Raw genomic sequence first — 54848 nt, forward strand, 5'->3', positions numbered from 1 at the left:
GGTGGGGACGGCTCCACCGACGACTCCACGCCCGGCTTCGGCGCTCTCGTGGCCCTCGTGGCCCTCATCGCGGCTGCGCTCCTCGCTACGCGGCGTACCGAGTAACGCAGCAGCGATTCACCACACTCGCTAACTATCGGCCCTCGCGGGCCGACTCCGTGCGGTCTTTCTTTATGACGCTCCTAACCGGCCAGCGGCGGCTAAGGAACTCGCGTGACGGCTCGACCACTCTCAGTGCCGAGTACTGAGACGACCACTCGGGCAACTCGATGAGTTTGTGAGCGGGTCGGAGAGCCCTCCGAGATGAGATGTGCGGTCGTCGTGTCTCGATGCTGTGAGAGCGATCGCGAATCCTGGTCGATCGACCAGCCACCGACTCGTTTCGTGCCATCGATCCACACCCGACGGCCGTAGCGAAGCGGTTAAGGGCGAACCGCGGGAAGTACGGGCAACTCGCTGGTGCGGACACAGCGGGCACTCGCCACCGGGGTTCCGTCGACGTCGTCGACGCGCCCGGGACGAGACGAAATGTAGCCGCCTCGCGGCTGAATCGCAACCGTCCGCGGACAACACAATGGCACGAAGTTTCTACTCGCACATCAAGGAGGCATGGCGGTCCCCCAAGGAGGGGAAACTGGCGGAGCTGCAGTGGCAGCGCAAACAGCAGTGGCGCGACGAGGGCGCCATCGAGCGCATCGAGCGCCCCACGCGCCTCGACAAGGCCCGTGAGCTCGGCTACAAGGCCAAGCAGGGCGTCATCGTCGCTCGCGTGAGCGTCCGCAAGGGCGGTTCGCGCAAGCAGCGTCACAAGGCGGGTCGGCGCTCGAAGCGCCAGGGCGTCAACCGCCTCTCGCGCCGCAAGTCGATCCAGCGCATCTCCGAGGAGCGCGCCTCGCGGAAGTACCGCAACCTGCGCGTGCTCAACTCCTACTGGGTCGGTGAGGACGGCTCCCAAAAGTGGCACGAAGTGATCCTTGTCGATCCCGCCCACCCCGCGATCGAGAACGACGGCGACCTCGGCTGGATCACCTCGGACGACCACCGCGGGCGCGCCTTCCGTGGGCTCACCTCCGCCGGCACGAAGGGCCGCGGCCAGCGCAAGCGCGGCAAGGGCACGGAGAAGACCCGCCCGAGCATCACCGGCAACGACCGCCAGGGCAAGTAAGCCCGTCGCGGTTCGCTGACTTTCTCTCTCTTATCAGCCGCTCAGCGGCGTTGCTGTCGCGTTACGAGCGTTTCTCTCGTCACGGCGAGTCGGACGGCGAGCGCTACGGCGCTCGGAGTTGGGTACAACAGAAAAACCGGGGGAATGCGAGCGTGCGCGTTCGAACGACGGTGCGCGATCGAAACGGGTGCGGGAGTGCTGTGACCTACCGGGAGTTCACATCGCACCGCCCATGCCACCCATGCCGCCCATGCCGCCGGCCGGGGCGCCGCCCTCGTCGTCGGAGCCGCCGGTCGACAGGTCGCCCGCGGAGATGATGTCGTCGATTTTCAGCACGAGGTTCGCGGCCTCGGCAGCGGAGGCGATCGCCTGCTCCTTCGCCTGGGCCGTCTCCACGACGCCGGCCGCGGCCGTGTCCTCGACCTCGCCGGAGAAGACGTTCAGCCCGGCGTGCGGGTCGCCGGCTTCGTGGGCCGCACGCAGGTCGACGAGCAGGTCGATGGCGTCGAGTCCGGCGTTCTCGGCGAGCACGCGGGGGATGAGCTCCAGCGAGTCGGCGAACGCCTCGACGGCGAGCTGCTCACGACCGGAGACGGAGTCGGCGTAGTCACGGAGTCGGCGGGCGAGTTCGACCTCGATGGCACCGCCGCCGGGGAGGGTGCGCCCGTCGGAGACGGTCGCGGAGACAACGTCGATGGCGTCACTGATGCCGCGTTCGAGCTCGTCAACCACGTGGTCGGTCGTGCCGTACAGCAGGAGCGTGACGCCGTGGGAGTCCTCGCCCTCGACGTAGAACAGTCCGTCCTCCTCGTCGCGCTTGATCGAGCCGACCGCGAGGTCGTCCGCGGTGAGCGAGTCGAGGTCGGTGACGATCGGCGCGCCGAGCACGTTCTTCAGGAAGCTCAGGTCGGACTTCTTCGTCCGGCGGACGGCGAGGATGCCCTCCTTCGCGAGGTAGTGCTGGGCGAGGTCGTCGATGCCCTTCTGACAGAAGACGACGTCGGCCCCGCTCTCGACGATCCGGTCGACCTTGTCGCGCAGCTGCTTCTCCTCCTGGTCGAGGAACTTCTGGAGCTGGTCGGGGGTGTCGACGTTGACGGCGGTGTCGACGTCGGCTTCCTCGACCTCGATCGGGTCGTTGAGGAGGAGGACGTTCGCCGACTCGAACGTCGTCGGCATGTCGTCGTGGACGGGGTCCTTGTCGATGACGGCGCCCGAGAGGAGCTCCGACTCGCCGGCCGCGCGTCCCGTGTGGGTCTCGATGTTGAGGTTCGCGAGGTCGACGACGTGCGAGCCGTCCTCGGCCTCGACGGTGACGCCCTGCACTGCGCGGACGACGAGGTCGGCAAGGGTCTCCTTGTCGAGCTCGGCGCCCTTCCCTGTCATCGACGTCTCGGCGACGTTCTTCAGCGTCTCCGTGTCGTCGGGGTCGACACGCGTGGCGATCTCGTCAACCTGTTCGCGGGCGTACTCGCTCGCGAGGTTGAAGCCCTTGATGACCGCCGTCGGGTGAATATCCTGTTCGAGGAGGTCCTCGGCGTTCTTGAGGAGCTCGCCCGCGATCGCGACCGCGCTCGTCGTACCGTCGCCGGCCTCGTCCTCCTGCGTCTCGGCGACCTCGACGATCATCTCGGCCGTCGGGTTGTCGATGTCCATCGTCTGCAGGATGGTGACGCCGTCGTTCGTGATGGTGACGTCGCCCATCGAGTCGACGAGCATCTTGTCCATCCCTTTCGGTCCGAGCGTCGAACGTACGGACTCGGCGACGGCGCGCGCCGCGGAGATGTTGTACTCCTGTGCGTCACGGTCCTTGACGCGCTGGGCGTCGTCGCCCATGATGATCATCGGCTGACCCTGCTGCATTCGCTGGCTCATACAACGTTTGATTGATTGTGATTCTATATAAATACTTCGTTGAAAACTGATTCGGCGTGAGCGCGGCCCGCAGTCGAAACTTTCTGAAAACCGCACGACTCTGGTGCGTTTGACCGATTTTTATGTGGGTAGTTAGCACGTCACTTCACGTCGGGGCGGACGCCGCTATGGGGGCGTTTATATACGACGCTTCGGGTCGCTGGGAGTCTAAATAGCAGTGGCGACCGGCGAGCCGCTTCTCGAACACGGGCGCGGCCGCAAAAGCGAGACTGAGCGTCGGTCGTGGGCGGTCACCGATCGAACTCGTCCTCGTCGAGGTACTCCGAGTTCACCTCGTCGAGGGACGGTTCCGGCGGTTCGTCGGCGGCGTCGAGCTCCCGTTTGTTGAGGCGGCTCTCGAGCTGTCGGCGCTTGTTCCTTCCCTTCCGCTCGCGACCTGATTTCGTGTCTGGCATCGTCACCCGTGCCAACATCACCCATGGATATGAATCTTCTGCCGGTGTGCGGGACCGTCGAGCGACAGACGGGCGGCTTCGTCGAGTCAGAGATGCGAATCCGACGTACGTCGAGCCGCCGCCGAGCGCCCTGGCTACGAGGTTTGCGTTCGTCGCAAAACGCCAGGAGAGGGATTTGAACCCCCGATCCCAGAAGGGAACACGCTTTCCAGGCGTGCGCCTTACCACTCGGCCATCCTGGCTCACTCCGAGATAATCCGCTGTGACTGTTAAGTCCTTCTTTTCACTCGCTGCGACCGCAGCCGATGTTCCGTCGCGTAGGCGATTCCGCCGGACGCGACGGCGACCGCGGCGGCCAGTCCGACGAGCCCGCCGTAGCCGACGGGCAGGGTGCCCCCGACGATCAGGAGGCCCTGTGCGAGCACGAGAAACCCGAAGCCGCCGACGAGCCCCCACAGCGCCGCCGATTTCGCTCTGGCGGACCCTGACGACCGCGCGGCCGACCGGTCCGAGTGACTGCCGCCCTCGTCCCCGGTCTCGTCACTCTCGGCGGCCATCTACTCGACGACGGCGACCGCCTCAATCTCGACGCCGGCGCCCTTCGGGAGGGCACCCGCTTGCACCGCCGACCGCGCCGGCGGCGACTCGTCGAAGTACCCCGCGTACGTCTCGTTCATCTCGTCGAAATCGTCGATGTCGGCGAGGAAGACGGTCGTCTTCAGCACGTCCGTCGGCGCGGCGCCGGCCTCCTCGAGGACCGCGACGAGGTTGTCGAGGGCCTGCTCCGTCTGCTCGGCGATCGGCGCGTCGTCGAGCAGGTCGCCGTCGGGCGTCAGCGGGATCTGTCCCGCCGTGAAGACGAGTTCACCGTTGGTCGTCGCCTGACTGTACGCTCCGACCGCCTCGGGTGCCGCGTCGGTGTGGACGATCTCTTTCATACGCCTCCACGTTCGGCGGGCCGCCCTAAGAGTACGGGGGAACGAGGCAGACCGCCGACGAGAGGAGTGGATCGACCCTCGACCACCGTTGGTCATATAGTCCTTGCCTGCTAACACACAACACATGACGGGAGGAAACCTCCTTCCGGTCGCCGCGGTGTTCATCGGGGTGGTCGTCGCCAACCTCGCCCTCGCGTGGCTCCTCGCGAGGCGTGACTGGGAGCCGCCGGACGTTCTCGATTCGGGCGGCCGCTCGCCGCCCTCGGAGTCCGCTCCGGCCGCGAGCGACGCCGAGGCACATCCGACCGACGACCCGGAGTTCGCCGTGGGAACCGGCTCCGAACGGGCGGTGACGAAGGGCAACCCGCCCCCGCTCGACGTCGACGGGGAGACCGTCGTCTGTCGACACTGCGGGGCGGAGAACCGCCCCGACTTCCACTACTGTCGGTGGTGCGTCCGATCGGGATTCGATGCCGCAGACGTCGGGGCCGGCGCCGGCTCGGCGATGAGCGAGCGCTCGCTCTGAGCTACGATAGCGCCGGTCGACCCGGTCGACCCAGTCGACCCGATCGACCCGATCGGCCCGCCCCTGTCTCGCTGGGGCGGCACCGCGTCGAGCCCTACTTCGCGTTCACGCGACAGCCGCCGGAGTAGTCGATCCCGTCGATCGACTCGACCCCGTCGTCGCCACACACCGGGCAGTCCGGGTTCTGTCGGTAGGGGACCGTCTCGAAGCTCATCTCTAAGGCGTCGTAAAACAGCAGCCGCCCCTCGAGCCGTTCCCCGGTGTCGAGGAAGAGCTTGATCGCCTCGGTCGCCTGAACGCAGCCGACCGTCCCCGGGAGGACGCCGAGCACGCCCGTGGTCGCGCAGTCCGGCACCGTCCCCGGCTCGGGCGCCTCCGGGAACAGACACCGGTAGCAGGGGCCGTCGGGGACGAGCGTCGTCGCCTGTCCCTCGAACTTGTAGATCGCTCCGTGGACCACCGGCAGCCCCTCGATCCGGGCCGCGTCGTTGACGACGTATCGCGTCCGGAAGTTGTCCGCGCAGTCGACGATCACGTCGTACCCGGCGAGCAGGTCGTGCACGTTCCGCTCGTCGAGCCGCGTCTCGTGGGTCTCCACGTCGATGTCGGGGTTGAGTCGAGCGACGTACCGCGCCGCCGACTCGACCTTCGGCTCGCCCACGTCGGCGTCGGCGTGGATCACCTGTCGCTGGAGGTTCGAGCGCTCGACGACGTCGTCGTCGACGATTCCGATCCGTCCGACCCCCGCGGCCGCGAGGTACTGGATGACGGGCGCGCCGAGGCCGCCCGCCCCGACCACGAGGACCCTACCCTCGAGGAGGCGTCGCTGCCCCTCCGGGCCGACCTCGTCCATGATGACGTGCCTGGAGTACCGATCGAGTTGATCGGCGTCGAGCGAGAGACTCATGGGTTGGTGTGGGCAGTCGGTCGGTATAACCGTGTTCCTGAGCGACGACCGAGGTCGATGCAGGAGGTTTGAAGTACCCCACCGGTAAAATCGCGGTATGCAGACGCTGCTTCTCAACGACGCCGACGTAGACGAGAACGCTCACATGGACCGCGTCATCGACGCGGTACGCGGCGCCTTCACCGCCTACGAGCGCGGTAACGCCAAGATGCCCCCGAAGTCGTACATCGACCTTCCGGAGTACAACGGCGACTTTCGGTCGATGCCCGCCTACCTCGACGTCCGCACCGAGGACACCGCCGAGGAGACCGGCTGGGACGCCGCCGGGATCAAGTGGGTGAACGTTCACACCGACAACCCCGCTGACCACGACCTCCCGACCGTGATGGGGACGATGATCTACTCCGACCCCGAGACGGCGTTCCCGCTGGCGATCCTCGACGGCACGACGCTCACGATGAAACGCACGGGCGCGGCCGCAGCGGTCGCCACCGATCACCTCGCGATCCCCGACGCGACCTCGCTCGGAATCGTCGGCGCCGGCGTCCAGTCGTACACCCAACTGGAGGCCATCGCCGAGGTCCGAGACATCCAAGACGTCGTCGTGAGCGACCTCGACGAGGAGCGCGTCGCGGACTTCATCGACGCCTTCGGCGACCGGTTCGACGTGCGCGCGGGTTCGATCAGCGAGGCCGGCCACTGTGACGTGCTCTCGACGGTGACGCCCGTCGAGGACCCCGTCGTCGGTCCCGACGACGTGGGCGAGCACACGCATATCAACGCGATGGGCGCCGACGCCGAGGGCAAACACGAACTGGCGGACGACCTCCTGCTCGACGCGACCGTGGTCATCGACGACCACGAGCAGTGCACCCACTCCGGCGAGATCAACGTCCCCTACGCGGCGGGGACGATCACCGACGACGACATCTACGGCGAGATCGGCGAGATCGTCGTCGGGCGTCGGGCCGGTCGCCCCGGCACGCCCGGGACGCCCGCCGACGCCGACGGTGTCACCGGCGTCACCGTCTTCGACTCGACCGGTCTCGCGATTCAGGACGTCGCGACCGCCCGCGTCGTCTACGAACAGGCCGACGACAACGACAACGGCTACCCGTTCGACCTGCTCGGACTGGCAGAGTAACCGCGGTCCCGACGCGGACCCCTCGCCGACCGATTTTTTACCGTCGCCACCCCTACGATCGGCGTGCAACTCGTCAGCGTCGCCGCGCTCGCGGAGAACCGCGTGATCGGTAACGAGGGCGGCGTCCCGTGGCCGGATCTCCCGGAAGACGTCCGCCAGTATCGCGCTCGCGTCGCGAACTCGCCCGTCGTCCTCGGCCGTCGGACTTTCGAGTCCATGCGCGGCGACCTCCCCGGCAGCCGGCAGATAGTCGTGAGCCGCACCCTCGACACGGTGGACGAGCCGACCGCGACCGTCGTCGACGGCGTCGACGCGGCGCTCGCGCTCGCCCGTGAACTGGTCGCCGAACCCGCCGGGACCGGTGCGACCGATGACGTCGCCGGGGAGCTGTCGCCCACCGATTCGGGGGCGTTGAACTCGCCGGAGCCGGTCGTCTACGTGCTCGGCGGCGGGTCGGTGTACGAGCTGTTCCAGCCGCACGTCGATCGAATGGTCCTCAGCCACGTCGACGGCGTCTACGACGGGGACACTCATTTTCCGGCGTGGGACGAGGCGGAGTGGACCGTGGCCGACGAAACGCCGTACGAAGGGTTCACCGTTCGCGAGTGGGTCAGGCGCCCCGACGCGACGTAAGCCGAATACGAGCGCCGGATCGCCGGTATCTCGCCGCATCTGTCAAGTACCCTGTCTATATGCCAATTGAACGTCTTTTCCACCCTTATTTCGGCGGTCGAACTAAGTGGGTTCACTGCGCCCTTTCGTAACGATTGATGGCGGTATCGTGGTGGCTCGTCGGGCTGTTCGCGCTCTCGTGACTGGCCTGTTTCGTGACCGCGCTCCACGGCTCTCGCCTCAGGAATCCCGACGCCAGGCGCGGCCTCCGATGGCTCCTGATTCTTTCCGGGGTCTGGGGGTTCCTTCAAACGGGCGTGTTGCTCGCCGGCGAGGGTCGTGCCGTTACCGGAGCCGAGCGCCGAGGCGGGCATGTCGCTCCCGGACGTCCGCGCGTTCGCTCGGTTGGAGGGGTGGTCCTCTCTCTCGGCGTCGGATGAGTACTTAAAAACAGGTCGGGAGGAGCGACCGATTGCTAGCCTCCGGTCGCCCGCTCGACATCGTTCGTTCGTCGCGTACTCGCCCGCTACTCCTCGTCGCCGTCCGAACGCTCGGCGAACCCGAACCGCGGCTTCGCCTCGTCGACCACGACGGTCACCGTCTCGCCGACCGCGACGTCCGGAACGAAGAGTGAGTATCCCTCGACGTAGGCGATTCCGTCGCCCTCGTCGCCGAGTTCCTCGACGGTCACCTCCAGCCGGTCGCCCGCCGCGATGGGAGCCGTGTTCAGCCCCTTCGCGACGAGGTACACCTCCGAGGAGGAGTCCCGAGAGGCGGGCGGCACGACGGTCCGGAGGTACTGGAACTCCGCGCGTACCTCCTCGCGGAAGGTGTCGAGGTCCTCGCCTTGGAAGACCTTCACCACGAAGTCGCCGCCGGGCGCGAGCAGCTCCTCGGCCACGTCGAACGCCTGTCGCGCGAGGTGGATCGATCGGGCCTGATCGAGGGAGTACTCCCCGGTCATGTTCGGCGCCATGTCGGAGATGACCACGTCCGCGCCGCGCTCTCCGACCGCCTCGCGGAGGTAGTGGCGGGTGCGCTCCTCGGTCATGTCGCCGCGGAGCGTCTCCACGTCGTGTTCCTCGAGGTCGTCGATGCGCTGGAGGTCGACGCCGACGACCTTCCCCGACTCGCCCACCTCCTCGGCGGCGACCTGCAGCCAGCCGCCCGGCGCCGCGCCGAGGTCGACGACGGTGTCGCCGCGCTCGAAGAGGTCCGCCTCCTCGTCGAGCTGTTTCAGCTTGTAGGCGGACCGGGCGCGATACCCCTGCTGTTTCGACCGGTTGTAGTACTCGTCCTTTCCACTCATTGGCCCGTCGTAGACCGTCCGGCCGTTTATCGGCGTCGTTCGCCGGATTCCGGGTCGTCGTCGCCCATCGGCGCGTCGACCGGGCGACGACCGCGAACTCGGTCGGCCTCGGATTCGCCGACGCCGCGGTCGCCGCCGCACCGGTTGCGGTCGATCTGGAACCCGAGATCCGTATAAAAGGCCTCCAGTTTCGAGTCGAACGCGGCGGTGACCGCATCGACCGCGACGTCGCGTTCTGCCCGTCGCACCGCCGCGGCGACGAGCGCGGAGCCGATCCCTCGCCCGCGACGCGCTCGCCGGACGGCCACGGCGTCGACGTGGAGCCGCCTCGGATCGGGGCGCGTCGCGACCAGCGCGCCGACGACCGCGCCGGTCCGGCGAAACCGGGCGACGAGCGCGTCGCCGGCGTCGATCCGTTCCGTCACCAGCTCTGAATCCGTCTCCAGCATCGCGGCGTCGAGCACGCGGAGGACGTCGAGACGGTCGTCTGACACCGCGGACTCGATCGAAATCCCATCGGGAACCGTCGCTTCGTCGTCGGTCACATCGTTTTCCCCGCTCACGCGTCGCCGTCCGTCGCGCCGCCCTTTATAAGGCGGAGCAGCTGGACCTCGTCGGCGTCGACGACGCGGTCGCCGGGAACCGGCTCGCCGTCGACGAGGACCGACGCCTCCTGCGGGTGGTAGCCGGCCTCGCGGATGAGGTCGTCGTAGGTGGCGTCGTTCGCGAGGTCGCACTCGGCGGTCTCCTCGCCGACGACGTCGACGGTGACGGTCATTGGCGCGGCGCCTCGGCGGTGTCCCGCATCCCGCTACCCGTCCAGCCGCTCGCGGAGCAGGCCGTTCACTTCTCCGGGGTCGGCGCTGCCGCCCGTCGCCTGCATCACCTGGCCGACGAGGAAGTTGATCGCGCCCTCGTCGCCCTCGTGGTAGTCGGCGACCGCGTCGGGGTTGTCGTCGATCGCAGCGTCGACGGCCGTCTCGACCTCACCGGAGTCGGCGACGCCGAGCCCCTCGCGGTCGATGACGGTGTCCGGGTCGTCGCCCGCGTCGAGCATCTCGCGCAGCACGATCTCCTCGGCGTTCTTCACGGTGAGTTCCTCGGCGGCGACCAACTCGATCAGGCGCGTGAACTCGTCGAGTCGGCCCTCGACGTCCGTGATCTGCATCTCGCGGTAGTTGAGTTCGCCGAGGAGATTGTCGGCGACCCACGTGGCGGCGAGTTCGGGGTCGAACGACTCGGCGACGTCCTCGAAGAAGTCGGCGACGGCCTTCGTCGAGGTGAGCTTCGAGGCCGACTCGCGGTCGAGCCCGTACTCTTCACGGAAGCGCTCCCGGCGGGCGTCGGGCAGTTCCGGGATCGGGATCGACTCCTTCCAGTCCGACACCTCCAGCGCGGGGAGGTCGGCCTCCCTGAAGTAGCGGTAGTCCTTCTCGGCCTCCTTCGAACGCATCGAGACGGTGACGCCCCGCGCCTCGTCCCAGTGGCGCGTCTCCTGTTCGATCTCGCGCCCGCGACGGAGCACGTTCTCCTGCCGGGTGACCTCGTACGCGAGCGCCTGCTCGGCGCCCTTGTGGCTGGAGATGTTCTTGACCTCGGCGCGGTTCGCTTCCGCGAGGGCCGCGTCGGTGATCGTCCCGTCGTCGGCGACCTCCTCCTCCGGGACGAGCGAGACGTTGGCGTCGACGCGCAGGCTCCCGTCGCGGGTCGGGTCGAAGACGCCGAGATACTCGAGGACCTCTTCGAGCTTCGCGAGGAACGCCCGTGTCTCGGCGGGCGACCGGAAGTCCGGCTCGGTGACGATCTCCATCAGGGGCGTTCCGGCGCGGTTGTAGTTCACGAGCGTGTGCGTCGCCGACTCGATGGAGCCGCCGGCGTGCTGGAGGCTCCCGGGGTCCTCCTCCAAGTGCGCGCGGGTGATCTCGATGGTCCGGGGCTCGCTGTCGACGCGGACCTCGAGTTCGCCGGTCTGGCAGATCGGGGCGTCGTACTGGGTGAGCTGGAAGTTCTTCGGCAGGTCGGGGTAGTAGTAGTTTTTCCGGTGGAACGTCGTCGTCTCGGGGATGTCGGCGTCGATCGCCTTCCCCACCTTCACGGCGGCCTCGACGGCGGCCTCGTTGAGGACCGGCAGGGCGCCGGGGAGACCGAGACAGGTCGGACACGTGCGCGTGTTCGGCTCCTCGTCGTCCGTCGACTCGGTCGAACAGCCGCAGAAGATCTTCGTGTCGGTCTCGAGCTGGACGTGGACCTCCAGCCCGATCACGACCGTGCGCTCCTCCGTCGCGGCCTGAGTACTCATTACCGACCCGTTGCGGGCGGGTCACCTAAATCGTGTCGGGACCGCGGCGGGAGCGGCGAGCGGCGACGCGGTCGCGGATTCGTTAGAGGTAGTCGCCCAGCAGCGGCTCGACGCGGTCGCGGGTCTCGGCGGGGATCGCCTCCGTCGGCGTGTTGACGGTGCCTTCGAGAGCGGTGTGCGCTTCGCACTCCAAGTCGTCGGGAAGCGCCCGGACCGCCTCCTCGACGGCGGCTTTGATCGCCGTCTGATTCTGCTCGGCGTTCTCTAACACCTCCGCGAGCGTCACCTCGCTGTCTTCCTTCCAGACGTCGTAGTCGGTGACGCCAGCGATCGTCGCGTACGCGATTTCGGCCTCGCGGGCGAGCTTCGCCTCTGGGATCGCGGTCATACCGACGAGGTCCCACCCCTGCGACTTGTAGAACTCCGACTCCGCGCGCGTCGAGTACTGCGGCCCCTCGATGCAGACGTAGGTCCCGCCCTTCACGACGTCCGTGTCGGCGGGCGCGGTCGACTCGGCGGACTCGGTGAGGTGGTCGACTAGCTCAGGGCTGTACGGGTCCGCGAACGGCTGGTGGACGACCACGCCGTCGCCGTAGAAGGAGAGGTCGCGATGCTTGGTCCGGTCGTATATCTGATCGGGGACGACGAGCGTGCCGGGTGCCAGCTCCTCTTTTAAACTCCCCACCGCGTTCGACGCGAAGATATGGGTGACGCCCGCCTGCTTCAGGGCGTACATGTTCGCGCGGTACGGGAGGTCGGTCGGCGAGACGCCGTGCTCGGAGCCGTGCCGGGGGAGGAAAGCGACCTCCTTTCCGGTGTCGGCGAACTCGCCGATCGTGATCGCGTCGCTCGGCGCGCCGTAGGGCGTGTCGTACTCCACCTCGCGCACGTCGTTCAGCGGAAGCGCGTCGTAGATGCCGCTGCCGCCGATGAAGCCGATGGTGCTCATACTCGAACTGCGCCCGCTCGCTACTTATAAGGAGTGAACGCGGTCGACGGCGCGTGAACGACCGCTCTCACAGCAGCCAGCGCACCGCCGCCAGCGCGAGTGCGCTCACGACGAGCAGGTGGACGAGGACCGCGCCGACGGCGGCCGTCCCGACGTCGCGCATCTCCCGGACCCGGATCGAGAGCCCGAGTCCGACGAACGCCAGCGTGAACAGCGCGTCGGCGGTGTGCCCGATCGACTCCAGCGCCGCCGCCGAGAGCAGCCCGCTGTTCGCGACCGCGGCCACCGCCACGAACCCGAGCAGGAACTTCGGGAACTCCGCCCACAACCGGCGGACGCCCGGGTCGGTCGCCGACCGTGCCGTGTACGCCAGCGAGTAGGCGACCGCGACGCCGCCCAATAGGGAGTTGCGCGCGAGTTTCGTCACGGTCGCCCACTGACCCGCCTCCGGCGAGTAAGCGAACCCCGCGGCCGCGACGGGACCGGTCGAGAACATGCTCACGCCCGCCCAGACGCCGAATTGCCGGCCGGTCAGCCCGAGCCATTCGCCGGCGAGCGGGAACGCGACCAGCGTGACGGCGTCGAACAGGAGGACGGTCGCCGCCGCGAACGTGATCGCCGAGCCGCGGGCGTCGAGCACGCGACCGATCGCGACGACCGCGGAGACTCCGCAGATGCTCGCCCCGGCCGCCAGGAGCGAGGGCGTCGTCCCGTCGAGTCGGAAGAGGCCCCGCGCGATCAGTTCGGCGAGCAGCAGCCCGCCGCCGACGGTGACTGCGACCAGTCCGAGCACGGTCGGGCCCGCGGCGAGGAACTCCTCGACGACGACCGCGGCGCCGAGCAGGACGATTCCGGTCTCCAAAAAGAGTTTGTCGACGCCGACGCCCGGCTCCGCGATGTCGGGCGTGCCGACGGTGTTGCCGACGAGCACGCCCAGCGCGACCGCGACGACGAGCGGCTGGAGCCCGTCGACCGCGCCGGCGACGAGCCGCGAGCACAGCGCCCCGGCGGCCAACAGCGCGAGGCCGGGCCCGTACGGGCGGGCGGCGTCGACGACGCGCATCAGAGGAGGCCCGCGAGCTGTCCCGCGGCGTGGGCGGCGACGATCCCCAGTCCGAGCGCGAGCGCCTGCCAGCCGCGGTCGAGCGCGAGCCACCGATCGACGAGCGGCGAGCCCGTGTCGCCGTCGCCCGACGCGCCGACCGACGCGCCGACCGACGCGCCGTCCGTCCGATCGCCGTCGGTCGCGTCGCTCTCCCCCTCCGGTGTCATGCTCGCGGGTCGGCACGCTCGCTACTTATATGAACGGAATCGCCCGGAGAGGGCGGATGCCGCCCGCACGACCGAAAGAGGAAGGTACCGGGCCGTCTATCCACTGACACTCGGATGCCGACCACACAGTTCAAAGACCCCGTCCACGGCTACGTGGAGCTACCGGACCCCCTCGTCGACGGCGTCGTCGACACGCGACCCTTCCAGCGACTGCGGTACGTCCGCCAGCTCTCGGCGACCCACCTCGTCTACCCCGGAGCGAACCACACGCGGTTCGAACACTCCCTCGGCGTCTACCACCTCGGCCGGACCGTGTTCGAGAACCTCCGCCGGCAGTCGTACTTCTCGCGCGGCGCGACGACCGACGAGTTGGAGGAGATACAGCGGACGCTGGAGTGCGCCTGTCTGCTCCACGACGTCGGACATCCGCCCTTTTCGCACCTCTCGGAGGGGTTCCTCGACGAGGGCCTCCTCCGCGAGCGGATCGTCGACACCGGACTGGTCGACGCCTTCGACCGGGCCGGGGTCGGCGGCGCGCCGCTCCGGTCGGCGAGCCCGCACGAACTGCTCGGCTGCGTCCTCATCGTCGAGGCGTACGGCGACGCGCTGCGGGCTTTCGACGTGGACCCGTTCGAGGTGTGCGCGTACGTGCTCGGCTACAGCCTCGCGTACGAGCGCGGCGAGCCGTGGCAGTACGGCGTCGGCGCGCAGCTCCTCCACTCACCCATCGACGTCGACCGGCTCGACTACATCACCCGCGACAATCAGATGACCGGCGCGGGCGTGCTGAGCTTCGACGTCGACCGCATGGTTGACGCCTACACCGCTCACCCAGAGGAGGGGCTCGCGCTCACCGAGAAGGCGCTCTCAACCATCGGCAACTACCTCGAAGGACGGATCGCGCTGTACATGTGGGTCACGCAGCACCACAAGGCGGTGTACGCCAATCGCCTGTTACAGGAGCTGCTCGCCGAGTACGAGCGCGTGACCGGCGAGAGCCCGGTGACGGTCGTCGGCGTCCTCTCACGGGAGTTGGACGACAACACCGTGCTCGAACGGCTCCGGCTCGCCGCCCGCGATCACCCCGATTCGACGCTGGCGTCGATGTACGACCGCTTCCGCGGGCGGCGCTTCCCAGCAACCTGCTGGAAGCACCGGATCGCGCTGGCCGATCGGATCGGCGGCGACCTCGACGGCGGCGGGGGCGACGAGGCGCACGGCCTCGACCTCGACGACTTCGCCGCGTGGCTCACCGAGGGCGACGACCGCTTGGAACGACTCCTCGCCGACGCGCTCGACGTGCCCGTTCACGAGGTGTGGATCGATCGGTCGTACGTGCCCGCGTACGACCCCGACGAACTGAAGGATATCCCAATCGCGTACGGCGGGACGACCCGGTCCGTCGGCGACTGGGGACTGTACGGTGACCGGGCGTTCGACATGCCAATCCCCTTCGTGTTCGTCCCCGACGGGACGAAACGGCGAGCGATCCGCGTGCTCAGAGAGGCGTTCGAGCGGGAGGTCGGCGAGGAGACTCCGGTGTGACAGAGCGGAACGCGCCGTCGATCCCGCGTTCCGATTTATAAGTAGCGGCCCGAAGCGTCCCCCGCAGCGTGCGTCGTTCGTCAGTCGTCGGCTTTGGCTTTGGCTTCGGCTTCGGCCTCGGCCCTATCGTCGACGCGCGGGAAGTTCTCGATGGTCTCCGCGCGGAACGCCGCCTCGTCGAACTCGTGGTCGGCGTCGAAGAAGTCGAGCACCGTCTGCACGTCGGTCATCGCGTTCTTCAGCGCGGTGGAGGCGCCCGGCGAGGGCGTGATGTTGAACAGGACGCCGTCGCCGGTGATCTTCGCCTCGCCCATGTCGAGCTCCTTGGTCTCCGTGTTGACGATCTGGGGGCGGACGCCCCCGTACCCCTTCGCGCGCTCGATATCGTTGACGTCGACGCTCGGTACGACCTTCTGGACGTCAGGGAGGAACGCGCGCTTGCCGATCTCGGGGATGTCGTACACGAGGTTGCGCACGACGTAGGGGAACAGGATGCGGTCCGAGAGGATGTTGAGGTAGCTCAGGACCGACGCGGGCGAGAAGCCGAACACGTCGGCGAAGTCGCTCACGGTGGAGAGGTTGCCGCGCTCGAGCGCGGGCACGAGCTTCGCCGTGGGGCCGAACCGGGTGACGCCCTGGTCGTGGACGTCGGCGTCGCCGTGGACGGCGGCGAACGGGAGCTTCTTCATCTGTAGCGTGTACACCTTCCCGTTCAGCAGGTCGTCGGCGAGGAAGAAGCTCCCCGCGACCGGCAGCAGCGACATCTCCTCGCCGTATCCCATCTCCTTGGCGAACTGGAGGCTGTGGGAGCCGGCGGCGACGACGACCGCGTCGGCCTCGAAGTCGCCGTCATCGGTCTCGACGGTGAACCCGTCGCGGTCCTCGTCGACGTTCTCGACCGCGGTGCCGAGGTGGACGGCGACGCCGTCCTCCTCGCGGGCGTCGTCGACGAACGACTTTGCGACCGCGCCGTAGTCGACGACGTAGCCGTCGGGCGTCTGGAGCGCCTTGAGCCCCACGTCCGGGTCCCGGTCCTCGACGACCTTCGGCTCCAGTTCCGCGATCTCCTCGCGGCCGATCTCGCGGAGTTTCGGGAACAGATCGCCGAACCCGTTCTCGTGGTAGCGCTCTTCAAGCTTTGCGGCCTCCTCGTCGCCGACGCCGAGCACCATCTTGCTCCGCTTGCTGTGCATCTCGCGGTCGGGGTCGGTCCCCTCCAGATACCCCGCGAGCAGCTCCGCGCCTTCCTTGACCTCCTCGGCCTTCTCACGGGTGTAGTTCGTCTCGATGTCACCGAAGTGAAGCGTCTGCGAGTTGTTCGTGCGATGAGAGTTGACCGCCGCGATCTCTTGCTCCTTCTCGATCAGGGTGACGTCGTCGACGTCGGTGAATTTCGCCACGGCGTACAGCAGCGACGCCCCGCTGATTCCTCCGCCGACGATGACAAGATCAGTGTGTTCAGACATGCGTGGTGAACGCTCTTACTCGCGGGACGAACTCACCCGTTAACGGTCTTGCTATCTCCCGCCGCTGATCGGGCGGTAGCGGTGCTACAGTCGTCGTTTTAAGGGTTCGACGAACGTCGTACCGTGCGGGCGCGGATCGGGGCAGAGTCGTTCCGCTACGCCCCGTCGCGCGCGTCCCGGTATCGCTCCCGAATCCGGTCGAACAGGGCGGTCCCAGTGGCGGTCTGGAGTCGAGGCTCCGTCGTCGCAAAGAACTCGTCGAGGTCGTCGTACTCGCGGAACGCGTCCGGGTCTCCGACGGCGGCGTCGTACCGACCCTCGCGCTCGTAGACGACGGCCTGCAGGCAGACGTCGAGGAGGTCGCACTCCTTGACCAGGACCGCCTCCGGCGACTTGCGGGCCTCGTACGCCTCCCACGCGTCGCGGACGCGGTCGGGGAGCGGGCCGGCGAGAGCTGTCATCGCCTCGCGTTCCGCCGCTTCCTTGGCGTCCGGGTCCGGCGTTTCGACGGTCGTGTCGGCGCGGGTCGCGACGTCGCCCGTCTCCGCCTCGGCGACGTCGTGGACCACCGCGAGCCGAAGCGCGCGGTCGAGGTCGAGGTCCGGAAGGTCCTCGCGAAAGCGGTCGCCGAGCGCCAAGACGAGGTACGCGACGCCCCAGGCGTGCGCGGCCACCGACTCGGGGTCCTCGACGCCGCGGAGCTGCCAGCCCGTGCGCCGCTCGTCCTTGAGCGCGTAGGCGTCGAGGAGAGCGTCGAGGGTCGAACTCGCGATCGAATCCGGTCGGTCGCCGGCCATCGCGAGTGGTTAGTCGACGAGGGTCCAGGCGCCGTCGCCGGCGAGCGCGGCGACGTCGCGGCGGACCATCTCCTCGAGCACTTCGTCGAGGCGGCCGGGTTGGGCGACTTCCATCTCGATGCGGCCGATGCTGTGGTACTCCTCGAGGTAGTGCCGGAGGTCATCCCGGTCGAACACGGCCTGCTCGGCGCGCTCCATCGCGCCCTCGGTGAGGTCGACCATGTCCTCGAGGAAGTTCCACGGGTAGACGACCCACGTCCACTGTTCGAGCTGTTCCCCGACGAAGTCCGGCTGGAACTCGGAGGTGCCGAGCAGTTGGAGCGTTGCGGTTCGAATCTCGGCGGCGTTGCGCTCCTCGACGTACTCCTCCGCGCGCCGGATCGAGCCGCCGGTGTCCGCGATGTCGTCGATGATCAGGACGTTCTTCCCCTCGACGCTCCCCTCCGGCATCGGATAGCGGATCTGGGGCTCGCCGCTCTTCTCCGCGGCGCCGACGTAGTGTTCCATCTTGAGGCTCGTCAGGTCGTTGAGTCCGAGAAAGTCGCAGACACACCGCCCCGCGAACCAGCCGCCCCTGGCCAGCGCGACGACCATGTCCGGCTCGAAGTCGGCGCGTTTCACCGCGTTCGAGACGCTGCGGCAGAGCCCGTAGATGTACTCCCAGTTAGTGAGGGTACAGTCGAAGTCGTCCGGGAGATCGCTCATACGGCCCTCTCTCTCACCCGCGCGCTCATAAGGGTTTAGCAACGGCGATAGCCACCCCCTCGGGCTGGCGACGTCGCCGCGTCCGAGTCAGTCCGCGATCGCTTCCGACTCGCCGGTCATCGCCGCGGGGTCTTTCACCCACAGATCGCCGAAGAAGTCGTCCTGTTGCAGACGAACCGAGCCGCGGTGCGCCATGAACAGCAGGGCGAGATACGTCATGAAGGGTCGACCGCCCGCGGTCTCGATCTCCGCGAACAGCACTTCCGTGCGCCCGCGGTCGAAGTGAGTCCGGAGGACGTTGTCGATCTGGACGATGACCTCCTCGATGTCCTCGTCGTGGGTGCGGTCGGTCGCCTCGCCCGCGGTCGGCTCGCCGTCGCGCCGGAACTCGTCGCCCGTGTGGTAGTCGAGCGTCTGCGTGCCGCGAGCGTAGCCGTGCGGCGACTCCGAGGTGTCGTACTCGCGAGAGTCCTTCCACCACGTGCCGCGCTCGGCCTCCCGGAGCTCCCGGACCAGTTCGTCGAGCGTCTCCGGCGACCCCCGGGTGCTCTTCCGGTCGAGCCGCCGGTCCATCTCTTCCTCCAGCTCGCTGACCGGGTCGAAGTCGCCGTCGACGGGGTCCGGCGCGCCGCCCTCCATCGCGACTTCCCACGGCTCCGGCGCCGGCTCCTCGTCGTCGTCATCGTCGTCGGCCAGCATGCCGTCGCTCTTCATCCGCAAGAGGACACTGGCGTAGAACAGCGCCCGCCCCGTGGTCCGGAGGTCCGTCTCGTCGAGCCGCTCCAGGAACGCGTCCGTCACTTGAACGATGTCGATGTCCCAGGGCTCGATCTCTCCATCCTCGGCGAGTTGGACGAGGAGCTCGACCGGCTCGACTTTCCCGTCGCCTTCGCCGTCCGCCTCACCGAAGCCGTCGCCGCCCGTCGCACCGCGCTCGGCGTGGATCGGGGCCGGTCCGTCGTCCGCCGGCGTCTCCGGCGTCGACCCGCCGTCGCGCTCGCTCGTCAGGTCCAGATCCGGGACGCCCCCCGCCGACTCCGGCGGCTCAGTCATCCGCGGTCACCTCCTCGTCGCCGTCGCCGTCGTCGCCGAACTGCATCCCGGTGACCGCGGAGAGGTTGTCGCCCTGCATCGTGACGCCGATGGCGCGGTCCGAGCGCTCCAACAGCGCCGAGCGGTGCCCGACGACGACGAACTGCGCGTCCGTGGCCAACTCCTCGATCATCTCGCCGACGCGCTCGGCGTTGACCGCGTCGAGGAACGCGTCGATCTCGTCGAGCGCGTAGAACGGCGCGGGATTGTGCCGCTGGATGGCGAAAATGAAGGAGAGCGCGGTCAGCGACTTTTCGCCGCCGCTCATCGCGTCGAGCCGCTGGACCGGCTTGTCCGCGGGCTGCGCCTTCATCGTCAACCCCTCCTCGAAGGGGTCCTCGGGGTTCTCCAAGAGGAGTTCGCCGCTCCCGGCCGACAGGCGCGCGAAGATGTCCTCGAAGTGGTCGTTGATCGACTCGAACGTCGTCATGAACGTCTCCTTCTTCGCGGCCTCGTACCCCTCGATGCGCTCCGCGATCGCATCGCGCTCCTCGACGAGGACGTCCCGGCGCTCCTGAAGCGTGTCGAGCGCCTCCCGTACCTCGTCGTACTCGTCGATCGCGAGCATGTTGACGGGCTCTAACGCCGTCATCTCGGCCTCCAATTCCTCGATCCGGGACTCGACCTCGTCGAGGTCCGGGATCTCGTCGGCGTCGTACTCGCCGACCTGCGACTCCAGCTCGTCGATCTCCCAGGCCAGCCGGTCGCGGCGGTCGGTCAGGTCCTCGAGACCGGACTCCGCCTTCTCGACGAGCGAGCGCTGTTCGTCGCGCTCGCGCGTCGCCGCCTTGATCTTCTCGCGGAGGTCTTCGCGGTCGGCCTTCAGCTCCGTGAGCTCCTCCTCCAACTCGGCGATCGACTCCTTCTTCTCCGCGAGGTCGTCTTCCTTCCTCTCGATCGCGGCCTCGTGCTCGGAGACCGCCTCCTCCGCCTCGGCCTTTCGGTTCTGCGCCGTTTCGACGGTGTCGTGGAGCTCGTCGACCGCGTCCTCGGCGTACCCCTTCTCCAACTCCAGCTCGTTCTGTCGTCCGTCGATCGAACTCATCCGGTCGTCCAGATCCGCTATCTCGCCGCGGATCTCGTCGGCGCGCTCGGAGAGCTCCGGGATCTTCGAGTCGGCGAGCTCCGCCTCGATATCCTCGATTTCGGCCTCGATCTCCGCGATCTCCGCCTCGAGCTCCTCGAGCTCCGCGTCGAGACCGCTCATCTCCTCGTCGACGGACTCGCGCTCGGCCTCCAACTCCTCCAGCTCCGCCTCCAACTCGTCGATGCGATCTTCGGCGTCCGCGAGGTCGTCCTCGGCGCGCTCGACGTCGGCCTCCAGCGAGCGGACGCGCTCCGCGGCGTCGGACTTCCGATCGCGGGCGTCGTCGATGTCGGCTTCCAGCTCGTCGATCTCGGCCTGGAGCGACTGTCGCTCGTCTTCCAGGTCCGAGATCTCCGTCGCGAGCCGTTCGAGCTTTCCGCCGCCGGACTTGGTGAACGCGTACCGCGACCCCCCGCCGGACCCCCCGGTCATCGCGCCGGACTTCTCGACGAGGTCGCCGTCGAGGGTGACCATCCGGTAGTCGCCCATCAGGTCGCGGGCGGTGTCCATATCTTCGACGACGAGCGTCGACCCGAGCACGTACGAGAAGATCGAGGCGTACGCCGAGTCGTACTCCACGAGGTTCCGCGCGAAGTCCACGACGCCCGGCAGCGAGGGCGTCCGCGGCAGGCTGCGGTCGTCCATCTTCGTGATCGGGAGGAACGTCGCCCGCCCCGCGTTCCGCCGCTTGAGGTAGTCGATGCACGTCGAGCCGACGCCGTCGTCGTCGACCACGACGTTCGCGAGCCGACCGCCGGCGGCCGTCTCGCACGCCTCCGCGTACTCGGCCGCGACCGACCCAAGCTCGCCGACCGCGCCGTGGACCCCGTCGATGCCGCCGTTCTTCACTTCGGTGACCGCGCGGGGCCACGACGTGTCGCCGCGCTGGTCGGCGGCGGCCTCCAGCTTGGCGTACTCGTTCTGCTTCTCGCGGAGGTCGTCCGCGATTCCCTCCAGCCGCTCGCTTTTCTCGGCCTTCTCGGAGAAGAGGTCCGCGACGACCTCCTCGATCGTCTCCTCGTTCTTCCTCGCCTTGTCGAGTTCGCTGTGGAGCTCGGAGATCCGCGCTTTGTGCTCCGGCAGCGACTCGTGGGCCTCGTCTAGCTCTGTCCGCGCCTCGCTCACCGCGTTCGAGCGTCGGCGCGCCTCGTCGAGCAGCCGGTCCTTCTCGCGTTGCTTCTCGTTTTTCTTCTCGCGGAGTGATTCGATCGCCTCTTTCTTCTCCGCGAGCTCGGCTTTCAGCTCGTCGAACTCGGTGTCGGCGCCCTCGATTTCGCCCTCGACGTCCGCCAGCTCCGACCGCTTCGTCGCTATCTCGGACTTGACCGAGGCCTTCTCGACTTTCGCCTCGCGGATCTCCGACTCCAGTTCCTCTATCGTCTCCTCCTTCCGGTCGATCTGGACGAACGCGTCCCGCCGCTTCGTCTCCGCCTCGGCGGCGCGTTCCTCCGCCGCCTCGATCTTGTCTTCGAGCCGCGATATCTCGCCTTTGACCTCCTCGATCTCCGAGCGGATCTGGATCTGCTCGTCTTCGCCCTTCGTCTCGATCTCGTGGTTGAGGTCGGCCAGATCCTCTTCCAGTCGGGTGAGCTTCCCCTGTCTGGCGTCGAGCTCCGTGCGGAGTTCGGTGAGGTCGGCTTCCGCCTCGCCGATCTCGTCTTCGACGTCGGTGAGCGTCTCGCGCTTTTCCTCCAGTTCGGAGGCCTTGAGGAAGCCGCGGTATTCCTCCAGTTCGTCGCGGTACTCCTGGTATTGGAGGGCCGTCTCGCGCTCGTCGGCCAGCTGATCGAGCCGGTCCTGCTTCTCGCCGACCCGGAGGTCGGCCTCCCCGATCCGCTCTTCGACCGTCTCCAGTTCCTCGTACGCAGCCTCCTTCTTCTCGTCGAACTCGGCGACGCCCGCTATCTCGTCGATGATCCCCCGCCGCTGATAGGGGGTCATGTTGATGATCTCGGTGACGTCGCCCTGCATCACGACGTTGTACCCCTCCGGGGTGACGCCGGCGGCCGCGAGCAGGTCCTGTACGTCCGAGAGGTTCACTGAGCGCCCGTTGAGGTAGTAGTACGAGTAGTAGTTGTCCTCGGTCTCCTTGACCCGGCGCTTGATCGTGATCTCGGAGACGTCGCCGACGTTGTCCGTCCCGGCCGCGGAGACGACCTGCGACCGGTCGATCGTCCCGTCCTCGTTCGAGAGCACGACCGTCACCGAGGCCTCCTTCGGCCCGCCAGCGTCCTCGCCGCCGTCGTGGCCGGGGTTGTAGATCAGGTCGGTGAGCTTCTTCGCTCTGATCCCGCGGGTACGTGCCAGCCCGAGCGCGAAGAGGACCCCGTCGATGATGTTCGACTTGCCTGAGCCGTTCGGTCCCGTGACGACGGTGAAGTCGTCGTAGAAGGGTATCCTCGTGGTTCGCCCGAAGCTCTTGAATCCGTCCAGAACGACTTCAGTAATGTGCATGTGGCGCGGGAACCTGAAGTCGGATTACGCGACGATGATGTCGCTGTCCGACTCCTCGTCGTCGCCCGCTGCCTCCGACTCGCCGGCCTCGGCGTCCGGCGTCGTCGCCTCCTGCTCGGGGACGACCATCTCGTCGCCGTCTCCGGCCCCACCGGTCTCGGCGTCGGCGCTTCCGCCGGTCCGTTGGACGACCTCGACGTGATCGTCGGAGTGGGTCCGCGTCTCGCCGCCCGACGCGTCGGCCGGTTCGCTCGGCTCCTGTTCGGCGGCCCCCTCGTCCGCGGCGGCCGTCACCGACACTTCCTGTGCGTCCTCCACCTGTCGGACGCGCTCTTTCATTTCCACCAGCTCCTCCGTGAGCCCGTTGACCGCCGCCTGCAACTCCGCGACCTGTCGTTCGAGATCCTCGACGCGGTTACTCATATACACACGTATGCCCACGCGGGCCGTATAAATCTGCGTCAGACACACGTGTGACCAATTCACATGATCTCCCCCGAATCGGTCGATTTAGGCACACATTTCCGGGGGCTGAAACGTCGTACTACTATCGGCCGATATCCGGGGGAAGATACTTGTATTACGATGATTATGTATACCGTATGAGCAAGATCACCTTCCGGGCCGACGACGACCTCGTCGAGCGGCTGGAAGCGTGTGACGCCTCCAAGAGCGAGGTGATGCGGGAGGCACTCCGTACGCATCTCAGCGACGAGACGGAGTCAACGGCCGACAACGCGGCTGGAGCCGCCGACGCGACGGTCGACGCTGCGCTTGCAGAGCGCGTCGACGAACTGATCGCCGATCGACTCGACGACGCGTTGCACGCGCGCCTCGATGGCCGACTCGGGTCGTCCGACGCGACGTATGCGCCCGCACCGCCGGCGGAAGTCAACCTCAACGTCTCTCTCGACGCGCCTGACGCCGCTTCGGCGGACGCGAGCCTCGCGCGGGAGACGGCGACGGACGCCCATACGGAGGGTCGTAATACGCCACCGGACGTGCCCAGCGGCGAACGCGTCTGTGGCGGTTGCGGCGAGAACGTCCCCGGAGAGCACGTGTACTGCCCGAATTGCGGAGAGAAGCAATCTCACCGGGCGTTCTGCGAGTGCGGTGACGAGCTTCGGACCGATTGGGCGTTCTGCCCCGGCTGCGGCCGCCGAACCCCCGCCGCGGACGTCTTGAACGACAGATAACGAGATCTTACCGCCTCTGGTGTCCGTATTCGGCATAACCAAGTTCTGTCTTACGTTCGCCGGTAGTTTTATAAATGTAGCATTGGTGATTACAACTGCGTAAGACGGTCGTCTTACAGCGACTGGCCGCGACGGGACATCTCGTCGGTAACGAGGCCATTGCTGTAAGACACACGCGTCGCGTGCTGCCGTCTTACCGGGGGAATACAATGGAGCGTGTGACACTACGAATCCCGAAACAGCAAATTGACGAGGTCGAACAGATGGTCGAGACGGGTGAATTTCCGAACCGGAGCGAGGCGATCCGGTCGGCCGTCCGCGACATGTTGAACGAACAGGACGGCGAGCGCGACGAGCGCGGCCGCAACCGCAACTGGGCGAAGGTGTAAACGGATGCAAGATCTCGTTCAGGACGCACTCGACAACGCGGAAGCGGAGAAGCGCGACATGGACGTCGACATGGACGACGACGAGTTCGGGGACCCCCGAATCGTCATCGTCGGTGCCGGCGGCGCCGGGAACAACACGATCAACCGGCTGTACAACATCGGCGTGGACGGCGCCGACACCGTCGCGATCAACACGGACAAACAGCACCTCAAGATGATCGAGGCCGACACCAAGATCCTCGTGGGCAAGTCGCTCACGCAGGGGCTTGGCGCCGGCGGCGACCCCAAGATGGGCGAGCGAGCGACCGAGATGGCCCAGGGAACGATCAAGGAGGTACTCGGCGACGCAGACCTCGTCTTCGTCACCGCTGGGATGGGAGGCGGCACCGGCACCGGTGCGGCGCCGGTCGTCTCGAAGATTGCCAAAGACCAGGGAGCGATCGTCGTCGGGATGGTCTCGACGCCGTTCAACGTCGAGCGCGCCCGCACGGTCAAGGCCGAGGAGGGACTCGAATCGCTCCGGAACGAGGCCGACTCGATCATCGTCCTCGACAATAACAGACTGCTGGATTACGTGCCGAACCTGCCGATCGGGAAGGCGTTCTCCGTGATGGACCAGATCATCGCGGAGACGGTGAAGGGGATCTCCGAGACGATCACCCAGCCGAGCCTCATCAACCTGGACTACGCCGACATGTCCACCATCATGAACCAGGGCGGCGTCGCGGTGATGCTCGTCGGCGAGACCCAAGACAAGAACAAGACCCAAGAGGTGGTCAACGACGCGATGAACCACCCGCTCTTGGACGTCGACTACCGCGGAGCCTCCGGCGGACTCGTCCACATCACGGGCGGTCCGGACCTCACGCTGAAGGAGGCCGAGGGCATCGCGAACAACATCACCGAACGGCTGGAGGCGAGCGCCAACGTGATCTGGGGCGCCCGCATCCAGGACGAGTACAAGGGGAAGGTCCGCGTCATGGCGATCATGACGGGCGTCCAGAGCGCGCAGGTGCTCGGCCCCTCGACGCAGAAGCAGGCCGATAAGTCCCGCGCCGCGGTCAACGGCGACGACTTCGACGATTCCCGCTCCCGCGCGGCCGAGACGAACGGTACCGCCGGCGCGACGGCCTCTGGCGGCGCCGACCGCGGCTCCTGGGAGTCCGACGGCGGCACCGAGCGGCCCGAGCAGAACAACGGTCTCGACGTCATTCGGTAATCCTCCCGTCGACGAGACCGTCACCGGACCGTCGTATCGACTCTTGCTTTTATGACTCCGCCTTCGCTTCGCCAGCCGGCGCGAGGACTTAACATCGCACGGTGTCTGTGTCTCCACGTGTCACGCCACCAGCCGATCCGACGCCCGGGCGATGCCACAGGCGCCGACCGAGACCGGGCCGGGCCCGTCACCCGATGACCGACGCCGCGCTCTACTTCACGGCTCCGGAGACCGTCGAGGTCCGAGAGACCACCGTGGGCCCGCCGGACGACGACGAGCTGCTCGTCGACACCCGTGCATCGGCGATAAGTGCCGGGACGGAGCTGCTCGTCTACCGCGACCAGACCCCGGACGACCTCCCCGCCGACGAGACGCTCGACGCGCTCAACGGCGACCTCTCGTACCCGCTTCGGTACGGATACGCGGCGAGCGGCGTCGTCCGCGAGGTCGGCGACGACGTCGACCCCGACTGGGCGGGTCGGTCGGTGTTCGCCTTCGCCCCGCACCAGACGAGCTTCTGCGTCCCTCCCGACTCGGTCGTCGCGCTCCCGCCGGAGACGACGCCGGCCGCCGGCTCGCTGCTCCCCTCGGTCGAGACCGCGACGAACGTCGTCCTCGACGCTGCCCCTCGACTCGGGGAGCGAGTCGTCGTGTTCGGCGCCGGCGTGATCGGCCTTTGCGTTACCCGGCTACTGGCCGCGTTCCCGCTGGAGTCGCTCGTCGTCGTCGATCCGATCGAACGGCGGCGGACGCTCGCCGCGAAGCTCGGGGCCGACCGCACGGTGACGCCGGCCGAGGTCGGCGCTTCCGCCGCGAACGACGCAGACGGTGCGAATGCCGCCGTCGACGGCTTCGACCTCGCGATCGAGCTCTCGGGCCAGCCGAGCGCGCTCGACGACGCGATCGGAGTCGTCGGCTACGACGCGCGGATCGTCGTCGGGTCGTGGTACGGGACCAAACGCGAGCCGATCGACCTCGGCGGGCGGTTCCACCGCGACCGCATCGACATCACCTCCAGTCAGGTGTCGACGATTAGCCCGGAGCTGCGCGGTCGCTGGGACCGCAACCGGCGGATGAGTGCGGCGCTCGACCGCCTCGACTGGATCCCCGCCGACGAGCTGATCACCCACCGGATCCCCTTCGAGCGCGCGTCGGAGGCGTACGAACTGCTCGACTCGACGTCCGGCGCGCCGATCCAAGTGATCCTCGAGTACTCGTGATCCACCGCCGTCAACGACGCGGCAGCCGTCCGCTGACGAAGAGGTAGTCCCGCGTAAACACGGCCAGCGACGGGGCGAGCACGAGGGGGGCGAGCGTCCAGACGACGTCCGTCGGCACCGGTGGCACGAGCGCGACGGTCACGAAGACCATCTGGACACCAGCGAGGTACCTCCCGAGGTCGCTGTCGGGGAGGTCGCCCACGGGCAGTCCGCGGACGCGCCGCAGCCAGACCGCTCCGCGGAAGACGTAGCGCGCGGCGGAGAGCGCGAGATACCACGCCGGAAGCAGTCCCCACAACACCGCCACCAGCGGCGCGGCGACGAATCCGAACGTGTCGAACGCCATGTCGAGCCGGCGGCCGATCTCTGTCTCCCGGCCGACCGTCCTGGCGACGGTTCCGTCCAGACTGTCGAGGGCGACGCCGACCCCGTAACACAGCGCCGGCACCCACACGAGCGTCGTCGACGACGGGACGACGACGAATCCGGCGACGACCGCGTACAGGGCCCCCCGAACGAGCGTGACCGCGTTCGCCAGCCCGAACAGCCGCCGCCAGAAGGCGCCGTTCAGCCGTCCGGGATCGAGCCGAAATCCGACGTACCAGAGCTGGCCGGCCCAGACGCCGCCGGCGACGACGGCCGGAGAGAGCCCCCATCGCCCCGTCGCGTCCGCGGGGAACAGCCGGACCAGGAGGACGACGAGCGCGATCGCAGCGAGGAGCGGGAGCCCGACGCCGACTCCCACGCGCACGGACCGTCGCTGGAGGGTCTCGGTCATCTGTCCGTCGCCTTCCGCCGCCCGAACGCAACGGTGTTTACGGTCGCCGGCGCTATCGGGTTTACATCGAGGAACACCGCGTTTACGGGTCGGGATACGTCATTTACACCCGCGTCGTTCGTCTCGGGGGGACGCGCGTGACGCCGGTGGCGATTCCGCGACGGCACGGTTACCGGCGCAAGAGGGCGATCAGCACGAGGATCAACACGACCTGCGCGATCTTGTCGATGGCTCCGAGCGTCCCTACGTCGGCCGGGAACGACTTCGGTCCGCCCGCGAAGTTGATGACGTACCACAACACGATCTGAATGAGCGTGAAGGGTATCCCGACGGCGTACACCGTGCGCCGGCGGTAGTCGAGCAACACCAGTACGATCGCGCCGAGGAAGCCGAATCCGGCGAGAAGGAAGCTGATCCGCAGCGGCAACGGGAGCCCTCCCAGACCGAGACGGAGGTGGACGACGGCGGTAACTAGCGCTGCGACGATGCCTACCCAGTGGAGGCCGTCGAGCGAGCCGATGTCGATTGCGGACTGTTGTGATTCAGTCGTTGCCATACCGCACAGACGCGCTTCCATCACATAGAAATACCGACCAAATCGGTTTGCCCGTTCGATCCCGGCCGCCTATCGCTCGAAGTCGGGGTCGCACAGCGCGTCGACGCGTGCGATCTCGCCGACCGACAGTCGTTCGCTCCCGGCGGCGAGGTTCGAGACGACGTGCGACTCGGCGGTGCTCGACGGGATCGGGACGACTCCCTGGGAGACGTTCCACGCGACGACGACCTCGGCGGGCGAGAGCCCGCGCTCCGCACCGATCTCACTCAAAACGGGCTCGTCGAGGAGCCCAGACGCCGACAGTGGCGAGTGGGCGACGACGCGGATCCCGCGCTCGCGACAGAACTCGACGAGGTCTGTCCGGGGCCGGTACGGATGCCGCTCCACCTGCACGAGCGCCGGGTCGATCGACCCCGTCTCCAGCACGGTCTCCAGCTGCGTCCGTGAGACGTTACAGATTCCGAGCGTCCGCGCCCACCCCTTCTCGTGGACGGCCTCCAGGTTCCGCCACGCCGTCGCGAGTGACACGTCGTCGGTCGCGAGTTCGCCGTCCTCGCCCTCGGGAAAGGTGAGCGCCTCCTGTCGCGTGACCGGCTTTTCTGCCAGTCGGTTCAACTCGCCGCGGTGTTCGAGCGCTGTGGGCCAGTGGAGCGCGTAGCAGTCGAACGCGTCGATCCCCAACTCCTCGCGGCTGCCCGCGCAGGCGGCCAACAGGTGCTCGCGGCGGTGGCTGGTACGCCACGCTTTCCCGAGCAGGAACACGCGCTCGCGGTCCGGCGCTCCCGGCGCGGCGAGCAACTCCCCGATCCGATGCTCGTTGCCGTACAACTCCGCGGTATCGAGGAGGCGGTAGCCGGCGTCGAGTGCGGTCGCAACCGAGTCGGCGCGCTCGACGTACTCCCCGTCGCGATAGCGTGAGCAGCCGAAGCCGACCGCGGGGAGTCGGACCGCACTCGTGCCGATTCGGGGCTTCTCTCCGTCGCTCGCGACGCTTCGGTCCGACGCCGTTGGCCTGACAATCGGCGCCGGCGGTGGGTCGGCAGTCGCTCCGTGGTCGTCGACAGCGATCGGCCCCCCGTCTTCGGCGGCGGTCTCAATCGCGTTGCAGACGGCGACGACGTGCGCGCCGCGGCGCCCGCCCGCCCGCGACGGCGACCCCGCCTCGACCGTCGCGGCGAGGCGCTCGACGGCGTCGACGTACTCGTACGGGGCCGTCGGTGCGTCCGGCGGCGCGCTTACGTACTCCCGTCCGACCCGGCCGAACCGAACGCTCTCGCGGTCGTCATCCATCGCGCCGGTGCCCTTCAGGTAGAGCGAGCCGTCGTCGCCGTGAAGCTCCAACCCGTAGAACTCGCGGCTCCGATGAGGGGCGTAGAAGCTCGCGGTCAGCCTGACGGTGGGGCCCGCCGCGAACGCCAGCGTCGCCTCGACGTGGCTCGGCGTCGAGGGCCGCCGCTCCTCTCGTTCGGGCCAGACGTCGAGGGCGTCGGCCACGCGGACGCGCTCGACCGGACCGAACCACGACACCAGCAGCGCGAGCGGATACACCGCACCGTCGTACAGCGGACCGATATCGAGGAACGAGTCGGGGCGGTCGTGCCAGTCGGTCACGCGACCGACGTGGGCGTGGGCGTACCCCAACCCCACGGGGCCGAGGCGGCCGTCAGAGAGGAGTCGGCCTGCGCGACGCTGGGTGGGCGCTCGCGGCGTCCCGGGCGCGCACCCGAGGGCGAGGTCCCGCTCGCGAGCGAGCGCCACCAGCGCTCCCGCCTCGTCTGCGTCGAGCGCGAGCGGCTTCTGCGAGTAGACGTGGCGGTCGGCCGAGAGGGCGGTCCGCGTCACCGGCGCGTGAGCGGCGTGGCTCGTCAGGTTCACCACGAGCGGCGCGTCGACCGCGTCGAACGCCGCCTCCAAGTCGGTGAACGACGGGCAGTCGTGCGGCGCGGCGAGCGACGCGGCGCGGTCTCCGTCGAGGTCGACGACGCCGGCGAGCGACAGCGAACTTCCGGACAGCCCGGCGGCGTACTCCGGTGCGATCGACCCGGCCCCGACGAACAGACAGTTCACGATCGTACCGGGTCAGCGAGACGTATAGGTGTCCCGACGGGAATCGGTCGACGTCGGGGTGCCAGCGCTCGCGTCGTCTTCGGACCGTTCATCGACCCGCGCTCCGCCGGAGCGGTTTAGTCGGCTCACGCCAACTGACAGTCGTGACGGAGCCGGGAATGGGCCGCCTCGGGACCGCCTACCTGCGCACGCTGCAGGCGATCGGTCGGCGGTTGCACTACGGAACGAACGTCTTCGACCGTGAGTGGGACGTCCTCGTCGTCCTCGACGCCTGTCGGGCCGACCTGTTTCGCACGGTCGCGCCCGACTTCGACTTCCTCGACGCCGTCGAGACGGTCCGATCGGTCGGGAGCTCCTCCTCGGAGTGGCTGGAGAACACCTTCCTCGATCACCCCGAGACGGCGCGAACCGCCATGGTGACCGGCAACACGTGGACCGACCGCTACCTCGACGCCGACGCCTTCGCCGCGCTCGACGAGGTGTGGAAGTACGCGTGGGACGACGCTGTCGGTACCGTGCCGGCGCGCGCGATCACCGACCGCGCCGTCGCGCTCGCCCGCGAGCGAGACCCGGAGCGCCTCGTCGTCCACTACATGCAGCCGCACCACCCGTTCGTCCCTGACCCCCTCGACGGCGACGACGGGCTGGCTCGGACGGGGAGCCACAGCAACGAGGGCAACCCGTGGGTCCTGCTCCGTCGCGGCGAGGTCTCGGTCGAGCGCGTCTGGCGGGCCTACGAGGCGAACCTCCGGCACGTCCTTCCGGAGGTCGCCGCGCTCGTCGACAACGTCGACGGACGCGTCGCGATCACCGCCGACCACGGCAACCTCTTCGGTGAGTGGGGACTGTACGGCCACCCCATGCACACCCCGGTGCCCGCGCTGCTCGCCGTGCCGTGGGCCGAGGCGACGGGGGTCGACGCTCGCACCCGCGATCCCGAACTCAAGCCCCCGGAACCGCTGCCCGTGAGCCGGGTGCACGGCGAGACGGACGAGCGGGAGCGACTCGAAGCGCTCGGCTACCTGTGAGGGAACGCCTCCCGTTCCCTCCGGATTTAGGTGCGTCGCATCCGTGGATCCGTGCATGTACGCGACGACGGTCCTGACGGACTTCGTAGCCCAGCACTACCTCACGGTGCCCGATCCCGGCCCCGAAGGCGTGCCCCACTCGCACCACTTCGAGGTGGAACTGACCTTTCGCGGCCCGGCGCTGAACGAGTACGACTACCTCGTCGACATCGACGACGCCGAGGCGGCGCTCGCCGACCTCGCGGACCGCTACCGCGACGCGCTGCTCAACGACCTCCCTGAGTTCGAGGGCGACAACCCCAGCGTCGAGCGCTTCGCCCGGGTGATCTTCGAACGGGTGACCGACGCGGTGACCGACGAGACCGCCACCGAGTTGGCCGTGACGGTCTGGGAGGACGAGACGGCCGCCGCGACCTACGACGCGCCGGTATGAAGGTCGGGCTCACGCTGTACGGGAGCCTCGACGAGCAGTCCGGGGGATTCCGCTACGACCGGAAGCTCGTCGAGGGGCTCCGCCGGGCCGGTGACACCGTCGAGGTCGTCGAACTCCCGTGGCGGTCGTACCCGCGCGGGCTGCTCGACAGCGCGCACCCGCGGTTCCGCGAGCGCCTCCGCGTCGACGTCGACGTGATGCTCCAAGACGAGTTGGCACACCCCTCGCTCGTCGGGCACAACCGCGACCTGCCGTATCCGATCGTGGGAGTCGTCCACCACCTCCGCGCGAGCGAGGGCCGGCGGCTCACCCCGCTGTACCGCGCCGTCGAACGACGATACCTCGCGAGCGTCGACGGCGTCGTCTGCAACAGCGCGGCGACCCGCGACGCCGTCTCCGCCCTCGGCGTCGACCCCGGATCGAGCGTCGTCGCCCCGCCGGCCGGCGATCGGTTCGACCCCGCGATAGCCGACGCCGACATCACGGCGCGGGCCGCATCGCTCGGCGGCGAATCGAGCCACCGCTCGGCCGCCGCCTCCGACTCCGGACCCCTCCGAGTCGCGTTCGTCGGTAACCTCGCACCGCGGAAGGGGCTCGACACGCTCGTCGAGGGCGTGGCTCGCGCCGACTGCGCCGTCGACCTCACCGTCGTCGGACGGGCGGTCGACGAGTCTCACGTCGCCGACGTCCGGCGACTGGTTCGCGAACGCGGGATCGGGGACCGAGTCCGGTTCGCCGGTCGGCTGTCGGACGCCGAGCTCGGCGACATCCTCCGCGCGAGTCACGTCCTCGCCGTCCCCTCTCGGTACGAGGGCTTCGGTATCGTCTACTTGGAGGGGATGAGCTTCGGGCTCCCGGCGATTGCCTCGCGGGCGGGCGGCGCAAACGAGACGGTCACGGACGGCGAAACGGGCGTCCTCGTGGACCCGGACGACCCGGACGCCGTCGCTCGCGCGCTCGACGGTTTCGCGGCCGACCCCGACCGACTCGCCCAGATGGGCCGCGCGGCCAGGCGTCGGTACGAGCGCCACCCGGGGTGGGCGGAGTCGACGGCTCGCGTTCGCCGACTTCTCGCCGACGTCGCGAGCGCGGCCGACGCCCTCGAACCGGAGGTGGCGACGTGACGGGGGACGGTCCCTCTGGGCGCGGCGACGCCGCCGACGCCATCGCGGACGACGCCGACGATTTCCGGCGCTATCTCCGCGCGAAGCGGACCGTCGACGATCGGGCGCTCGACCGCCGCCTCGTCGAACGCCTCCGGGAGCGACTCACCGACCGCGCCGCCGCGGTCGACGGGCCGCTCCGCGTGCTGGAGGTCGGGGCCGGGATAGGCACGATGATCGCCCGCCTGATCGAGTGGGAGGTGCTTCCGCCGGGCGAGACGCGGTACGTCGCCGTCGACCGCGACACCGACGCGCTCGCCGGCGTCGCCCCGTTCCTCCGCGAGTGGGCATCGGAGCGGGGAGAGTCGGTCTCTGTCGAAGATACAAGCGAATTCACCGACGGTGAGGAGACGAACGCGCTCGTCGTCGAGACCGACGCGCGGGCCGTCACGGTCGAGGCGGTCGCTGCCGACGCGGTCTCGTACGCCGCGGAGCACGCGGGCGCGTCGGACGCCCTGATCGGGATGGCGCTACTCGACGTCCTCGATCTGGAGGGCCTCGAGACCGTGCTCGATGCGCTCGCGCCCGGCGGGACGTACTACTTCCCGATCACCTTCGACGGCGGGACTCGCTTCCGTCCGTCGCAGCCGGGCGACCGTGCGATAGAGCGACTGTACCACCGTCACATGGACGAGAAACCGGGCGGAAACAGCCGCGCCGGCGGCGCGGCGCTCGCGCGGCTCCGCGCGATCAAGGGCGCCTCGCTCCTCGGCGTCGCCGGCTCCGACTGGGTCGTCGGCGCCGTTCACGGCGAGGCCGGCTACCCGGCCGACGAGGCGTTCTTCCTTCGACACATCCTCGGCACCGTCGAGGAGGCGGTCGGCGAGATAATTGCTACTGGGGGCGAAGGATCGCTCTCGGCCGCCGAGCTCGACGCGTGGCTCGCCGAGCGGCGGCGACAGCTCGAAACCGGCGAGCTCGTCTACCTCACCCACCAGCTCGACCTGCTCGGCGGGGTCGACGGCGACGTCTGACCGGGAGTCGACCGGACGGCGACGGCCGATCGACGGCCGATCAGCTCGCGGCCTCGATCGAGTCGAGCAGGCGGCACTTCCGGCAGACGTCTCGGCTCGTCTTCGAGCCGCAGCGCTCGCACTCGCCGAGGTCCGGGGCGCCGTCTGCGGCGTCACCGCCCTCGCGGTACGTCTCGGCCGCGAGCGCCGAGAGCTCCTCGTAGCCGGCCATGATCGAGTGGCGCGTCCCGGGGTGGTTCTCCTCTAACTCGTGGATCGTCGACTGGATCTCGCCGCGGTACGCCTCCGAGGAGTGGGGGCACTCGGCCATGTGGGTCGGGAGGTCGCGGACGTGACAGTAGAGGGCGATCTCTTTTTCGGGTACGTCGCGGAGGGGTTTCGCGCGCGGCACGAACGCCTCGGTGCCCTCGCGCTCGTCGAAGGGGCCGAGCGAGGCGTCGAAATGCTTCGCCACCTGTCTGACGTCGCCCTCGAGGAAGTTCATCATCGCTGTCTGGGCCTCGTCGTCGAGATTATGGCCGGTGAGCAGCTTGTCGGCGTCGAACTCGGCGGCGTACTCCTCTAAGAGGTCGCGCCGGAACACGCCGCAGTACGCGCAGGCGGCCATATTCTCCGGGTCGCTCTCGACCACGTCGTCCATCTGCACGTCGAACTCCTCCTCGTAGGAGACGACCTCGTGCCTGAGCGAGAGCTCCTCGGCCAGCTCGACGCAGGCGTCGAGGCTCTCGTCGCGATACCCCTCGATACCCTCGTGGATCGTCAGGGCGAGCATCTCGACGCGGGGGTCGGTCCCGAACACGTCGTCTAAGATCCGCGTCAGCGCGACGCTGTCTTTCCCGCCCGAGAGACCGATCACCCAGCGGTCGGGATCCTCGGGCGTCGCGTCCGGATCGAGCAGGCCGTCCTCACGGACCCGGCGTTTCACGCGCTTCTCGACCGACCGGCGGAGGTGCTCGCCGCACAGGTGCGCCCCCGAGTAGGCGGCGTGGTGAACGGCGTCGGCTCCGCACTTGTCGCACTCCATCGATGTCGGGTTGCGGTCGCGCGCGGATACCCGTTTCGGGGCGAGGTGACGTGAGCGTAGTCGCGAGTCGGGGCGGAATCCCCGTGACAACCACGGAGCCCGCCTCGGTCATTTATCAATAACCGTCCGTGTATCGACGTCGACAACCGCCGGCGCGTTGTCGCCCGTTCCGACACGGGTTTGTCGCCGGAGCCGCCCCGGTTGAACGTGACCGATTCGCCGACCGGCGTCGACCGCGATCCCGACCGCCGACCTCTCCGGAAGGACCCCCCGGACGAGAGCCTTCGCACTCGCCTGTGGCGCCACGGCTTCAATCTGTTTCCCTCCTACCGCGGGACCGGCGCCCGCGTCGACCACATCGGCGCCGACTGGCGGTTCGTACGAGTCCGCGTCCCGTTCCACTGGCGGACGCGCAACGCGGTCGGGACGACGTTCGGCGGCAGCCTCTACGCCGCCATCGACCCCGTGTACATGACGATGCTTCGGCGGGTTCTCGGCGACGAGTTCACCGTCTGGGACAAGTCGGCTGCGCTCGAGTTCATCGAACCGGGGCGCGACACGCTGTACGCCGAGTTCGAACTCCCCGTCGCCGAAACCGAGTCGATCCGCGACGCCGTCGCGTCGGGCGAGTCGATCGACCGCGAATACCTCGTCTCGCTCGTCGACGAGTCGGGGACCGTCCACGCGGCCTGCGAGAAGACGCTGTACGTCCGGCGAGACGCCTGAGACACGGCCGGACGACGCTGGGTGTCGCCCGCCAGCCTCAGTCGCTCGCGGCCGGCCCGCCGCCGACCGACTCGACCGGCGACACCGAGATGACGAGGCGGTCGTCGCTGGCCGTGCTCACCTGCTTCGACTCCGCGAACGTCGTGCCGTCGGCGCGGAGCCCCTCGCTCATCCCCGTCCACCGCTCGCCGTCCATCACCGCCGGGATGACGTTGGTTCGGATATGTTCGACCTCCTCGTCTGGATGGAGGCGCTGCCAGGGCTCGCCGACGAGCTCCTCCGGCTCGTAGCCGTACAATCGACCGTACTCCTCACCGACGAACTCGAACGTGCCGTCCGGGGCGATCGTACAGACCCCGTCGAGCGCCACGTCGGTCGTGGGGCCGGCGCCCGCCTCGAAGCGCCCTCCCTCGCCGTCGACGGCGCGCTCGACGCGGCGCACGAGTGCGGTGTACCCCTCGTCGCCGCCGTGCTTGTGAACGTAATCGCTGACGCCCGCCCGCACCATCTCGGCCGCGATGGCGTCCGGGTCGGTCGCCGAGAAGAGGAGGAAGGACAGATCGGGGTCTGTCTCGCGCGCGGCAGAGAGAAGTTCGACACCGGTAGCCCCGGGCATGTCGTAGTCGCTCACGACGCAGTCGAATCGCTCGCGCTCGATGCGGTCTAATGCCACGGCCGGATCCGTTTCGGTGACGGTCTCGCAGTTGAGTCTGTCGTCGCGTTCGAGGAACGCCGCGACGAGCGCCGCGAGGCCGGGCTCGTCGTCGACGCAGAGCACGCGAAGCGCAGCGTCAGTCATAGTTTCCGGTCTCCGACGCCGGGATATACCCGTTGTGCCCCGGTACTCACGGCTGATACTCGGGCAGGGGTCGCGAGAGGGATCTGGAAGGGGACCGGATCAGGCGGTCGCGCCCGCGACGAGACTCTCCTGGACCGTCTCGACGAATCGGTCCGGATGCTCGACGTGCGGGAGCAGTCGCGCGCGGTCGAAGACGACGAGGCGTGCGCCGGACGCCTCAGCCAGCTCACGCCCGTCGGAGAGGGGACTCACCTCGGCCTCGCGCCCCCAGACGATCGTCGGCGGCACGTCGAGGTCGGCGAGCGCGGCCGCCAGGTCGATGTCGCTGTTGAGGTAGCCGGAGATGAACGACGCCGGGGCGAACCGGGCGTTCTCGACGTGCGCCGTCCGCCACTCGTAGTCGATCCACTCCTCGCTCAGTCCCGTCGGATCGTCGTAGCCGTGGTCGGCGTTGAAATATCGGATCGACGGCTTCGCCGAGATGACGTTGAACAGCGTGTCACCGACCAGCGGCGACCGGATCAGCTCGCGGAGCCACGACTTCGGCGGGCTCGGCCCCGCGACGCTCGTCGGACAGACGCCGACGAAACCGCGCAGGTCGATGCCGCCGTCACTCGACCCGTCTCCGGTGACCGCCTTGGCGACGTACGCGGCCGATAGCGAGGAGGCGACGACGGCCGGCTCCTCGAAGTCGGCGAGGAAGTCGCGGACGAAGTCCTCGTACAGCGCGGCGGAGTACCGCAGCGGCGGCCGATCGGAGCGACCGTACCCGGGGAAGTCGGGGGCGACGACGTGGTAGTCGGCCGCCAGGTCGTCGAACACCGCGCGCCACTCGCCCGAGGAGGCGGCGGCGTTGATCCCGTGGAGCAGGACGAGGTCCGGATCGTCGGGGTCTCCCGCCTCGGTGAACGCGACGTCGATCCCTCGCCAGCGGAAGACGCCGTCGTCGCCGTCGAGCGGGGCCTCCAGCTCCCCCTCGTATCGCAGTCCGGTGTTGAGGGCGGCGAGCGCGCCGACGCCGAGGAGGGCCGTCCCAGCGAGGTTCCTGAGTTTCATACGAACCTGTTGGTCCGCGGGCAACTTATAACTCGTGGCGGTCCGCGCTACGCTCCGTCCGTCTCCACGCAATCGACGATGGGGCCGACGATCTCGGCGGCGACGCTGTACGGGTCGGTCTCGCGCCGCCGTACCGACTCGGCGAGCCGATCTATCCCGCCGTGGCGCTCGATCTCTTCGGTCGCGAGCGCGCCCACGTCAGCGCGGACGAGGGTCCGGATCTCCTCGGCGTAGCGCTGGTGCTTTGTCGTCTCTATCTCGCCTGATTCCCGGAGGTGCGCGGCGTGCGCGTCGAACGTCGCGATCAGATCGTCGACGCCCTCGCCAGTGCTCGCGACGGTCCGGAGCACCTCCGGAGTCCACTCGGAGGCGTCTCCGCCCGCATCGCCGTCGCCCCCGTCGCTATTGCCGCCGTGCGCCGTCTCGCCGTCCGGGTCGTCCGGGTGAGCCGGTGCGTCGAACCCGTGATGGCCCGTGTCGAGTCCGGCCGTCGGGCCCTCGCGGCGGTGGACCATCTCCTCCAGCTCGGCGAGGGTGCGCTCCGCGCCGTCCATGTCGGCCTTGTTGACGACGAAGACGTCACCGATCTCGAGGATGCCGGCCTTCAACGTCTGCACGTCGTCGCCGGAGCCGGGCTGGACGAGCACCGCGACGGTGTCTGCGGTGCGAACCACGTCGACCTCGCTCTGCCCGGCGCCGACCGTCTCGATGATCACGACGTCCTTCCCGAAGGCGTCGAGCGCCTTGACGGCGTCAGCGGTCGCCATCGAAAGCCCGCCGAGCTGGCCGCGCGCGCTCATCGACCGGAAGAACACGTCCATGTCGCCGACGTTCGACCCCATTCGGATCCGATCGCCGAGCACGGCGCCGCCGGTGTACGGCGAGGAGGGATCGACCGCGACGACGCCGACGGTGTCCCCGCGCTCGCGGTAGGCGGCCGCCAGCTTGTCGACGAGCGTCGACTTGCCGGCTCCGGGCGATCCCGTGATCCCGATCACGTCCGCCCCGCCCGTGTGCTCGTGGAGCGCGGCGACGATCGCGCGGTGACCCGCTGTGCGGTTCTCGATCTTCGTGATGGCGCGGGCGAGCGCTCGGTGGCTCCCACCGAGCAGCGCGTCGACGAGTTCGGCGTCGTCGTCGCTCAGCTCCGGCGCTCGCGCAGTCGCCGTCGCGTCGCGTTCCGGCCCGCCCATCTACGTTCGCTCCGGTACGTTGTTCCGGATGAACTCTATCGTCTCCGCCATCGGCGTGCCGGGGCCGAACACCTCCGCGACGCCGAGCTCCTTGAGCTCCGCCTCGTCGTCGTCGGGGATGATCCCGCCGACTAAGATGAGCGTGTCGTCGAACGCGTCGTACTCTTTGAGCCCCTCGATCACCTTCGGGACGAGGGTGTTGTGTGCGCCCGAGAGGATCGAGATCCCGAGCACGTCGACGTCCTCCTGCACCGCCGCCTGTACGATGTCGTCGGGGGCGCGGTGGAGCCCGGAGTAGACGACTTCGAAGCCGGCGTCGCGGAACGCCCGCGCGATCACGTGTGCGCCCCGGTCGTGGCCGTCGAGTCCGACCTTCGCGACCAGACATCGGATGGCTCGCTCCTCCTGTTCGGCGCTCATGTCGGCTACTGCGTCGCGCCACCGTTTGACTCTAACGGACGATCGGGTGAGATCGAACCGTTGAACGCGCGGGCGCCCGTCGGTCGATGTATGACCGACGCCCCACCCGAGGACCGCTCCTCCGGCGACGGACGCCTCCCGGCCGAGACGCGGATCGGTCGCGTCGCACTCCACGTCGCCGACCTCGACGAGACGACCGCCTTCTACCGCGACGTCGTCGGCCTCGCTGTGCTCGACCGCGACGGCGACGAGGCCGTCCTCGGAGCTGACGGCGTCCCCCTGCTCGTCCTGAAACGCGACCCCGACCGCCCCGAGCGCGAGCGCACCGACGCCGGACTCTTTCACACCGCGTTCCGGCTCCCCTCTCGGGCCGCGCTCGGCGAGGCGTTGGCTCGGGTGCGCGACCGCTGGCGGCTCGACGGTGCCTCCGACCACCTCGTTAGCGAGGCGCTGTACCTCGACGATCCGGAGGGGAACGGGGTAGAGATCTACCGCGACCGACCCCGCGAGGAGTGGTCGGTCGCCGCCGACGGCACGGTCCGGATGGCGACCGAGCCGCTCGATCTGGAGGGCGTCGCCGCCGCGGCGGAGGGAGCCGGCTCCGCCGACGCCGCTGACCGCGCCTCCGCCGATGCCGCCCCCGCCGACCGCGTCCCGTCAGGCACCGACGTCGGCCACGTCCACCTCGAAGTGACGTCGCTGTCGGCGTTCGAGGCGGTGTACGTCGACGGGCTCGGCTTCGAGGTCGGCATGACCGGCCCCGACGTCCGGTTCGTCGCCGCCGGAGGCTACCACCACCACCTCGGCGCGAACACGTGGCGGGGGCGGACGACGCCGACCTCCGGGCGCGGGCTCGCGTGGTTCGAGGTGATCGTGCCGGACGACGCCGCTCTCGACGCGGTGCGGTCCCGACTCGACGCGGCCGCGTCCGACGGCGACGCCGAGTTCGCCGTCGAGGAACGGGAGGGCGGGATCGCAGTCATCGACGGCGACGGCATCGAAGTACGGGTTCGGGCGGAGTGACGCATCCGAGCGGGCGGTGAGCGCAGTTATTTATAAATAAGCGAACGACCGGCGCACCGCGGGCGGTCACGGTCGCTCTCCGGCGGTCATTTATAAATAGACTATCGTCGCGGAACGATCGGTGCGGAAGCGTTCCCCCTGCCCCCGGGATCTTACTTAAAAGGGATTACCGCTCACCGCTCGCCGTCGTCCGCTCCGAACCGCTCGTCGAAGAGGGCGACCACGCGGCGCTCGACCTCGTCGCGGATCTCGCGGACCTCCTCGATCGGGCGCTCGCCCGGGTCATCGAGGTCCCAGTCGTCGGTGTCGACGCCGTCCAGCGCCAGCGTCGAACAGCCCATCGTGGCGACGAAGTCGGCGGCGGCGAGCGTCTCCTCGGAGACGTGTCGCGGCTCCCGCCCGTTCACGTCGAGGCCGACCTCCGCGAGCGCCTCGACGACGACGTCGTGGACGCCATCGGCGGGGGCGGTGCCGCCGGTCGCGATCTCGACCTCGTCCGCGAGCCCGCGGCGTTCGCGTTCGCGCTCCGCGAACGCGGTCGCCATCTGGCTGCGCCCGGCGTTGCGGACGCACACGAACGCGAGCGTCGTCCCCATCAGTAGATCAGCTCGTCGTCGCTCTCGATCATGTACAGCGTGCGGGCGGCGATGTTGACCCCGTGGTCCCCGACGCGTTCGAGGTCGCGGATCGCCAGCAGGGCGTGGGATATCTCGTCGAGCGTGTCCGCGAGGTGGTCGGAGTCGGACTCCGCGGTCTCGTCCGCCTCGGTGCGAGCGCGGTCGGCCTCGAGCAGGCTCCGCACGACCGCCTCGCTGGCCCGGCGGCAGCGCTCGTCGAGGTCGTCGTCCCGGGCGTCGATCTCCCGACAGGCGTCGGCGTCGGACAATTCGTAGGCCTCGACCGCGTCCGCGATCATCTCGCCGGCCGCGTCGCCGAGCTCGCGGAAGTCGACGGCCGGGTGGATCCCGCCGCCGTCGCCGCCGTACTCGGCGATGTTCGTCGCCAGGTCGCCGACGCGTTCGAGGTCGGTGATGATCTTGAACGACGCCGTCACCAGCCGGAGGTCCCCGGCCACGGGCTGCTGGAGCGCGAGCAGCTCCGTGCACTCCTCCTCCAGCTCGAGGTACCGGGTGTTGACCTCGTGGTCGCCGTCGATCACTTCGGCGGCGAGGTCGTCGTCGCCCGTCTCGGCCGCGCGGAGAGCGGTCTCGTACCGGTCGAGGACCAGGTCGCCCATCGCGACCACGTCGCTTCGGAGCTGCTCGAGCCGCTCCTGGTAGTTCTCTCGGGGCATCTACCCGAACTTCCCGGTGATGTAGTCCTCGACGCGCTGCTCTTCGGGGTCTTCGAAGATTTTTGTGGTGTCGTCGTATTCGACCAGTTCGCCGCCGGTGAGGAACACCGCCGTTCGGTCAGAGATCCGGGCCGCCTGCTGCATGTTGTGCGTGACGATGATGACGGTGTACTCCTCCGCGAGGTCGTCGATGAGGTCCTCTATCTTCGAGGCCGCGACGGGGTCGAGCGCCGAGGTCGGCTCGTCCATCAGAATGACCTCCGGGTCGGGCGCGATGGCCCGAGCGATACAGAGCCGTTGCTGCTGTCCGCCGGAGAGCTCTAATCCCGAGGAGTCGAGCTGATCTTTCACCTCGTCCCACAGCGCGGCGCCCTTCAGCGACTGCTCGACGCGCTCGTCGATGTCGCCGTCGAACCCCTGGATCTTCAGGCCGTACGCCACGTTATCGCGGATCGACTTCGGGAACGGGTTCGGCTTCTGGAACACCATCCCGATCTTCCGGCGCAGAGCGACCGGGTCGACGTCGTCGTCGTACACGTTCTTCCCGGCGAACTCGATGGCACCCTCGACGCGGCAGATCTCGATCATGTCGTTCATCCGGTTGATACACCGGAGGAAGGTCGACTTGCCGCAGCCGGAGGGACCGATCAGCGCCGTCACGCGCTTCTCGGGGATCTCCATCGACACGTCGTCGATCGCCTGCTCGTCGCCGTAGTAGACGTTGAGATTGCGCGCCGCGACCGCGGTTCCCGCGTCTGCGAGCGGGGGCCGACTGTCGTTCGATTCCGCCTGTACCTCCGTCGTGATGAGCGAGTCGTCAGGTGTCGTGTTACTCATGTTAGCTCCCCCGCTCCGCGCGGTTCCGCAGCAGTATCGCCGTTCCGTTCATGCCGACCAGAATGATGAGCAGCGTGATAACGCCGGCGGCGACGACGCCGTAGCGGAACTCCGCCTGCGGGAAGTTCGCCCACGCGTATATCTGCATCGGCATGGCGCTGAACCGACTGAACAGGCTGTTCGGCGCGCTGAACACGGTCGTCGCCGCACCGATCATGATCAGTGGCGCGGTCTCGCCGATGGCGCGGCCGAGCGCGAGGATCGTCCCGGTGAGAATCCCCGGCATCGCCTCGGGCAGGACCACGTTCTTCGTCGTCTGCCAGCGCGTCGCGCCCATGGCGTCGGACCCCCGTCGCAGGTCGTCCGGGACCGACCGGATCGCCTCCTGCGCGGAGATGATCGTGATCGGGAGGATGAGCAGCGAAAGGGTCAACGAGGCGGTCACCGCCGTCCCGAAGCCGAACCCGAGCAGGTTCGCGAACAGCCCCAGTCCGAGGAGACCGTAGACGACCGACGGGATGGCAGCCAGGTTCGCGATGTTGATCTGTAGCAGCCGCGTCAGCGACCCGAAAATCCCGCTCTCCGGCGTGTACTCCTCCAAGAAAACGGAGGTACCGACGCCGAGGGCGAACGACATCACCGCGACGAGCGCGATGATGATGACTGAGCCGACGATGGCCGGGTAGAGCCCGGCCTCCTCGGGTGTCCGGGAGGGCGCCTCCGTGACATACGAGGCGTCGAGCCACGGGTCGGGCGCTGGGACGCCCCACGCCTCGACGATCAGCGTCCCGGCGATCACGCCGACTGCGAGGAGGACCGGGAGCGCGAGTCCGGTGAGCCCCTCGCCGACGTCGACGACGCGGGAGACGTACACCGCCGTCGGGACGCCGGTCAAGACGAGCACGAGGAGGACGGTCGGGCCCGGCAGTCCGGCGCCCGCGGCGAGGAAGCCCCCGGCGGTCGCGATGGCGAGCGGGACGCCGGCGACGACGGCCGCGACGGTTCGACCGCCGCGGTCGGCAGCGACGAGCGCCCCGGCGGCCGCGACCGGGACCGCGATCGTCCAGAGGTAGATGAGGAGGTCCGACGGATACACCGCGATCACGCCGCGGAGGACCACCGCGACGACAAGACCGACGAGTCCGACGGGGATCGCCGCGGTCATCGCTCGGCCCTCAGAGCGTCGGTGACCGTACGCGTAGAGGGCTACGGCCGGCAGGACCCCGAGCGTGTACGCGAGGAACCACACCAGCGGGTCGAACACCAGGAACAGGGTTCCGACCGCGAGCCCGATCGCGACGCCGCCGACGAGGCGGCCGAGCAGCCCGAAGCCGACGGCGCCGGGGCGGCCGCGGCTCCCGACGTACGCGAGGTACGCGGTGACCGGCACAGCGACGACGAAGAGGTACGCGAGCTGCCAATTGAGTCGCGGGATCGTCCCGACGACCGCCTCGATAGCGGTGAAGAGCGCGGCGACGGCGACGAGCCCGCCGCCGAGCGCGCCAAGCGCGCGCCGCGTGACCGCCGGGTCGCTCGCGCTGTACAGACAGAACGCGAGGAAGGGAACGACGAGCGTCACGAAGTACGTCAACAGCCACTCGGGGCTGGCGTTCGCCAGGTCGAAGGCGTCGACGGAGACGTAGACGAGGAGCACGCCGAGCGCGACGAGCCCGAACACGCTCGCGCCGAAAGAGAGGTACTCGAAGAGGATTCCCCGAACCCGACTGACCTCGCCGAACCCGCCCGCCGCCGCGTTGTCGGTCGCCATCAGTACTCCTCCCGGTAGCGTTCCGCGATGATATCACTAATCACGTTCATTACGAGAGTCACCACGAACAGCGCGAGACCGAGCGCGAACATCGAGTCGTACGGGATCGATCCGCCCGTCAGGTCGCCCCCGGCGATCTGGACCATCGCGACGGTGATCGTCATCCCTGAGTCGAGCAGAACGTCTGCGGGGTTGATAAAGGGAATACCGAAGGCCACCTCCTGAACTTCGGGCATCCGCGCCTGCGCGCCCATCGCGACGACGACGATCATCGTCTCGCCGATGGCGCGGGAGACGGCGAGGATGTACGAGGAGGCGATCCCCGAGATGGAGGCCGGGACCACGATGCCGGTCGACACCTCGAACTTCGTCGCCCCCAGCCCGTAGCCGGCCTGCCGGAGTTCGTCCGGCACCGCGCTCATGGCGTCCTCTGATATCGACGACACCATCGGAATCGTCATGATACCGACCATGATCGACGCCGAGAGCGCGTTGAAGGTGCTCATCTCCGGGAACAGCGTCGCCTTCAGTGCCGGAGTGATGTACACCAGCGCGAAGTAGCCGTATACGACAGTCGGAATCCCGGCGAGGATCTCCAGGAGCGGTTTCAGGATCGAGCGCGCGTTCGAGGTCGCGTACTCGCTGAGGTATATCGCCGTGAGCGTGCCGGTCGGCAGCGCGATGAACGCCGCCGTGACCGTCACGACGAGCGTCCCGATGAGCAGGGGAACGATACCGAACGCCTGCCCGCCGCCGGCCGGGTTCGGGCTCCAGTTGGTGGTCGTCAGGAACTCGGTGATCGGCACCGCCGAGAAGAACACCACCGCGTCCGACAGAAGCGTTACGAAGATCGCAACCGTCGTGAGCAGGGTGGCCGCCGCGCACGCGGCGAACAGCCCACCGTAGGTACCCTCCTTCAGTCGTGTGAGCCCGCCCTGTCGGGTCAGATCGGGACTCTCTGTGCTGTCAGTCACGAACGGTGAGGTATCGCACGCAGTCGTAAATCAATACACCGGTTCATCGCGCCCGCTTAGCCCTGCGCCTGTTCGATGGCGTCCTCGAGGATTCCCATCTGTTCCTCCTGGGTCTCCTCGGTGGCCGGCACGTACCCGACGTCGCCGGCGACGAGGTCCTCGTTCGTCGTCTGACTGACGAAGTACCGGGCGAACTCGGCGACGTGCTCCTCGGCGAGCGAGGAGATCGACGGGTAGGTGAACAGGGGCCGAGAGAGTGGGGTGTACTCGCCGCTCGCCGCGGTTTCGAGGCTCGGCTCGACCGGACCGTCGCCGGAGTCGATGCCGAGCGCCTTGAGCTGGTCCGGATTCTGGAAGTAGTACGCGAAGCCGAAGTAGCCGATGGCGTACTCGCTACCGGAGACTCCCTGCGCGATCGTGTTGTCCTGCTCGGTCGCCTGGTAGTCGCTGGTGTGGCCGTCCTCGCCGAGGACCGCCTCGATGAAGTAGTCGTAGGTCCCGGAGGTGTCGGCGGCGCCGTACCGTTCGATCTCCTCGTTCGGGAACTCGTCGCGGACCTCGTCCCACGTCTCCGCGGCGTCGGACTGCCAGATCTGCTTGAGTTCCTCGACCGTGAGCGAGTCGATCCAGTCGGCCTCGGGGTTGACGACGACGGTGAGCGCGTCGGTCGCGGCCACCAGTTCAACGTACTCGACGCCGTTCTCGGCGCACAGCTCCTCCTCTGCCGGCTGGATCGGCCGACTCGCGTTGTTGAAGTCCGTCTCGCCAACGCAGAAGAAGTTCGAGAAGCCGCCGCCTGATCCGGTCGAACTGACGTCGATCTGGACGTCGGGATGGTCCTCGGCGAATTCCTCAGCGACCGCGCTCATCAGCGGGAACACCGTGCTCGATCCCGCGATGTTGATCGCTCCGGAGAGGGAGCCGTTTCCTCCGTCGGAGCCGTCTCCGGAGCCGTCTCCGGAGCCGTCTCCGGAGCTTTGCGTGCACCCGGCGAGTCCGAGGGCCCCGGCGCCTGCGAGCGCCGCGAGCGACTTCCGTCGCGTGATCCCGTTCGCGTCCGCGTCGTGGCTTGATGCCATCATCCGATCGAGCGCGACGTCGATATAAGTAGTATGCTATGAGCGGTACTGTCGGGACGGTATCGCTCGGATGCAGTATATAGACTATATAGATCTATCGCCGTTGCGCGCTCCGCGTTATTTACTCCCGACGTCCACCGCCTCGATCAACAGCTCCGCGACGTCGACGATCTCCACGTCGTCCTCGAAGCCGCCCGTCTTCCGGCCGTCCTCGAACATCGTCGTGCACATCGGACAGGCGACGACGAACTTCTCGATGCCGTCGCCGGCGTCGGTGTCTTCGACCGCCTCGCGGAGCCGCTCCTCGCTCGGCTTGACCGCCTCGTCGTGTTCGGTCCAGAGACCGCCGCCGCCGCCGCCGCAACAGAACGAGTCGTCCCGGGAGCGAGGCATCTCGTGGAGGTCGGCGCCCGTCGCTCGGATCAGCTCCCGCGGCGCCTCGTACTCGTCGTTGTACCGACCGAGGTGGCAGGGGTCGTGGTAGGTGACCGTGTAGCCGAGCTCGTCGCCGGTCAGCCCGAGACGGCCGTCGTCGACCAGCTCTTCGACCACCTGCGTCCAGTGCCGCACGTCGACCTCGCCGTCGGCGTTCCACGGCTCCTCGCGGTCGAACGGCATCATCGGGTCGTCCGCGAACTCCGCGAAGTCGACCTCGGGGTACTCGTTTTTGATCGTGTTGTACGAGTGGGGGTCGGTGCAGACGATGGTGTCGAACTCGCAGTCGGCGAACGTCTCCACGTGGTGACCCGCCAGTTCGAGGTAGAGGAACTCCTCGCCGATCCGCCGGATGTCGTTACCGTCCGTCTTCTCGTCGTCGAAGAGGATACCGAACTCGACGTCCGCTTCGTCGAACAGTCGGGCGAGCGCACGGGCGACCTTCTTGTTCCGGTCGTCGAAGCTCGGGTAGTCGCCGACGTACCAGAGGTACTCCACCTCGCGCTCGCGGGCGTCCGGGATCTCGACGTCGTCCAACTCGTCGGCCCAGTCGCCGCGGGCCGACTGCGACTCGCCGAAGGTGTTCCCCTTCTGCATGACGTCCTGGAACACGCCTTGGAGGTTCGAGTCCACCGCCCCCTCGTCGACGAGCTGACGGTTCATCTTGGTGAACGAGGTGAGGTGCTCGATGTCGACCGGGCAGGCGTCCATGCAGGCCATACACGACATGCAGGACTCCATCGACTCGCTCGCGATCACGCCGCCCTCGTCGGCGACGATGGGGACGGTGCCGCCGTCCGCGCTCGCAACCCCGCCGTCGGTGGCCATCTCTCCCCGGCGGCCGGCCACCGGGTCGTCGGTCACGGATTCGCGGTACGCCTTCAGGTCGAGGATGACGTTCCGCGGGTCGAGGTTCCGACCGACCGTGTCGGCCGGGCAGGCGTCGGTACACCGCCCGCACTTCGTGCAGGCGTCGCCGTCCATCAGCTCCTTCCACGTGAAGTCGTCGAGCGACTCGGCGTTGGTGTGATCGAGGTCGGCCGGAACGTTCGGGAGCCGCGCGCCCGCCTTCTCGTCGCGGGCGACGACGTTCGCGAACGAGGAGATCATGTGGAACGGCTTGGCGTACGGGATCCACGCGATGAACGCGAACGCCAACAGCGAGTGGCTCCACCAGACGACGCCGTACACCGCCTCGGCGCCCACCGGGGTCAGCCCGACCCACTGGAACCCTGACGCCATCGCCATGCCGACGAAGCTCACCGTCTCGTCGGCGCGTGCCGGCTGCCCGACGATACCGAGCGCCTGCACGACAAACCCGCCGACGCCCAGCAGGAAGAGCGTCCAGACGAACGCGTCGTCCTCGATTGACGTGTGTTTGCCCCACAGTCGCCCGGCGCGCTCGCGGTACCGACGGGCGATGGCCATGCCGACGCCGACGACGAACAGCAGCCCGAACGCGTCGACAATGAACTGGTAGGCGAGGTAGAAGTCGCCCACCCAGAACGACTCGCCGGCGATCGGGCGGTAGACGTCGATGTCGAACCCGAGGATGGTCGTCGCGACGAGCAGGGTGAGGAAGCCCCACAGCACGAACGTGTGCATCACGCCCGTGTACACGTCGCCGTCGAACTGATTCTCGTTCGAGAGCACGGTTCGAGTCGCCGCGACGGCCCGCGACGGGAGGTCCGACAGCCGGTCGCGGGGGTCTGCGGTTCCGCGGGCGTACGCCGCGAACCGGGCGTACACGCCGTAGAGGAACACGAGGATCGCGACCACGGCAAGCCAGTAGAACGCGGCCTTCCCCACCGGACCGATCGTCCAGAACGTCTCCCGGGTGGCCGCCTGCAAGGCAGTCATGATCGATCAGCCGGATACTGTCGGGTTAAAGCTTGTCACAACGCGGAACGCACCCCATTCCGTTTCGCCGATCTGCCCCCGCTCTCGCCCCGTCTTCGACCGCTCAGAGAGCGGTCGCCAGCGCCGCCGCCAGCAGCCCGCTCCCGAGCGCGAGTGCGACCCCGTCGGCCCGTCCGAGCGCGAGTCGGGGGAGCGTCGGATTCCACGCGAAACAGCGCGCGTTCATCGCGGTCCCGAGCCGGTCCGCTCGCTCGAACGCCCTGTTGATCCCCGCGACGGCGACGAGCCGCATTTGTTCACGGACGGGAAGCGCGTCGCCCCCGCGGGCGTGGATCGCCGCCCGCGTCGTCAGCAGGTCCCGCCGCAACAGCGGCAGGAAGCGAAAGACGAGCGCGACGCCAGCACCGAGGAACTGCCCCGCCCTGCCGGGTACCGTGTGCTGGAGCGCCGCGCGTGACTCTCGCACCGGCGTCGATCGGACGTACCCCGCGGCGACGACGAGGATGAGGACCACCCGGTAGCTCGCGAGTCCCGTCGTCGCGGCACGGTCGGGTCGAAACCACGGCGCGCCGAGCGTCGCGCCGGCGACGAGCGGCGCGAGCGCGAGCACCGGCAGCGCGAACCGATAGGTCCACACGTCGCGGGCGCCGCCGCCGGCGAGCCGCAGGCACCCGACTGCGAGGAGGGTGAGCGCCGCGAGGCCACGGGGCGTCGTGTACGCGTACGCCGCGGCCGCGAACCCGACCTGCACGAGGAGCTTCGACCGCGGATCGAGTCGGTGCGCGAGCGAGTCGCCGGGGATGTACGAGAGCGTCACGAGTCGACCGCGCCGTCTCCGCGCGCGCCTTCTGGGACGCGCACGTTGAGTTTCGGGAGCGTCGCGAGCGCCGCCTCCGGGGCGTCGTCGACCGCGATCCGTCCGTCCGCCAGGCCGACCACGCGGTCGGCCATCCCGAGCACGTCGCGGAGGTCGTGGGTGACGACGACCACGCTCGTTCCCCCACGGTGGAGCGCGCGGAGACGCTCCACGACCGATCGCCGGGCCGGCTCGTCGAGCCCGGTGAACGGCTCGTCTAACACGAGGTGGTCCGGCTCCATCGCCAGCGCGCCGGCGATGGCGACGCGCTCTCGCTCGCCGCCCGACAGCGACGCGATCCGGTCGTCCTCGCGGCCCGTCATGTTCACGGCGTCGAGCGCCGCCGCGACTCGGCGGTCGATCTCGTCGTGCGAGAGCCCGAGGTTCTCCGGGCCGAACGCGACGTCGGCGCCGACGGTCGCCGCGACAAGTTGATCGCGCGGGTCTTGGAACACCATGCCTATCGCGGTCCGGGCTGCCACGAGGTCGTCCTCGACCCGGGTCCCGTTCACCGCGACCGCGCCCGAATACGGCGTTGAGAGGCCGTTGAACGTCCGGACGAGCGTCGTCTTCCCGGAGCCGTTCGCGCCCGCGATCACCAGAAACTCGCCGTCGGAGATCGCGAGGGAGACGTCGTCGACGGCGGTGACTTCCGCGCCGTCGCGCGGCCCGTCTCCGTACCGACACGTGACGCCGTCGACGTCGATCACGGCGTCACCGCCGCGTTAGTCACCGCGGGCGCTGTCACGGTGCTCACCTCACGCGGCCGCGACCGCGTCTGAACGCACGATACCGACCGCGGCGGCGACCTTCAGGGCCTCCGCGGGGAGGAACGCCACGGCGCCGACGGTCACCGCCTCGACCGGCCCAAGCGAGAGCACCAGCGCCAGCACGGCGACCCCGAACCCGTAGATGATCGCGGTGCCGAGCGCCATCGCGCCCACGAGCGTCGGGACCCCGACCCCGTCGAGGTCACGGGGCGTCGCGCCGCGGTGAACGACGGCGCCGACCGCGGCGGCGGCGAGCGGGTACGACCAGAGGTAGCCCGCCGACTGCCCGACGAGCGCGCCGACGCCCGCGGTGCCGCCTTGGAACACCGGCGCGCCGAGCGCGCCCGCGGCGAGGTAGAGCACGAGCGAGCCGGCGCCCCACACCGGTCCGAGGTAGATACCGGCGAGAAAGACGCCGAGCACCTGCAGCGTCACCGAGACGGGCGAGACCGGATTGGGAAACGTCACGTACGCGAACGCGCCGACGAGTGCGGCGAACAGCGCCGCGCGAGCGAGGTTCGTCGCGGCCTCGTCGCCGACGAGTTCGACCGACTCAGTGCTGGCTGCCATAGCTCCGACACGCTCGTAAACCGACTTCAAAATACTGGTTGACGACTCGGGGCGGCGAGCGTCGCCACCGGTCGCGTGGGCGTGACTCTCGCCGGGTGATTCCGCTGACACCGACCCCGAGACCACCGGAATCGGCCGCGAAGCTTTTCTATCGGGAACGCGTACACCTCAGTCTATGGACGAGAAGACCGCCGAGCTCCGCGACATCTTCGTCGAGACCACCGGGTCCGACACGGTCACCGAGCGACAGGCGGAGTCCCCCGGAACCCTCACCGACCGCGACGAGGCGGCCGTCCGGGAACGCCTCCGCGAACTGATCGCCGCGATGCGAGAGCGCTACGACTTCTCGACCGCCCTCGACGACGCGACCTACGCCCGGATCGCCCGGGCACGATTCGACCTGGACGACGACGCGGCCATCGCGGCCGCACTTACGGCCGGCGACGACGCGGACTACGGGGGCGACGACACCGACGGCCCGGAGCCGGTCGCCGTCGACGCCGACACCGTGCGCTCTGCCCGGTTCGACCTCCACCTCGTGCGGGAGGCCGACCGCCAGGTCGAAGACGCGCCGTTCGAGTACGCGGACCTGAAGTCGCTGACCGCCGAGGGCCGCTCCATCGTCGACTGCGCGGAGGCGCTCGATGCGGACCCCGACACCGTTGCGAAGTACGCCCGCGTCGCCCGCGTCGACCTGACCTCCACGCGGGCGAACGATCGCTTCCGCGACGAGTTCCGCGACCTCCTCACCGACGCCGACATCGAGGGTAACCACGCCGAGACCGCCCGCGAGGACGGGCTGAAGGAAGCGACCGAGGACATCGAGACGGACGTTTCCTTATAAATACCGCACCCACCGCCCGAGACTTTATCAGCGGAACCGCGCCCACCCCTCCCGTGATCCCGTTCAGCGACGTGGCCCGCGCGGCCTACTGCCCGCGACAGCTCTACTACGCCCGCCGCGAGGACGACCGAGCGGTCCCGCCGGACGCCCGTGCTCGGATCGACCTCGCCTTCAGGTATCCCGCGCTCGTCGACGCGCCGGACGCGACGCTCCGACGGCTCCCGATCCGTCGCTCCCCCGCGGCGTACCGCCGGAACCTCGACCGGCTTCGCGAACGCGACGACTACGACCGGCTCGCCGACCCCGTCCGCGAGCGCGCGTTCGTCTCGGGGAAGGACTGCCACGGAACGGTTCACAAGGTGCTCGCCGGCGGCGACGACGCGAACGACGGGGGCGACGCGGACGAGAACGCCGCGGACGCCGACAGCGAGTCCACCACCGCTACGGACCCGCCGGTTCCCGCGATCATCTCGCCGGGCGAACCCCCCGAGAACGGCGTCTGGGAGCCGCAGTCGGTGCGGGCCGTCGCCGTCGCGAAGGCGGTCGCGTGGGAGCGCGAGCGCGAAATCCCGCGCGCGCTGGTCGAGTACCCCAGCGTCGGCGCCGTCCGGGAGGTGCGGCTCACGACCCGGAACAAGGCCGCCTACCGCCGGGCGCTCCGTGCCGCCCGAGCGATCGACGGGCCGCCCTCGCGTGTCGACGACGACCGGTGTTCGGCCTGCGACTACCGCGAGACGTGCGGCGCGGGTCGCCGGTCGTTCCGGTCGCTGCTCGGCTGACCGCCCTCACGGCGAAAACGACGTCCCGCACTCGGTGCAGGTGAACCGGAACCGCCCCTCGTCCGTCAGCTCCGTCGCGTGCGGGTGCTCTTCGCCGCAGCTCCGGCAGTCGATCAGCGTCTCGAGTTGGTCCCAGTCGTGGCGCGCGCCGGGCGCGCCGAACGCCCACGCGACGACCCTCTCGTCGGCGTCCTCGCGGACGAAGCCGGACTGGAACTCCCCGGGCGCGAACCGGATCAGTTCGCCGGCCGCGACGTCGACGCGCTCGCGCTCCCGGCCGACCTCGAAGGTGACGGTCCCGGCGAGGACGTAGAACACCTCTTCTTGATCGCCGTGCGCGTGGACTCCACCGGCGAACTCGTCGCCGGGCGCGAGTTCGAAGTAGTTCATCGCGACGTGCTCGGTGCCGAGCGCGCGCGAGACGGGCTTGCGCACGTCGTGGACCTCCATGGGGTTCGTGACGACGTCGACGTCGTCGATGGCGACTCGCTTCACGGTGCCCCGCTCTCGGCCCGCGTGCGTAATCCTATCGGCGAGCCGGACGTTCTTGGGAGTGACCGACGTCGAGCCCGGCCGACGGTTCCTCACTGAATCGCACCTCTCACCGACGATCCGTTGGCTATTGCTGTCGCGACCCGTCCGTTTATATGTGCGTGCGTCCTTCGCACGGACACGAATGACACGCGATGATCGCGGTCGTTCGGAGGATAGAGGAAGTCGCCTCGCGGCGGCTGGCCGTGAAATTCTCCGACGATAGTGACTCCGGGGCGCGACCGCCCCGCGGCGGCACCGCCCCCGAACCCACCGCAGAGCCGACAGACCATCTTTTGACCCGAACACCACTCACCACACTCGACGAGGTACAGCTGTTAGACACCACCCTGCGCGACGGCGAACAGATGCCCGGCGTCTCGCTGACGCCGGCCGAGAAGGTCGACGTCGCCCGCGAACTCGACGCGGCCGGCATGCACCTGATCGAGGCTGGCTCGGCGTGCACGTCCGAGGGCGAGCGCGAGGGGATCAGCCGGGTCGCCGACGAGGGGCTCGACGCGACCGTGACGAGCTTCGCCCGCGGCGTCAAAGTCGACGTCGACCACGCGCTCGACTGCGGCGTCGACGGGATCAATCTCGTCGTCCCCGCCTCGGACAAACACGTCGAGACGAAAGTCGGCTCGACGCGCGACGAGGTAGTCGAACAGACGGTCGAACTGGTCGAGTACGCGAAAGACCACGGCCTGTGGGTCGAGGTGCTCGGCGAGGACGGCTCCCGCGCCGACCTCGATTACCTCGAACGCCTGCTCGGTGCCGGCCTCGACGCCGGCGCGGACCGAATCTGCTACTGCGACACCGTCGGCGCGGCCGACCCGGAGCGAACCGCCGAGGTCGTCTCCCGACTGGCCGACCTCGGCCCGACGAGCCTCCACACGCACGACGACCTCGGCTTCGGCGTGGCGAACGTCCACGCCGGGCTGAAGGCGGGCGCCGACACCGTCCACGGCACCGTGATGGGCGTCGGCGAACGGGCCGGCAACGTCGCCCTCGAAGAGGTCGCAGTGGCGCTCGCCCGCTCGTACGACATCGACACGGTCGAACTGGAGCGGCTCTACCGGCTCTGCCGGGTCGTGAGCGAGGCCACCGGCGTCGCTCTCCCGCCGAACAAGGCGGTCTGCGGCGCCAACGCCTTCGCTCACGAGTCGGGCATCCACACCGACGGCACGCTCAAGGACGGCACCATGTACGAGCCGTACCCGCCGGAGACGGTGGGCCGCGAGCGGCGACTCGTCCTCGGCAAACACGCGGGCCGTGCCGGGGTGAAGGCCGCGCTCGCCGAGCACGACGTCGCGGTCGACGCCGACGAGTTGAGCGCGGTCGTGAGCCGCGTGAAGGAACTCGGTGACCGCGGGAAACGCGTCACCGACGCCGACCTGCTCGCGATCACGGAGGACGTGCAGGGGCGCGAGCGCGACCGCCGCGTCGAACTCGTCGACCTCTCGGCAACCTCCGGGGGGAACCTCCCGACGGCGTCGGTTCGCCTCCGCGTCGGCGACGAGGAACGGGTCGCCTCCGGCACGGGCGCGGGTCCCGTCGACGCCGGCCTCGAAGCCGTGCGGGCCGCGCTGGCCGGCGACGCCGCCGGTGAGGGCGTCTCCTTCGATCTGGACTCGTACCACGTGGACGCGATCACGGGCGGCACCGACGCGGTCGTCACCGTCGAGGTCGACCTCTCGCGCGGCGACCGCTCGGTCTCGGTGTCGTCGACCGACGCGGACATCACGCGCGCCAGCGTCGTCGCGATGGTCGACGGGCTCGACCGCCTGCTCTCGGCCGCCGCCGAGGACGGATCGGTTCCGGACGTGGCCTCGCTCGCGGACGACTGAGGGCGACCGACATCGCGCCGCTCAGACGCCTTCTCCACTCTTCAGAGCCGTTACTGTTTCTCGCCGCGCAGCCACACGTAGTCGCAGGCGTCGAGTTTGAACGTGACGCCGCCCGACGCGACGTAGTGCTCGCCGTCGCCGACGACGTGCTCCACGGTGTCCGGGTCGACGTCGAACCCGACGATCTCCTCGCGGTACTCGTCCGCGAGGTTGTGCGCGCAGAGCAGGACGGTCTCGGTTCCGTCCGCCGTCTCTCCGTCGAACCGGTGAACCCGTGTATCCTTGCGGTCGGTGTCGAGCGCGCGGTAGCCGCCGCGGGCGATCTCCGGGCAGGCGTCACGGGCCGCGACGAGCGCCTCGACTCGGGAGAGCAGCGATCCGGAGTCGCCGCGCTGTGCGGCGACGTTGACGCGATCGTAGGCGTACTCGCCCTCGTCGATCACGGGGTTGTAGCAGTCCTCGGGGGCGGCCGTCGAGAAGCCGCCGTTCTCGGAGTCGTCCCACTGCATCGGGGTGCGGACGGCCTCTCGTTCCGGCAGGGAG

Annotated in this window: 57 protein-coding genes and 1 tRNA gene (1 of these 58 running past the window's edge); 19 read left to right on the forward strand and 39 right to left on the reverse strand. The window is 68.7% G+C overall.

The window, feature by feature from the left end:
- The coding region (locus ACNS84_RS00005) for a PGF-CTERM sorting domain-containing protein (protein ID WP_435073763.1) at window positions 1-105 on the forward strand (105 nt) is incomplete at its 5' end.
- 469 nt (window positions 106-574) lie between these two features.
- On the forward strand, window positions 575-1165 hold the full coding sequence (locus ACNS84_RS00010) for a 50S ribosomal protein L15e (RefSeq protein WP_435072804.1): 591 nt from the start codon (window positions 575-577) through the stop codon (window positions 1163-1165).
- A gap of 216 nt (window positions 1166-1381) precedes the next feature.
- Here ACNS84_RS00010 and thsB read toward each other — a convergent pair whose 3' ends face one another.
- From thsB to ACNS84_RS00035, 5 genes are all read right to left on the reverse strand, one after another.
- Window positions 1382-3028, reverse strand: a complete 1647-nt coding sequence (thsB, locus tag ACNS84_RS00015) for a thermosome subunit beta (RefSeq protein ID WP_435073764.1) — start codon at window positions 3026-3028, stop codon at window positions 1382-1384.
- A 302-nt stretch (window positions 3029-3330) separates the two neighbouring features.
- A complete protein-coding gene (locus ACNS84_RS00020) occupies window positions 3331-3495 on the reverse strand; it encodes a hypothetical protein (protein ID WP_435072805.1) in 165 nt (54 codons plus the stop codon).
- 160 nt (window positions 3496-3655) lie between these two features.
- Window positions 3656-3737: transfer RNA gene (locus tag ACNS84_RS00025), tRNA-Ser, on the reverse strand.
- A gap of 27 nt (window positions 3738-3764) precedes the next feature.
- On the reverse strand, window positions 3765-4052 hold the full coding sequence (locus ACNS84_RS00030) for a DUF7981 family protein (protein WP_435072806.1): 288 nt from the start codon (window positions 4050-4052) through the stop codon (window positions 3765-3767).
- The gene (locus ACNS84_RS00035; RefSeq protein ID WP_435072807.1) at window positions 4053-4433 is read right to left on the reverse strand and encodes a Rid family detoxifying hydrolase; all 381 of its coding nucleotides are present in this window, start codon (window positions 4431-4433) and stop codon (window positions 4053-4055) included.
- Window positions 4434-4557: 124 nt separating this feature from the next.
- On the opposite strand from ACNS84_RS00035, the gene ACNS84_RS00040 reads away from it, so the two are divergent.
- The gene (locus ACNS84_RS00040) at window positions 4558-4959 is read left to right on the forward strand and encodes a DUF7577 domain-containing protein (RefSeq protein WP_435072808.1); all 402 of its coding nucleotides are present in this window, start codon (window positions 4558-4560) and stop codon (window positions 4957-4959) included.
- A gap of 94 nt (window positions 4960-5053) precedes the next feature.
- On the opposite strand, the gene ubaA is transcribed toward ACNS84_RS00040, so the two are convergent.
- Complete coding sequence (ubaA, locus tag ACNS84_RS00045) at window positions 5054-5866, reverse strand: SAMP-activating enzyme E1 (RefSeq protein WP_435072809.1); 813 nt, start codon at window positions 5864-5866, stop codon at window positions 5054-5056.
- 97 nt (window positions 5867-5963) lie between these two features.
- On the opposite strand from ubaA, the gene ACNS84_RS00050 reads away from it, so the two are divergent.
- Together ACNS84_RS00050 and ACNS84_RS00055 are read left to right on the forward strand one after the other, a co-directional pair.
- Complete coding sequence (locus ACNS84_RS00050) at window positions 5964-7010, forward strand: ornithine cyclodeaminase family protein (RefSeq protein WP_435072810.1); 1047 nt, start codon at window positions 5964-5966, stop codon at window positions 7008-7010.
- A 63-nt stretch (window positions 7011-7073) separates the two neighbouring features.
- Entirely contained in the window at window positions 7074-7643 is a 570-nt protein-coding gene (locus tag ACNS84_RS00055) for a dihydrofolate reductase (RefSeq protein WP_435072811.1), read from the forward strand.
- Between the two features lie 505 nt (window positions 7644-8148).
- On the opposite strand, the gene ACNS84_RS00060 is transcribed toward ACNS84_RS00055, so the two are convergent.
- The 7 genes from ACNS84_RS00060 to ACNS84_RS00090 form a co-directional block, all read right to left on the reverse strand.
- The gene (locus tag ACNS84_RS00060) at window positions 8149-8931 is read right to left on the reverse strand and encodes an RlmE family RNA methyltransferase (RefSeq protein ID WP_435072812.1); all 783 of its coding nucleotides are present in this window, start codon (window positions 8929-8931) and stop codon (window positions 8149-8151) included.
- Between the two features lie 26 nt (window positions 8932-8957).
- Window positions 8958-9476 (reverse strand): GNAT family N-acetyltransferase, encoded by a 519-nt coding sequence (locus ACNS84_RS00065; protein WP_435073765.1) that lies wholly within the window; start codon window positions 9474-9476, stop codon window positions 8958-8960.
- 14 nt (window positions 9477-9490) lie between these two features.
- A complete protein-coding gene (samp2, locus tag ACNS84_RS00070) occupies window positions 9491-9709 on the reverse strand; it encodes a ubiquitin-like small modifier protein SAMP2 (RefSeq protein WP_435072813.1) in 219 nt (72 codons plus the stop codon).
- A 33-nt stretch (window positions 9710-9742) separates the two neighbouring features.
- Window positions 9743-11230, reverse strand: coding sequence for an Asp-tRNA(Asn)/Glu-tRNA(Gln) amidotransferase subunit GatB (gene gatB, locus ACNS84_RS00075; RefSeq protein ID WP_435072814.1), 1488 nt, complete (start codon window positions 11228-11230; stop codon window positions 9743-9745).
- Window positions 11231-11312: 82 nt separating this feature from the next.
- A complete protein-coding gene (mtnP, locus tag ACNS84_RS00080) occupies window positions 11313-12179 on the reverse strand; it encodes an S-methyl-5'-thioadenosine phosphorylase (protein WP_435072815.1) in 867 nt (288 codons plus the stop codon).
- 67 nt (window positions 12180-12246) lie between these two features.
- Window positions 12247-13242, reverse strand: coding sequence for a YeiH family protein (locus ACNS84_RS00085; protein WP_435072816.1), 996 nt, complete (start codon window positions 13240-13242; stop codon window positions 12247-12249).
- On the reverse strand, window positions 13242-13451 hold the full coding sequence (locus ACNS84_RS00090; protein ID WP_435072817.1) for a hypothetical protein: 210 nt from the start codon (window positions 13449-13451) through the stop codon (window positions 13242-13244). The genes ACNS84_RS00085 and ACNS84_RS00090 overlap by 1 nt, the downstream gene beginning before the upstream one ends.
- 114 nt (window positions 13452-13565) lie before the next feature.
- On the opposite strand from ACNS84_RS00090, the gene ACNS84_RS00095 reads away from it, so the two are divergent.
- Complete coding sequence (locus tag ACNS84_RS00095) at window positions 13566-14996, forward strand: HD domain-containing protein (protein WP_435072818.1); 1431 nt, start codon at window positions 13566-13568, stop codon at window positions 14994-14996.
- Between the two features lie 80 nt (window positions 14997-15076).
- On the opposite strand, the gene ACNS84_RS00100 is transcribed toward ACNS84_RS00095, so the two are convergent.
- From ACNS84_RS00100 to ACNS84_RS00125, 6 genes are all read right to left on the reverse strand, one after another.
- Window positions 15077-16462 (reverse strand): FAD-dependent oxidoreductase, encoded by a 1386-nt coding sequence (locus ACNS84_RS00100; RefSeq protein WP_435072819.1) that lies wholly within the window; start codon window positions 16460-16462, stop codon window positions 15077-15079.
- A gap of 155 nt (window positions 16463-16617) precedes the next feature.
- A complete protein-coding gene (locus tag ACNS84_RS00105) occupies window positions 16618-17259 on the reverse strand; it encodes an HD domain-containing protein (protein ID WP_435072820.1) in 642 nt (213 codons plus the stop codon).
- A gap of 9 nt (window positions 17260-17268) precedes the next feature.
- On the reverse strand, window positions 17269-17964 hold the full coding sequence (locus ACNS84_RS00110; protein ID WP_435072821.1) for a phosphoribosyltransferase: 696 nt from the start codon (window positions 17962-17964) through the stop codon (window positions 17269-17271).
- 87 nt (window positions 17965-18051) lie between these two features.
- Entirely contained in the window at window positions 18052-19017 is a 966-nt protein-coding gene (locus tag ACNS84_RS00115) for a segregation/condensation protein A (RefSeq protein WP_435072822.1), read from the reverse strand.
- Window positions 19010-22597: a chromosome segregation protein SMC gene (smc, locus tag ACNS84_RS00120; RefSeq protein WP_435072823.1), complete on the reverse strand. Its 3588-nt coding sequence runs from the start codon at window positions 22595-22597 to the stop codon at window positions 19010-19012. The genes ACNS84_RS00115 and smc overlap by 8 nt, the downstream gene beginning before the upstream one ends.
- A 24-nt stretch (window positions 22598-22621) precedes the next feature.
- A complete protein-coding gene (locus ACNS84_RS00125; protein ID WP_435072824.1) occupies window positions 22622-23020 on the reverse strand; it encodes a DUF7518 family protein in 399 nt (132 codons plus the stop codon).
- Window positions 23021-23199: 179 nt separating this feature from the next.
- Here ACNS84_RS00125 and ACNS84_RS00130 point away from each other — a divergent pair, with 179 nt between their 5' ends.
- From ACNS84_RS00130 to ACNS84_RS00145, 4 genes are all read left to right on the forward strand, one after another.
- The gene (locus tag ACNS84_RS00130) at window positions 23200-23793 is read left to right on the forward strand and encodes a double zinc ribbon domain-containing protein (protein ID WP_435072825.1); all 594 of its coding nucleotides are present in this window, start codon (window positions 23200-23202) and stop codon (window positions 23791-23793) included.
- Between the two features lie 209 nt (window positions 23794-24002).
- Complete coding sequence (gene cdrS, locus ACNS84_RS00135) at window positions 24003-24182, forward strand: transcriptional regulator CdrS (RefSeq protein ID WP_004595187.1); 180 nt, start codon at window positions 24003-24005, stop codon at window positions 24180-24182.
- A gap of 4 nt (window positions 24183-24186) precedes the next feature.
- Window positions 24187-25401: a cell division protein FtsZ gene (gene ftsZ / locus ACNS84_RS00140; protein ID WP_435072826.1), complete on the forward strand. Its 1215-nt coding sequence runs from the start codon at window positions 24187-24189 to the stop codon at window positions 25399-25401.
- A gap of 194 nt (window positions 25402-25595) precedes the next feature.
- On the forward strand, window positions 25596-26621 hold the full coding sequence (locus tag ACNS84_RS00145; protein ID WP_435072827.1) for a zinc-dependent alcohol dehydrogenase: 1026 nt from the start codon (window positions 25596-25598) through the stop codon (window positions 26619-26621).
- A gap of 10 nt (window positions 26622-26631) precedes the next feature.
- Here the strand turns inward: ACNS84_RS00145 and ACNS84_RS00150 are convergent, their stop codons facing one another.
- The 3 genes from ACNS84_RS00150 to ACNS84_RS00160 form a co-directional block, all read right to left on the reverse strand.
- Window positions 26632-27399, reverse strand: a complete 768-nt coding sequence (locus ACNS84_RS00150) for a CDP-alcohol phosphatidyltransferase family protein (protein ID WP_435072828.1) — start codon at window positions 27397-27399, stop codon at window positions 26632-26634.
- Window positions 27400-27568: 169 nt separating this feature from the next.
- Entirely contained in the window at window positions 27569-27955 is a 387-nt protein-coding gene (locus ACNS84_RS00155; RefSeq protein ID WP_435072829.1) for a DUF7475 family protein, read from the reverse strand.
- Window positions 27956-28024: 69 nt separating this feature from the next.
- Window positions 28025-30022: an aldo/keto reductase gene (locus ACNS84_RS00160; RefSeq protein ID WP_435072830.1), complete on the reverse strand. Its 1998-nt coding sequence runs from the start codon at window positions 30020-30022 to the stop codon at window positions 28025-28027.
- Window positions 30023-30180: 158 nt separating this feature from the next.
- On the opposite strand from ACNS84_RS00160, the gene ACNS84_RS00165 reads away from it, so the two are divergent.
- From ACNS84_RS00165 to ACNS84_RS00180, 4 genes are read left to right on the forward strand one after another with little or no spacing between them, the layout of a single operon-like run.
- A complete protein-coding gene (locus ACNS84_RS00165) occupies window positions 30181-31050 on the forward strand; it encodes an alkaline phosphatase family protein (protein ID WP_435073766.1) in 870 nt (289 codons plus the stop codon).
- Window positions 31051-31105: 55 nt separating this feature from the next.
- A complete protein-coding gene (locus ACNS84_RS00170; protein ID WP_435072831.1) occupies window positions 31106-31483 on the forward strand; it encodes a 6-pyruvoyl trahydropterin synthase family protein in 378 nt (125 codons plus the stop codon).
- On the forward strand, window positions 31480-32607 hold the full coding sequence (locus ACNS84_RS00175; protein WP_435072832.1) for a glycosyltransferase family 4 protein: 1128 nt from the start codon (window positions 31480-31482) through the stop codon (window positions 32605-32607). Before ACNS84_RS00170 ends, ACNS84_RS00175 begins: the two co-directional genes overlap by 4 nt.
- Window positions 32604-33620, forward strand: a complete 1017-nt coding sequence (locus ACNS84_RS00180) for a hypothetical protein (RefSeq protein WP_435072833.1) — start codon at window positions 32604-32606, stop codon at window positions 33618-33620. The genes ACNS84_RS00175 and ACNS84_RS00180 overlap by 4 nt, the downstream gene beginning before the upstream one ends.
- 40 nt (window positions 33621-33660) lie before the next feature.
- Here ACNS84_RS00180 and ncsA read toward each other — a convergent pair whose 3' ends face one another.
- Window positions 33661-34644: a tRNA 2-thiolation protein NcsA gene (gene ncsA, locus ACNS84_RS00185; RefSeq protein ID WP_435072834.1), complete on the reverse strand. Its 984-nt coding sequence runs from the start codon at window positions 34642-34644 to the stop codon at window positions 33661-33663.
- A 207-nt stretch (window positions 34645-34851) separates the two neighbouring features.
- Here ncsA and ACNS84_RS00190 point away from each other — a divergent pair, with 207 nt between their 5' ends.
- Window positions 34852-35370: a DUF4442 domain-containing protein gene (locus ACNS84_RS00190; RefSeq protein ID WP_435072835.1), complete on the forward strand. Its 519-nt coding sequence runs from the start codon at window positions 34852-34854 to the stop codon at window positions 35368-35370.
- Window positions 35371-35407: 37 nt separating this feature from the next.
- Here ACNS84_RS00190 and ACNS84_RS00195 read toward each other — a convergent pair whose 3' ends face one another.
- The 4 genes from ACNS84_RS00195 to ACNS84_RS00210 all read right to left on the reverse strand — a co-directional run bounded on the left by ACNS84_RS00195 (window position 35408) and on the right by ACNS84_RS00210 (window position 38838).
- Window positions 35408-36169, reverse strand: a complete 762-nt coding sequence (locus ACNS84_RS00195) for a response regulator (RefSeq protein WP_435072836.1) — start codon at window positions 36167-36169, stop codon at window positions 35408-35410.
- A 99-nt stretch (window positions 36170-36268) separates the two neighbouring features.
- Entirely contained in the window at window positions 36269-37225 is a 957-nt protein-coding gene (locus ACNS84_RS00200; protein ID WP_435072837.1) for an alpha/beta fold hydrolase, read from the reverse strand.
- 47 nt (window positions 37226-37272) lie between these two features.
- Entirely contained in the window at window positions 37273-38418 is a 1146-nt protein-coding gene (gene meaB, locus ACNS84_RS00205) for a methylmalonyl Co-A mutase-associated GTPase MeaB (protein WP_435072838.1), read from the reverse strand.
- The gene (locus ACNS84_RS00210) at window positions 38419-38838 is read right to left on the reverse strand and encodes a cobalamin B12-binding domain-containing protein (protein ID WP_435072839.1); all 420 of its coding nucleotides are present in this window, start codon (window positions 38836-38838) and stop codon (window positions 38419-38421) included.
- Between the two features lie 90 nt (window positions 38839-38928).
- Between ACNS84_RS00210 and ACNS84_RS00215 the strand changes: the two genes are divergently transcribed.
- The gene (locus ACNS84_RS00215) at window positions 38929-39861 is read left to right on the forward strand and encodes a VOC family protein (RefSeq protein WP_435072840.1); all 933 of its coding nucleotides are present in this window, start codon (window positions 38929-38931) and stop codon (window positions 39859-39861) included.
- 173 nt (window positions 39862-40034) lie between these two features.
- On the opposite strand, the gene ACNS84_RS00220 is transcribed toward ACNS84_RS00215, so the two are convergent.
- The 10 genes from ACNS84_RS00220 to ACNS84_RS00265 all read right to left on the reverse strand — a co-directional run bounded on the left by ACNS84_RS00220 (window position 40035) and on the right by ACNS84_RS00265 (window position 50304).
- Window positions 40035-40457 (reverse strand): arsenate-mycothiol transferase ArsC, encoded by a 423-nt coding sequence (locus ACNS84_RS00220; RefSeq protein WP_435072841.1) that lies wholly within the window; start codon window positions 40455-40457, stop codon window positions 40035-40037.
- A complete protein-coding gene (phoU, locus tag ACNS84_RS00225) occupies window positions 40457-41155 on the reverse strand; it encodes a phosphate signaling complex protein PhoU (RefSeq protein ID WP_435072842.1) in 699 nt (232 codons plus the stop codon). Before phoU ends, ACNS84_RS00220 begins: the two co-directional genes overlap by 1 nt.
- Entirely contained in the window at window positions 41156-41992 is an 837-nt protein-coding gene (pstB, locus tag ACNS84_RS00230) for a phosphate ABC transporter ATP-binding protein PstB (RefSeq protein WP_435072843.1), read from the reverse strand. It lies immediately after the preceding gene.
- A 1-nt stretch (window position 41993) separates the two neighbouring features.
- Entirely contained in the window at window positions 41994-43760 is a 1767-nt protein-coding gene (pstA, locus tag ACNS84_RS00235; RefSeq protein ID WP_435072844.1) for a phosphate ABC transporter permease PstA, read from the reverse strand.
- A complete protein-coding gene (pstC, locus tag ACNS84_RS00240; protein ID WP_435072845.1) occupies window positions 43760-44734 on the reverse strand; it encodes a phosphate ABC transporter permease subunit PstC in 975 nt (324 codons plus the stop codon). Before pstC ends, pstA begins: the two co-directional genes overlap by 1 nt.
- A gap of 56 nt (window positions 44735-44790) precedes the next feature.
- The gene (locus tag ACNS84_RS00245) at window positions 44791-45813 is read right to left on the reverse strand and encodes a PstS family phosphate ABC transporter substrate-binding protein (RefSeq protein WP_435072846.1); all 1023 of its coding nucleotides are present in this window, start codon (window positions 45811-45813) and stop codon (window positions 44791-44793) included.
- A gap of 117 nt (window positions 45814-45930) precedes the next feature.
- Complete coding sequence (locus tag ACNS84_RS00250) at window positions 45931-48108, reverse strand: (Fe-S)-binding protein (RefSeq protein ID WP_435072847.1); 2178 nt, start codon at window positions 48106-48108, stop codon at window positions 45931-45933.
- A gap of 103 nt (window positions 48109-48211) precedes the next feature.
- Entirely contained in the window at window positions 48212-48925 is a 714-nt protein-coding gene (locus tag ACNS84_RS00255) for an energy-coupling factor transporter transmembrane component T family protein (protein ID WP_435072848.1), read from the reverse strand.
- Window positions 48922-49674, reverse strand: a complete 753-nt coding sequence (locus ACNS84_RS00260; RefSeq protein WP_435072849.1) for an energy-coupling factor ABC transporter ATP-binding protein — start codon at window positions 49672-49674, stop codon at window positions 48922-48924. The genes ACNS84_RS00255 and ACNS84_RS00260 overlap by 4 nt, the downstream gene beginning before the upstream one ends.
- 48 nt (window positions 49675-49722) lie before the next feature.
- A complete protein-coding gene (locus tag ACNS84_RS00265; RefSeq protein WP_435072850.1) occupies window positions 49723-50304 on the reverse strand; it encodes a biotin transporter BioY in 582 nt (193 codons plus the stop codon).
- A 175-nt stretch (window positions 50305-50479) separates the two neighbouring features.
- On the opposite strand from ACNS84_RS00265, the gene ACNS84_RS00270 reads away from it, so the two are divergent.
- Window positions 50480-51148 carry a hypothetical protein gene (locus ACNS84_RS00270; RefSeq protein WP_435072851.1) on the forward strand — a complete coding sequence of 223 codons (669 nt, stop codon included), beginning with the start codon at window positions 50480-50482 and terminating at the stop codon, window positions 51146-51148.
- Between the two features lie 53 nt (window positions 51149-51201).
- Window positions 51202-51927: a hypothetical protein gene (locus ACNS84_RS00275; RefSeq protein WP_435072852.1), complete on the forward strand. Its 726-nt coding sequence runs from the start codon at window positions 51202-51204 to the stop codon at window positions 51925-51927.
- Window positions 51928-51933: 6 nt separating this feature from the next.
- Here ACNS84_RS00275 and ACNS84_RS00280 read toward each other — a convergent pair whose 3' ends face one another.
- Window positions 51934-52422, reverse strand: coding sequence for a cupin domain-containing protein (locus tag ACNS84_RS00280; protein WP_435072853.1), 489 nt, complete (start codon window positions 52420-52422; stop codon window positions 51934-51936).
- A gap of 332 nt (window positions 52423-52754) precedes the next feature.
- Here ACNS84_RS00280 and ACNS84_RS00285 point away from each other — a divergent pair, with 332 nt between their 5' ends.
- Window positions 52755-54305 (forward strand): (R)-citramalate synthase, encoded by a 1551-nt coding sequence (locus tag ACNS84_RS00285; RefSeq protein ID WP_435073767.1) that lies wholly within the window; start codon window positions 52755-52757, stop codon window positions 54303-54305.
- A 50-nt stretch (window positions 54306-54355) separates the two neighbouring features.
- Here the strand turns inward: ACNS84_RS00285 and ACNS84_RS00290 are convergent, their stop codons facing one another.
- On the reverse strand, window positions 54356-54848 hold the 3' end of the coding sequence (locus ACNS84_RS00290) for an alpha-amylase family protein (RefSeq protein WP_435072854.1). Its footprint extends 1169 nt past the window's final position; only the last 493 of its 1662 coding nucleotides appear in the window; its start codon lies off the right edge, out of view; its stop codon occupies window positions 54356-54358.

The sequence above is a fragment of the Halorubrum wangae genome (assembly GCF_051194135.1).
Lineage (GTDB): Archaea > Halobacteriota > Halobacteria > Halobacteriales > Haloferacaceae > Halorubrum.

What these genes read in the sequence shown, in the direction of transcription:
- pstB (WP_435072843.1), bottom strand. Translation starts at nt 41,992, where the DNA reads ATGAGTAACACGACACCTGACGACTCGCTCATCACGACGGAGGTACAG.
- ACNS84_RS00250 (WP_435072847.1), bottom strand. Translation starts at nt 48,108, where the DNA reads ATGACTGCCTTGCAGGCGGCCACCCGGGAGACGTTCTGGACGATCGGT.
- ACNS84_RS00170 (WP_435072831.1), top strand. Translation starts at nt 31,106, where the DNA reads ATGTACGCGACGACGGTCCTGACGGACTTCGTAGCCCAGCACTACCTC.
- ACNS84_RS00095 (WP_435072818.1), top strand. Translation starts at nt 13,566, where the DNA reads ATGCCGACCACACAGTTCAAAGACCCCGTCCACGGCTACGTGGAGCTA.
- ACNS84_RS00040 (WP_435072808.1), top strand. Translation starts at nt 4,558, where the DNA reads ATGACGGGAGGAAACCTCCTTCCGGTCGCCGCGGTGTTCATCGGGGTG.
- phoU (WP_435072842.1), bottom strand. Translation starts at nt 41,155, where the DNA reads ATGCCCCGAGAGAACTACCAGGAGCGGCTCGAGCAGCTCCGAAGCGAC.
- ACNS84_RS00130 (WP_435072825.1), top strand. Translation starts at nt 23,200, where the DNA reads ATGAGCAAGATCACCTTCCGGGCCGACGACGACCTCGTCGAGCGGCTG.
- pstA (WP_435072844.1), bottom strand. Translation starts at nt 43,760, where the DNA reads ATGGCGACCGACAACGCGGCGGCGGGCGGGTTCGGCGAGGTCAGTCGG.
- ACNS84_RS00050 (WP_435072810.1), top strand. Translation starts at nt 5,964, where the DNA reads ATGCAGACGCTGCTTCTCAACGACGCCGACGTAGACGAGAACGCTCAC.
- ACNS84_RS00085 (WP_435072816.1), bottom strand. Translation starts at nt 13,242, where the DNA reads ATGCGCGTCGTCGACGCCGCCCGCCCGTACGGGCCCGGCCTCGCGCTG.
- ACNS84_RS00110 (WP_435072821.1), bottom strand. Translation starts at nt 17,964, where the DNA reads ATGAGCGATCTCCCGGACGACTTCGACTGTACCCTCACTAACTGGGAG.
- ACNS84_RS00105 (WP_435072820.1), bottom strand. Translation starts at nt 17,259, where the DNA reads ATGGCCGGCGACCGACCGGATTCGATCGCGAGTTCGACCCTCGACGCT.
- thsB (WP_435073764.1), bottom strand. Translation starts at nt 3,028, where the DNA reads ATGCAGCAGGGTCAGCCGATGATCATCATGGGCGACGACGCCCAGCGC.
- ACNS84_RS00115 (WP_435072822.1), bottom strand. Translation starts at nt 19,017, where the DNA reads ATGACTGAGCCGCCGGAGTCGGCGGGGGGCGTCCCGGATCTGGACCTG.
- ACNS84_RS00150 (WP_435072828.1), bottom strand. Translation starts at nt 27,399, where the DNA reads ATGACCGAGACCCTCCAGCGACGGTCCGTGCGCGTGGGAGTCGGCGTC.
- ncsA (WP_435072834.1), bottom strand. Translation starts at nt 34,644, where the DNA reads ATGGAGTGCGACAAGTGCGGAGCCGACGCCGTTCACCACGCCGCCTAC.
- ACNS84_RS00010 (WP_435072804.1), top strand. Translation starts at nt 575, where the DNA reads ATGGCACGAAGTTTCTACTCGCACATCAAGGAGGCATGGCGGTCCCCC.
- mtnP (WP_435072815.1), bottom strand. Translation starts at nt 12,179, where the DNA reads ATGAGCACCATCGGCTTCATCGGCGGCAGCGGCATCTACGACGCGCTT.
- samp2 (WP_435072813.1), bottom strand. Translation starts at nt 9,709, where the DNA reads ATGACCGTCACCGTCGACGTCGTCGGCGAGGAGACCGCCGAGTGCGAC.
- ACNS84_RS00100 (WP_435072819.1), bottom strand. Translation starts at nt 16,462, where the DNA reads ATGTCTGAACACACTGATCTTGTCATCGTCGGCGGAGGAATCAGCGGG.
- ACNS84_RS00200 (WP_435072837.1), bottom strand. Translation starts at nt 37,225, where the DNA reads ATGAAACTCAGGAACCTCGCTGGGACGGCCCTCCTCGGCGTCGGCGCG.
- ACNS84_RS00210 (WP_435072839.1), bottom strand. Translation starts at nt 38,838, where the DNA reads ATGAGCGCCGAACAGGAGGAGCGAGCCATCCGATGTCTGGTCGCGAAG.
- ACNS84_RS00155 (WP_435072829.1), bottom strand. Translation starts at nt 27,955, where the DNA reads ATGGCAACGACTGAATCACAACAGTCCGCAATCGACATCGGCTCGCTC.
- cdrS (WP_004595187.1), top strand. Translation starts at nt 24,003, where the DNA reads ATGGAGCGTGTGACACTACGAATCCCGAAACAGCAAATTGACGAGGTC.
- smc (WP_435072823.1), bottom strand. Translation starts at nt 22,597, where the DNA reads ATGCACATTACTGAAGTCGTTCTGGACGGATTCAAGAGCTTCGGGCGA.
- ACNS84_RS00195 (WP_435072836.1), bottom strand. Translation starts at nt 36,169, where the DNA reads ATGACTGACGCTGCGCTTCGCGTGCTCTGCGTCGACGACGAGCCCGGC.
- ACNS84_RS00270 (WP_435072851.1), top strand. Translation starts at nt 50,480, where the DNA reads ATGGACGAGAAGACCGCCGAGCTCCGCGACATCTTCGTCGAGACCACC.
- ACNS84_RS00030 (WP_435072806.1), bottom strand. Translation starts at nt 4,052, where the DNA reads ATGGCCGCCGAGAGTGACGAGACCGGGGACGAGGGCGGCAGTCACTCG.
- ACNS84_RS00020 (WP_435072805.1), bottom strand. Translation starts at nt 3,495, where the DNA reads ATGCCAGACACGAAATCAGGTCGCGAGCGGAAGGGAAGGAACAAGCGC.
- gatB (WP_435072814.1), bottom strand. Translation starts at nt 11,230, where the DNA reads ATGAGTACTCAGGCCGCGACGGAGGAGCGCACGGTCGTGATCGGGCTG.
- ubaA (WP_435072809.1), bottom strand. Translation starts at nt 5,866, where the DNA reads ATGAGTCTCTCGCTCGACGCCGATCAACTCGATCGGTACTCCAGGCAC.
- ACNS84_RS00165 (WP_435073766.1), top strand. Translation starts at nt 30,181, where the DNA reads ATGGGCCGCCTCGGGACCGCCTACCTGCGCACGCTGCAGGCGATCGGT.
- ACNS84_RS00245 (WP_435072846.1), bottom strand. Translation starts at nt 45,813, where the DNA reads ATGGCATCAAGCCACGACGCGGACGCGAACGGGATCACGCGACGGAAG.
- ftsZ (WP_435072826.1), top strand. Translation starts at nt 24,187, where the DNA reads ATGCAAGATCTCGTTCAGGACGCACTCGACAACGCGGAAGCGGAGAAG.
- meaB (WP_435072838.1), bottom strand. Translation starts at nt 38,418, where the DNA reads ATGGGCGGGCCGGAACGCGACGCGACGGCGACTGCGCGAGCGCCGGAG.
- ACNS84_RS00175 (WP_435072832.1), top strand. Translation starts at nt 31,480, where the DNA reads ATGAAGGTCGGGCTCACGCTGTACGGGAGCCTCGACGAGCAGTCCGGG.
- ACNS84_RS00035 (WP_435072807.1), bottom strand. Translation starts at nt 4,433, where the DNA reads ATGAAAGAGATCGTCCACACCGACGCGGCACCCGAGGCGGTCGGAGCG.
- ACNS84_RS00220 (WP_435072841.1), bottom strand. Translation starts at nt 40,457, where the DNA reads ATGGGGACGACGCTCGCGTTCGTGTGCGTCCGCAACGCCGGGCGCAGC.
- ACNS84_RS00060 (WP_435072812.1), bottom strand. Translation starts at nt 8,931, where the DNA reads ATGAGTGGAAAGGACGAGTACTACAACCGGTCGAAACAGCAGGGGTAT.
- ACNS84_RS00215 (WP_435072840.1), top strand. Translation starts at nt 38,929, where the DNA reads ATGACCGACGCCCCACCCGAGGACCGCTCCTCCGGCGACGGACGCCTC.
- ACNS84_RS00090 (WP_435072817.1), bottom strand. Translation starts at nt 13,451, where the DNA reads ATGACACCGGAGGGGGAGAGCGACGCGACCGACGGCGATCGGACGGAC.
- ACNS84_RS00145 (WP_435072827.1), top strand. Translation starts at nt 25,596, where the DNA reads ATGACCGACGCCGCGCTCTACTTCACGGCTCCGGAGACCGTCGAGGTC.
- ACNS84_RS00265 (WP_435072850.1), bottom strand. Translation starts at nt 50,304, where the DNA reads ATGGCAGCCAGCACTGAGTCGGTCGAACTCGTCGGCGACGAGGCCGCG.
- ACNS84_RS00125 (WP_435072824.1), bottom strand. Translation starts at nt 23,020, where the DNA reads ATGAGTAACCGCGTCGAGGATCTCGAACGACAGGTCGCGGAGTTGCAG.